We start from the raw sequence: 55,375 nt of genomic DNA on the forward strand, positions 1-55,375 counted from the left end.
TGGAAAACTCGACTTCTCACGCTTTAATGAGCATGCCCGATGAGCCCCGTTACCCACTCCGTTTTCAAAAGAGCCTGATTTTGTAATGAGTAACTATTAGCAGAATAGATAGCGGGAGGCGTGTGAAGGATTTGAACCTGCTTTATGCTTTCGAAGCGATTTGGCGGGAAAGATCGGTCTCAGCCGCCGCCGATGTGCTTGGTGTCACTCAGTCAGCTGTGAGCGGTTCGTTGAAGAAGCTGCGGGTGGAATATGACGACAAGCTGTTTGTGCTGGTTGGGCGGCGCATGGAGCCAACCCCCTTGGCCAACGAGTTGGCACCCATGCTGCTGGATGCGTTGGCGATGATCCGCAGAACGCGTAAGGAGCCGGCAAGTTTTGAACCGCTCCAGTCGAAACGGGTATTCACCATCAGGACGCGCGACATCGGGGAAGTCGCCTGTTTCCCACGACTTGTTCAACGACTTCGGGAAACGGCTCCGAACGTCCGAATTCGAAGCATATGGAAGCCGATTGACGAGACGCTGGCGGGCCTCGCAAGCGGGCAGATCGATCTGGCCATTGGGTATCTCCCCGCGCTCGAGGCGGGAATACACGGCAAGTCCCTTTTCTCGCAGAAATACGTGACGGTAATGCGAAAAGGACATCCGCTAGAAGCGTCTGTTTTGACGCTAGACCGTTTTCTAACTCAAGAACATCTGCTCGTCGAATACTCGGGAAGTGGTCATGTACTGCTAGAAAAGGCATTGGTTGAAGCGGGTGCGAAGGACCGCATCAGGCTTCGGCTGCCGCAGTATCTGTCCGCCCCTCATATTGTCACCAGCACGGACCTGATATGGGTCGTGCCTGAGCTACTCGCAAATGAACTGACGAAGCATTTTGAGCTTGTTGTGAAGCCACTACCTTTATCGGTACCAGAATTTGACGTAGCCATGTACTGGCACGACCGATACCATCGCGATCCTGCAAGCCGGTGGCTCCGGGAGCAGTTCGACACGCTCTTTCGAACGGTCTGAGCGCTGATGGCAGCGATAAGAGGCGCAACGCTAATAGCGCCGCCCAAGGAGACGCAGATGAATCTTTTGACTTTGGATCTAAACCTCCTGCTTGTATTCGACTCCATTCTGAGAACGAGGAGCACGACGCTGGCAGCGGAAGAATTGAGCTTGACACAGTCGGCCGTCAGCAACGCCTTGAAGCGTTTGCGAACATCCTTCGATGATCCATTGTTCGTCAAGACAAAGGACGGAATGCTGCCGACCTCTTTGGCAGAGGGCCTTGCTGATCATGTCAGCGCAGGCTTGGCATCGCTCCGGCAAGCCGTGGAAACCAAGAGCAGTTTCGACCCTCAGACGTCCGACCGGTCTTTTACGATCTACATGAGTGACCTTGGGCAGATGGTGTTCATGCCGAAGCTAATCTCGCACTTGGCATCGGCTGCACCGAACATTCGAATCGTCACCGTAGATGCCACGCCGAAAGACGCGCAAAACGCAATGTCGACCGGTGAAATCGATCTGGCGATAGGTTTGTTTATGAGCTTTGATCCGGGGTTTCATCAGCAACGGCTTTTCCGTGAATACTACGTTGCGTTGGTACGTGACGGACACCCCGCTATATCGACTGCGCTGTCGCTCAGGCGGTTCCTGGATGCGCGGCATGCAGTGTACAAGCCTACGGCTGGTAGTCACGCCATGTTCGAAGAGGCAGTCGAGCGTGTATTTGAGGAAAATGGACGCGCCAGGCAGGTTGCTGTCCGACTCGCCCATTCGCTTGGATTATCGCAAATGATCACAGCAAGTGACCTGCTCGTTTGTGTTCCCAGTCGCTTGGCGAACGCCTTCAATGACTATGCAAGCGTCAGAGTCTTTCCGTTGCCGTTTGAAGCACCCACCTTCGATATCTCACAGCTCTGGCATGACAGATGTCATCGTGACGCCGGGCACCGCTGGCTCCGAAGCACCGTTGCATCATTGTTCGCGAGTCAGTCTGGACACCAGGCTGCTGGGCAAAATTCATGATGTAAATTCTGTGGATTTACACAATTCGTTGGTGCAATAACGGTCGTCAGCCTATCTTGAACGAATCAACGCGGTAGCAGCTGCAGTCTTCCAGATCATGGCCTCGGCTCGGCTGCTGCAAATCAAGAAAAGCTGGAGACAGACTGTGATCAACTTACACGACATTCGATACGTCCGCCTGGCAACGAATGACCTTCAGTCTACTGTCAAGTACGCGCAGGAGATACTTGGACTGCAACAGGTTCGGCGAGAGGGACCCTTCGTCTATTTTCGCAGTGACAATCGTGACCATTCTGTCTGTTACTACGAAGGCAACCCTGCTGAGCATGTTCTTGCTTTCGAAGTAACCACGGCCGAAGAGCTGGACGGCGCTGCTGCTCAGCTTGAGGCAATGCGGACGCCGGTGAAGCGCGGAAGTCGCGATGAAAGCGAAATGCGGCGCGTCGAGGACTTCATTACGTTCGCTGACCCGACCGGCAATAAGATCGATCTTGTGCTGCGTCCCCATGAGAGCAGCCGCCGATACCACGCGTCGCGCGACGCGGGCATCGAATCATTCAGCCACGTCGGCCTTCGCACGACAAATGCCGCTCGCGACGAGGAATTCTGGACGACAGTTTGCAATGCGCGCGTATCTGACCGAATCGGCGACGCGCCGCTTCTGCGTATCGATGAAGTGCATCACAAGATCGCGCTCTTTCCCTCAGACCACGCAGGTGTCCAGCACGTCAACTTTCAGGTCAACAGTATCGATGACCTGATGCGCTCATATTACTTCCTGCTTGAGCGTGGCATACCCATCCGCTTTGGTCCTGGTCGACATCCTACGTCAGGCGCGGTCTTCCTGTATTTCGCCGGCCCTGACGGGATGATTTACGAGTACTCGACCGGTGTGCGCCTAATCACGGCTGACCAGGAAAGGGACTATAAACCGCGTCAGTTTCCGTTCGGTCAGACTGGCTTCTGCATGTGGGGGGCCAAGCCCAACATCGAGGAATTTTCAGTCTGACGTGGAGAGAGCGATGTCTAACAACGTTCGTTCCGACGCCGACCGGAAGCTGAGAATCGCGGCACGCTCGCTTGGCAGGGCTGGGCTTGCACACGCATACGGGCACTACAGCGTGCGCCTTGATGCCAATCATTTCCTCGTGTGCGCGCCAAAACCAATGACGCTACTGGAAAGCTCCGACGAGGGAACGGTCGTCCCGGTGAAAGGCGCACTGCCCGACGGCGTGCTCGGTGAGGTCCGCATCCACCAGCAGATTTATTCCCAACGCCCAGACATCCAGTCAGTCGCCAGAAGCATGCCGCCCAAGGTGATGTCGCTTTCCACCTTGTCGCGCACACCGGCGCCGCGGCACGGTTTTGGCAGTTACTTCGCGCCATTCGTTCCTCTTTGGGATGACCCTCTTCTTATCCGCTCGGATGAGCAGGCTAGTGCGTTGGTTGAAGTAATGGGCAAAAGCAGGGCCGTGGTAATGCGCGGCAATGGCGCAGTCGTCGCAGGAAGCTCTCCTGAAGAGGTGCTCGTGTTGACGTGGTATCTGGAGGACGCGGCGCGCGTGGAGCTTGATGTATTGGCTTGTGGAGCAGCGCTGTCGGGTATGACGCTGACGCAGACGCAATGTGAAACCCGCGCAACTTTTTCCGGAAGGATTCTGGAACGGATGTGGGACTACCTCACTGCGGGCGACTGCGAACTCTGAATTACATGGAAGATTGAAATGCAAATGCGAGAAAACTCTACGTTCCAGAATTTTATCAATGGCGAGTGGGTGTCGACAGAGCGCCATTTCCGGAACGTCAATCCTGTGGACGGTAGCCTCATCGGACTGGTGCATGAGGCCGGAGCATCCGAGGTCGACGCCGCGGTAAAGGCTGCACGCGCAGCGCTTTCCGGACCATGGGGCCGCTTCAGTGTCCAGGAGCGGGTCGAACTCCTCTACGCTATTGCCGACGGAATTAACAGGCGGTTTGATGACTTCCTGGCTGCGGAAATCGCCGACACGGGCAAACCGCGCTCGCTGGCTAGCCATCTGGACATTCCGCGCGGTGCAGCGAATTTCAAGATCTTCGCGGACGTCATCAAGAATGCGCCGACGGAGTCATTCGAGATGGCCACACCGAACGGTGGCAAGGCGCTCAATTACGCGATCAGGGTACCCAAGGGCGTGGTGGGCGTCATCTGTCCGTGGAATCTGCCGCTGCTGCTTATGACATGGAAAGTTGGGCCAGCACTCGCGTGCGGTAACGCGGTCATCGTGAAGCCCTCCGAGGAAACCCCCGGCACAGCCACTCTGCTTGGCGAAGTGATGAACGAGGTCGGGGTGCCCCCGGGTGTGTACAACGTCGTTCATGGGTTCGGACCTGGGTCGGCCGGCGAGTATCTCACTACGCACAGGGAGGTGAACGCCATTACCTTTACTGGCGAAACACGTACCGGTGAAGCCATTATGAAGGCGGCGGCTCAAGGTACGCGCCCGGTCTCATTCGAACTGGGCGGCAAGAACGCGGCGATCGTGTTTGCGGACTGCGATTTCGATAAGGCAGTCGAGGGGGTTACCCGCTCGGCATTCGCGAACAGCGGACAGGTGTGTCTCGGGACGGAGCGCGTGTACGTCCAACGTCCGATCTTCGACAAGTTCGTGGCGGCACTAAAGGCCAAAGCGGAGTCATTGAAGCCCGGAAATCCCTACGATAAGGAGATGAACTTCGGTCCGCTGATATCGCAGGAGCATCAGCAGAAAGTACTTTCTTATTACGCGCGTGCGCAGGCCGACGGAGCGACAGTCATTACGGGCGGCGGTGTACCTCAGCTCGACGGGAAACTGGCGGAAGGGTCGTGGGTCCAGCCAACAATCTGGACCGGGTTACCTGAAACCTCTGCGGTGATTCAGGAAGAGATTTTTGGTCCCTGCTGCCATATCGCTCCGTTCGACACCGAGGAAGAAGTCGTTGGACTTGCCAACGCGAGCGAATATGGGCTGTGCACCTCGGTATGGACAAGCAACATAGGCACCGCTCACCGTCTTGCGGCTTCCATCGAAGTCGGCCTTTGCTGGATCAACTCTTGGTTCCTGCGCGATCTGCGCACACCCTTCGGCGGCTCAAAGGCGTCTGGCATTGGGCGGGAGGGTGGTGTCCATTCGCTGGAGTTCTATACGGAACTTCGCAACGTTTGTATTCAGCTTTGAGGTGAGCATGGAGGTCTCCGACATCAAGCGCTATGGCGCGGAACTTTATCAGTCACTGGTCACCCGCGAGCCGGTTTTGCCGCTTTCTTCAAGAGTGCCCGGCATAACCATCGACGATGCCTATCGCATTCAGATTGAAATGATGGCCTTGCGCGTTGCCGCGCGCAACGAGCGGGTGGTGGGCAAGAAGGTCGGTGTGACAAGCAAGGTCGTCATGGATCTGCTTCAGGTCAACCAGCCTGACTTCGGCGTGCTGACATCCGGTATGGCCTATCAGGACGGCGCCACGGTTCCATTGGAGAAGTTCATCGCCCCCAAGGCCGAGGGGGAAATTGCTTTCGTCCTGAAGCATGACCTTTCTGGCCCCGGGGTCACGGTTGCGGACGTCCTTCGCGCGACCGAGTTCGTCATGCCTTGCTTCGAACTCGTTGACTCCCGTATTAAGGACTGGAAGATCACGATCACGGATTCCGTCGCCGACAATGCTTCGTCGGGCGCTTTCGTGCTTGGCGATAACGCGATAGATCCCTCGAAGGTCGACTTGTCCACTGTGGGCATGACGCTGGAGAAGAATGGAGAGATCGTCGCGACGGGCGCAGGTGCGGCAGCACTCGGGCATCCCGCAAATGCAGTTGCATGGTTGGCAAATACGCTAGGCCGTCACGGCCTGGGATTGCATGCAGGGGAGGTCATTTTGTCGGGGTCGCTTGCCACGATGGTTCCGGTGAATGTCGGTGACAACCTCCAGGTGCGACTTGGTGGTATCGGCACTGCGTCGGTGCGGTTTAGCTAAAGGATGTGAGGAAGGAATGAATCTCGACAAAAACACCATTGCTTATCTCGCGGAAAAGCTCGAATCCGCTGAGATCGAATGCCGTGAAGTCACGAAGATTACGCAGGAATTCCCGGAGTTGGACTGGGAAGACGCGTATGCGATTCAGGATGAAATCCGTCGACGCAAAGAAGAGCGGGGCGTGCGCATCGTCGGTTACAAGATGGGTCTGACGTCGCACGCGAAAATGCGTCAAATGGGCGTAGCGGAGCCCGTGCGCGGTTTTCTCACTGACTACGGGTACTGCTTCGACGGTTCGAGTATTTCAACGAAGGATCTTATCCACCCAAAGGTCGAAGCGGAAATTGCTTTTGTGCTCAAGCGTCCGTTGAAGGGGCCGGGCTGTACGATCGCCGACGTATTGGCTGCAACGGATTTTGTTATACCCGCGGTCGAGGTCATCGACTCGCGGTATCTGGATTTCAAGTTCGATGTGAAGAGCGTTATCGCAGACAATACCTCTGCTGCCAGGTTTGTCGTGGGGGGCGCTCACAGGTCGGTGGACGGTCTCGACTTGAAGACTTTGGGCGTAGTCCTCGAGAAGAACGGTGAAGTCGTTGCGACCGCCGCTGGCGCGGCAGTGCTCGGCCATCCGGCACATAGCGTAGCCATGCTGGCGAACATGCTTGCGCAACGCGACGAAGCGCTTCCGGCAGGTGCATTCATCATGACTGGCGGCGTCACCGAAGCGATTCCCGTCGAAGCGGGCGACAGTATCGCAGTTCGATATCAAAGCCTCGGATCGCTTTCCATGCGGTTCGTTTGATACGCACAGACACTGAGGAAAAACATGCCGATTATTCAGGTTTACATGATGGAAGGCCGCAGCGACGAACAGAAGGCGAAACTCATTGAGGCGCTGACGTCCGCGACCGTTGAACAAGTGGGCGTTCCGCGCGAATCAGTTCGGGTTCTGATCAGCGAAATGCCCAAGGTGCACTGGGGCATTGGCGGAAAAACGGCCAGGGAACTCGGGCGATAACCTGTCAGGAGCGAGATATGAGTGATACAGGGCGGTCAAAAGTCGCGATTATCGGATCAGGAAACATTGGAACCGATCTGATGATGAAGGTGTTGCGCTACGGTAAGAATCTTGAAGTTGCTGCGTTGGTGGGCATTGACGCGAAGTCGGACGGTCTCGCGCGAGCCGAGCGGCTGGGCGTCGCGGCAATCTCGGACGGCATCGAGGGCCTTCTTGCGTGGCCAGGCATCGAGGAGATCAAGATTGTCTTTGATGCGACATCCGCCGGTGCGCATCGTCGGCACAGTGAGTTGCTGGTTGTGCGAGGCATTAAGGTCATTGATCTCACGCCGGCTGCGATTGGGCCTTACGTCGTTCCAGTAGTTAATCTGGACGAGGAACTGGATGCACCGAACATCAACATGGTGACGTGCGGCGGCCAGGCAACAATCCCAATCGTTGCTGCGGTTTCGCAGGTGGCGAAGGTCAAATACGCCGAGATCATTGCTTCTATCGCAAGCAAGTCAGCAGGACATGGGACTCGGGCAAACATTGACGAATTCACCGAGACGACCACTCGTGCAATCGAGAAGGTCGGTGGTGCGGAAAAAGGCAAGGCGATCATTGTCCTGAATCCGGCCGAGCCGCCACTGATGATGCGGGACACGGTCTACACCCTTTCTGAGCCGGTAGATACCACGCTGATTGAGCGGAGTGTCGCTGATATGGTTGCCAAAGTACAGGCGTATGTCCCCGGCTATCGGTTGAAGCAAAGCGTTCAGTTTGACCTTTATGACGATGCAAACCCCCTCAACGTACCAGGGCTTGGAAAGGTCTCAGGTCTCAAGACCACGGTTCTTCTTGAGGTGGAGGGTGCGGCCCACTACCTGCCCGCGTACGCAGGTAACCTCGACATCATGACGAGCGCCGCTTTGATGTGTGCTGAACGGTTTGCAGAGTCGGCACTTGTCGTATGAAGGAGATGGTAATGAACCCGGTGGAAAAGAAACTGTACATCTCTGATGTGACCCTGCGAGACGGAAGTCATGCTGTGCGTCACCAATACAGCATCGCGAACGTAAAGGCGATCGCGGAAGCGCTGGATGCTGCGGGCGTGGATAGCATTGAGGTTGCGCACGGCGACGGTCTCGCCGGCTCCTCCTTCAACTATGGCTTCGGCGCTCACACTGATATCGAATGGATTGCCGCGGTTGCGGAGGTGGTTCGGCGCGCAAAGGTCGCTACGCTGCTGCTGCCTGGTGTCGGCACCGTTCATCATCTGCGCGAAGCGTACGACGCCGGCGCGCGTGTAGTGCGCGTCGCGACGCACTGTACCGAAGCGGATATTTCGAAGCAGCATATCGAGTATGCGGCCGAGCTCGGCATGGACGCAGTCGGATTCCTGATGATGAGTCACATGGCCGAACCCGCGAAGCTCGCGGAGCAAGCCAAGCTCATGGAATCTTACGGTGCCAGCTGCGTGTATGTCGTGGACTCGGGCGGTGCGCTGGATATGAATGCTGTCCGCGAGCGGTTTCGAGCATTCAAGGACGTTCTGAAACCCGAAACGCAAACTGGCATTCACGCACATCACAACCTGAGTCTGGGCGTAGCCAACTCCATTGTCGCCGTGGAGGAGGGCTGCGACCGCGTTGACGCGAGTCTTGCTGGCATGGGGGCCGGTGCAGGAAATGCCCCGCTTGAGGTTTTCATTGCGGCCGCGAGCCGTCTCAACTGGAACCACGGTTGTGATCTCTATCGACTGATGGATGCAGCGGACGACATCGTGCGGCCACTTCAGGATCGTCCGGTCCGGGTTGACCGCGAAACGCTGGCACTCGGCTATGCGGGAGTCTATTCAAGCTTCCTCAGACACGCCGAGGTGGCGGCCAGGAAATACGGGCTTTCGACGGTGGACATCCTTGTGGAACTGGGCCGTCGACGGATGGTCGGCGGTCAGGAAGACATGATCATCGACGTCGCGTTAGACCTGAAAAAACGCGAGAGCCAAGGTCAGGCTGAAAAAGCGGCCTGAGGCAGGCTGGAAACTTCTCCCAAAACTATACGAGAAACGCTGACGGACCTCAGGTCCGTCAGCTAGGGAGTAGGCGTTTCAACGACCGCAGGAGGAGACATGAAAGCGGCGGATTTGGTGAATGGCAGGGGCATTTCGCGGCTGCAGGTCGCGGTGCTCGTTTATTGCCTCCTTATTGTGACGATCGACGGATTCGATACAGCATCGGTTGGCTACCTGGCTTCCACGCTGCGCGCGCAATGGTCTATGCAGACGGCGAGTATGGGGAAGATCTTCGGCTCAGGGCTGCTGGGCTTGATGATTGGATGCTTCCTGTTTGGACCGGTAGCGGATCGCATCGGCCGCAAAAAGGTGCTCATTGCCTCGGTTGTTTTTTTCGGATGTGGCAGCGTAGCTTCGGCGTTTGCGCAGTCACCTGAACAGATGGCCGCGCTGCGTTTGTTGACCGGACTCGGTCTCGGCGGGGCAATGCCAAACGTGATCACGCTGAGCTCGGAATATAGCCCGGCCCGTTTTCGCTCTCTTCTTGTTACGGCCACTTTCTGCGGATTCACGCTGGGGTTCGCGCTTGGCGGCTGGATTGTGGCGTGGCTCCTTCCTCTCGCAGGTTGGCGAGGTGTACTGGTTGCCGGCGGACTAACCCCGCTGATACTTGTGCCATTCCTAGTCGTGTATTTGCCCGAGTCGCTCGACTATCTTCTCGCCAATGGGCGGCACGCCAGCGAAGTCTTGCGAATTGCGGAGAAGCTTAACCCAGGTATTACGGCCATCGAGATAGAGGACAGCGCTGAACCTCGCTCATTGATTCCCGTGCGGGGCCTGCTTGCGCGTGACGTCAGGTCAGGAACAATCCTGCTGTGGCTAACTTACTTCTGTACATTGTCCGCGTTCTACCTGTTGTCGAGCTGGCTCCCCCTGGCGCTGAAGGATTCGGGCTACTCGATTTCTGAAGCGGCCCGTCTCGGGGCAATGCTCCCATTTGGTGGAACAGTCGGCGCCGTCGTCATCGGATATTTGATGGACAGACGCGATCCTTACCTCGTGCTGGCTTGCTCATACGTCATTGCTGCCATTTCTCTTCTGCTTCTTGGCGGGAGCGTTCACCACTCCGTTCTTCTGCAATGTGTGGTCTTTGGCGCCGGTGTTGGCGTGGCCGGCTCCCAGACGGGAGCGAATGCGTTGACTGCGCGCTTCTATCGTAGCGACGTGCGTGCCACTGGTGTGAGCTGGGCGCTAGGAATGGGCCGCGTCGGTTCGATATTTGGATCAATGGCTGGCGGCGTGTTGTTGGCTACATTGGGAAACATGTCGACGGTGTTTGGAATAGTTGCAATTCCCGTTTCCCTGGCGGCGGCGTTGATGCTCTTGATGAAAAGCGTTCAAACCCGCCGACTAGCCGACGCGGTAACGCCGCTGAAGCTGGGATGACCGACCGTCCATAAGTCGGCCAGTGTTTTTAGAAACGAAGAAGGTGCATTGTAATGAAAATATGAATTCCTAAAGAAAGCAGGTGTGGCGAAACACGTGTGGCGGCAACGCCAGAGACTGTTCGAAAGATGAAGTTACTCGGCTACGAAATTCTGATCCAGTATGGCGCGGACAGTGGTCAAGGTCCAGTCGGCGATTCAGGAAAGCTTTCCTCTCATCATCTGATGGCAAGACGAGGCCAAAGTATTCGTCGAAGGCGCAGTCGGTCTGCGCCCGTGGGTGGAGAGGTTTCGCGCGTATAGGGCCACAGGTCCCCGGCCGCCGTGGGGTCGCAGCGATAGCGAGGCTCTGTCTTTGAAGTTGCGGTCTCTTGAACTGCAACAGCATGAGTTTGGTGGATTGCACTCACAGTGCAACGGCAATTGATGGCGAGCGCATCTCTTTCCACAGACATTAGGCCAAAAAAGTTATGCCGGGGACGACCATCGGCACCTGGGCGTTTTTGTGACGGGGTTGTCGAGCGCCTGTCCGTGCAGATGCGCCCCCTTGCGAGGGACGAGCGAACCACCTTTACCACGCAAGCCATCGGGGTTTTCCTCCCCTAAATTGCCTTGACAGAGCCACCAGTGTAACCGAATATTTGTTCCCTGATAGAGCAGTTGTTCATTTCGAGTGTTGCATAAGACCGGGTGGCACATGTCACGATAAAGCAGAGAATCGCGCAAGATTAAGCCGCAATGATGGTCACCGGTGCAGCCTGAGACGCCGTTCCTTGCGGAGCGAGATGAGTGGAGACAAGCTATTGGGGCAGATTGCTACCTCATCAAGTCTGCGAAGACTGCTAAACAGGACAGGAGGAACAGGAAAATGGCAGGAGAACTGCAAGGCAAAGTCGCTGTGGTCACTGGCGCCGCTTCAGGCATTGGCTTGGCTAGCGCCGAGGCGCTGTTGGCGGCTGGTGCCCGCGTGGTTCTAGTCGACCGCGATGACGCCGCACTGACGTCAGTTTGCAAGAAACACGGCGACGCGGCGATTCCGCTAGTCATAGATTTGCTCGACGCGACGGCTTGTTCAACGCTCGTGCCACGCGTGCTAGAAATCGCGGGGCAAATCGACATCCTTCACGCCAACGCCGGCACTTATGTCGGTGGCGACCTCGTGGACGCGGATACGGCAGCGATTGACCGGATGCTGAATCTCAACGTCAATGTGGTGATGAAAAACGTTCACGATGTCTTGCCCCACATGATAGCCAGACGGACCGGCGATATTATAGTGACCAGCTCCCTGGCAGCTCACTTTCCGACGCCGTGGGAACCGGTCTATGCGTCGTCCAAATGGGCGATTAACTGCTTCGTTCAGACCGTACGGCGCCAGGTTTTCAAGCACGGAATACGCGTTGGTTCCGTCTCGCCTGGACCGGTCGCTAGCGCACTGCTCGCTGACTGGCCGGAGGAAAAGCTCAAAGAAGCCAAAGAGTCGGGGAGCCTGCTTGAGGCCAGCGAGGTAGCCGAGGTCATCATGTTCATGCTGACGCGGCAACGCGGTCTGACTATTCGCGACGTGGTCCTGATGCCAACCAATTTCGACCTTTAGACGATATAGGCAAGACGTATCTTGAGTTCGAATAATGTTTCTTGGCATTGACCTCGGCACGACGGAATTGAAGGTCCTCCTGCTGGCCAGCGATGGACATGTCGTCGGCACCGCTCGCCATCCGCTGGAAATATCGAGGCCGAGGCACCGATGGTCAGAACAGGACCCGGAGGATTGGTGGCGAGCTACGCGCATTGCGCTAGCGACGCTGCGTAAGAACTATCCCGACGCGTTTGGACGCATACAGGCCATTGGTCTCTCTGGTCAAATGCACGGTGCCGTTCTCCTTGATGCCAATGACCAGCCGCTGCGCCCAGCGATATTGTGGAACGATATGCGCAGCGTCAGCGAATGCACTGAACTCACGGCCCGCGCACCAGGGCTGCATGAAATCGCTGGCAATTGCGCAATGCCAGGGCTCACAGCACCAAAGTTATTATGGGTCGCGCGATACGAGCCGGAGCACTTCCGAGAGCTGGCGTGCGTCCTGCTCCCGAAGGACTATCTGCGCCTGCGTTTGACCGGCTTAAAGCTCACGGACCCATCCGATGCGTCAGGAACCCTTTGGCTCGATGTCGGGCGTCGCGAGTGGTCCGACGTTCTTTTGCAAGCCTGTGACATGACGCGAAAGCAGGTGCCACCGATTGAGGAAGGGAGCCGAGCAGTTGGCGTCGTGCGTCGCAGTATCGCCAGCGAGCTTGGCCTGCCGGCGAATGTAATTGTTGCGGCTGGCGGGGGCGACACCGCGACAAGCGCGCTGGGCGTAGGCGCAGCGGAATCGGGGGATGGCTTTCTGTCTCTCGGTACCTCGGGGGTGCTGTCCGTTGTTACTGACCAGTTTCGGCCGAGCCCTCATCCAGGCGTACACGCGCTCTGTCACGCGATTCCGAAAAGGTGGCACCGAACGAGCGTCGTGCTGTCTGCGGCTAGCTGCGTTCGTTGGCTATGCAACCTCACTTCGGCTGACGAAGCATGTTTGCTAGGTGAGGTCGAGAGTGTCAGTGCGAACCGCCGCGCAAAAGCCCCATTGTTCTTGCCTTACCTCTCCGGTGAACGAACACCCCACAATGACCCGTACGCCCAAGGCGTGTTTTTTGGACTTGTTGATTCGACCGACCGCGCCATGCTTGCCTATTCGGTTCTTGAGGGCGTCACGTTTGCTTTGTCGGACGGCCTCGATGCTCTGCGTGCGGACGGCACCCGTGAAACCTCGCTGAGCCTTATCGGTGGAGGCGCACGGAGTACGCTCTGGACGCAGTTGATTGCTGACGCGTTTGGAGTATCGATACGCCGGCCGCCCGATGCACAGTGCATCGCTGCGCTCGGAGCCGCACGTCTCGGCTGGTTGGCGGCTGACGGCGATTTCTCGGCCGTTGTCCGTACCCCGTCGTTATCGCAGGAATTCTTTCCTGACGATGAGCGGCATTCAATACTTATGGAGCGGTTAGCGTCGTATCGAGCTCTGTACAGACAGCTGCGGCCGCTTTTCCCAACGTGACATGTAGTCAATTTCGGAGCGCGGCCGACGTAATGGCTGCGACGTTACATGATCAACGTGACCGTCTACATCATCGGCATATGTAAATGATGCGGATCGTTAAGCGTCTCCGCGACGCGTTGCAAAGCGTCGCGGCAATCGTCGCGATCTTGCGGCCCGCCGAGGCACACGCGGATGGCATTGGGCGGATTGCCGTCAGTCGAGAACGCGGCACCTGCCACCACACCGACGCCCTGATTGCGCAGTTGCAACGCCAGCTCGGGTGCGCTCCAGTTGCATTGCGCCGGAATAGGCAGCCACAGGTGAAAGCCGTCGACGTGCGCGTCGTAGCGCAATTCCGCCAGTTCCTGCGCGGCGATCGCCTGGCGCGCATTGGCCTCCACACGAATCGCGTCGAGCATCTCGCTCGCCGTGCCATCGTTGACCCATTGCGTCGCCAGCATCACCGTGAATGGACTGGGCATCACCGTCGTTGCGCGCAACGCGCCGGCAATGTGTTGTGTTTGCCGCGCAGTCGGCGCGCGCAGGTAGGCGACACGCAAACCGGCGCCGAGTGTCTTCGAAAAGCCGGTGACGTGATAGGTCAACTCGGGTGCGAGCGCGGCAAGCGCGACAGGCTTGCTCGTCGGCAGCCAGCCGTATGCGTCGTCTTCGATGATGGGCACGCTATAGCGCAACGCGACGTCGGCCAGCGCTTCGCGGCGCTGACCCGACAACGTGAGCGTGCTCGGATTCTGCAGTGTCGGATTGCAATAGAACGCGCCGGGTTTTTCGCTCTTGCATAACGCTTCGAATGCATGAGGCAGCGGCCCTTCGTCGTCGCGCGGCAGCGGTTGCAGGCGCACGCCGAGCTGCGACGCGATAGCCTTGATGCCTGGATACGCGAGCGTGTCGAGGCAGATCGTCTCGCTGCGGCGCGCGAGTTGCGAAACGAGCGCAACGAGCGCGCTATGAATGCCCGGGCAGACGAGCACGGTATCGTCTGCGCAATGGGGCAGACGCTCCTTCAGCCAGGTGCGGCCCGCCGCGCGATCGTCGGGCGTGCCGCCGAAATCCTGATAGCGCAGCAGGCGGTACGGATCGGCGTGCGCGAAAAGACTCGCAGCCGACTCGCGCAGACGCGCCGCAAGTTCGGGCGGCTCGGGCGGCATGTTCATCGACATCTCGACACTGCTGCCGCCCGCGAGCGGCAACGTCTGCGTCCGGCCGCGCACGAAGGTGCCGCTGCCGGCGCGCGCATCGAGCAGGCCGCGCTTGCGCGCTTCGGCATAGGCGCGCGCGACGGTCGTGTAGTTCAGTTGCAGCGCGGCCGCCAGATCGCGCAGACCCGGCAGACGGTCACGCGGACGCAGACGCCCGCTCGCGAGATCTTCTTCAATCAGATCCGGAATCACCAGATAAGCCGGTTTGCGGCTTTCGGTTACTCGCTTGAGCCAGTGATGCGTGAGACTGTCCATGCTAAACATTCCTTAATGGGTCGATCAAAAGTAGCACGTGGTTCGCAATAAAAATAAATCATTTCTCATTCGGTCTGAAAGTTGATCGCATTGATTGGATGAATGCACGTTTTCGGGGTTTTCCGCACCATGCGCACGCACGAACATATCTTGCGCTGCGCTGAGACGGTGCGCAGTCGGCTTCGCGATTCGGCGCAAAGCCGCGTCAAACAGGGCATTCAAAGATTTTTTTCGGGTCGCTCGAACAATTGCCGTTTGAATGATCGGAAGTTGATCGCATGTTTCGGGCCGGATGGTGGCATATCCGTTGCGTTATTGAATTTGCCAGCCGGCCATTTTCCGGTGGCCAAATACGATCAATTACGCGACTTATTGGAGAGTGATATGCCCGCAGTCAATAAACCTCTGCATCAGAAAGGCGATTTTCTGGTCGATTACGAAGAGAAGGTTTTCCCCGACGTCAAAGCCGAACCTGGCGAAAAGGCGCTGGTGACGTTTCACACTGTCGCGTTCGAAGGCTCGATCGGTTTCGTCAATCTGTTGCAGGCCACGCGTCTGCAACGCAAGGGCTTCGATACGTCCGTGTTGCTGTACGGGCCGGGCGTCACGCTCGGTCTGCAACGCGGCTTTCCGACGCTCGGCGACGAAGCTTTTCCGGGTCATCTGAACTTCAACAAGCAACTGACGAAGTTCATGGAAGAGGGCGGCAAAGTGTACGCCTGCCGCTTCGCATTGCAGGCGCTGTACGGTCATGGCGAAGCGTCGCTGATCGAAGGCATCCGTCCAATCAATCCGCTCGACGTGCTCGATATCCAGCTTCTCCATCGCAAGGAGAACGCGCTGGTCATCCACACGTGGACCGTTTGAGCGCGGGCCGGATGCCGATCATGTCCGACCAGCGAATCATCCGAGCGGCCGCGGTGCAGATTGCACCGGAGTTCGATCGTCCCGGCGGCACGCTCGACAAGGTGTGCGCGGCGATCGACGAAGCCGCGGCCAAAGGTGTACAGCTGATCGTCTTCCCCGAGACGTTCGTGCCGTACTACCCGTACTTTTCGTTCGTGCGTCCGCCCGTCGCGTCGGGCGCCGATCACATGCGGCTGTATGAACAGGCCGTCGTCGTGCCGGGGCCCGTGACGCAGGCGGTAGCCGAACGCGCGCGCCGTCACGCGATGGTGGTGGTGCTCGGCGTGAACGAGCGCGATCACGGCAGCCTGTACAACACGCAGCTCGTGTTCGACGTCGACGGTCGCCTCGTGCTCAAACGCCGCAAGATCACGCCGACTTTCCACGAGCGGATGATCTGGGGCCAAGGGGACGCGGCGGGACTGAAGGTTGCGCATACGGGCATCGCGCGCGTCGGCGCGCTCGCCTGCTGGGAGCACTACAACCCGCTCGCGCGCTATGCGTTGATGACGCAGCACGAAGAGATTCATTGCAGCCAGTTCCCAGGCTCGCTCGTCGGGCCGATCTTCGCCGAGCAGATCGAAGTCACGATCCGTCATCACGCGCTCGAATCGGGCTGCTTCGTCGTCAACTCGACAGGCTGGCTGAGCGAAGCGCAAATCGATTCGGTGACGAGCGATCCGAAACTGCAAAAGGCACTGCGCGGCGGCTGCCATACCGCGATCGTGTCGCCGGAAGGACAGCATCTCGCTGAGCCTTTACGCGAAGGCGAAGGGATGGTGGTCGCCGATCTCGACATGTCGCTGATTACGAAGCGCAAACGGATGATGGACTCGGTCGGCCATTACGCGCGGCCCGAGTTGTTGAGCCTTGCGATCAACGATCGTCCCGCGAGCCCGGTCGCGCCGATGAACACGGCGTTCGAGCGATTCAGCGCCGATGCCGCTTTCGATACCACGGGTGGAGGTCAGGATGAATGCCAGCGCGAATCTGCCGGCCATGAGCCGGCAGTCAACTGAAGTGGGAACCGAACGGCACAGGCAGATGATGCAACTGCGCACCGAGTTGCAGTCCGCGGGCCTGCGTCTGGTCGATCCGAATGCGGGCGTCGCGAGCCGGCGCGGCGGCGCGGGACCTTCGGATCACAAGGCGGTCACCGTCGACGGCGTGACGATCATGGTGCCGGTGCATACGAGTTCGGCGTGGAACTCGCCATTCGTCGCCAGTGCGCCGGATGAAGCGGGCGCGAGCGCGCTGATGCGCGGCACGATACCGATCGCGGACATCAGCTTTCCGAAGGCGCCGCGCTTCACGCGTTTGCAAACGCTGGACGGCGTGCCGTATTCGCACATCGCCACGCTGCACGGCACCGATGTGCTCGCGACGACCGTGCTGCAAACGTGCATCCGTTATGAAAGCCGCCGCAAGACATGCAAGTTTTGCGCAATCGGCCAGTCGCTTGCGGCGGGCCGCACGATTGCGCGCAAGACGCCTGAACAACTCGCCGAAGTCGCGCGCGCGGCCGTGCTGCTCGACGGCGTCAAGCATATGGTGCTGACGACGGGCACGCCGCCGACGAGCGATCGCGGCGCGCGGATCCTGTGCGAAAGCGCGTTCGCGATCAAGGCCGCTGTCGATTTGCCGATCCAGGCGCAATGCGAGCCGCCCGACGACGACAGCTGGTTCGAACGGATGAAAGCGAGCGGCATCGATACGCTTGGCATGCATCTGGAAGTAGTGACACCTGCCGTGCGCGAACGCGTGATGCCCGGCAAGGCGAGCGTGCCCGTGTCGCGCTATATGGAGGCCTTCAAGGCGGCCGTCGCGGTGTTCGGCAGAGGGCAGGTAAGCACGTACATTCTCGCGGGACTTGGCGACACCGCCGACGCGATCCTGTCGATCTCGCGCGAACTGATTGCGCTCGGCGTCTACCCGTTCGTCGTGCCGTTCGTGCCGATCAGCGGCACGCCGCTCGAAGATCATCCGGCGCCGACGCCGGAGTTCATGAAATCGGTTCTCGCTCCGCTCGGTGCGATGCTGCGCGAAGCGCGGATGCGTTCCGCCGACATCAAGGCGGGCTGCGGCAAATGCGGCGCATGTTCGTCGCTGGCATCGTACGAGGAGTAGCCATGTTCTGCGAATCCGTCGATGAACTGGACGCATTGCCGCTTGCATTCACGCCGGCGGAATACCGCGTGAAATGGGCGACGCTACCGTGGGAAAGCAAAGAAGCCTATGCGCTGCGACGCGCGGTGTTTTGCGTCGAGCAGGGCATCTTTGCCGGCGACGACCGCGATGAAATCGACGCTCACGCGAAGCTGCTGGTTGCCTTGAGTTGCATCGCGGGCGTGCCGGAACAGGTCGTCGGCACCGTACGGATTCACGAGACCGAGCCGCATGTGTGGCTGGGCTCGCGGCTCGCAGTGCATGCGGCGTTCCGCTCGCACGGCAAGCTCGGCTCGACGCTGATCCGGCTCGCCGTGAGCAGCGCGCACGCGCTCGGTTGCGAAACTTTTCTTGCGCATGTGCAAAGCCAGAATGTGCCGTTGTTCCGGCGTCTGCACTGGCAATCGGTTAGCGAAGAGATGCTTTTCGGCCGTGCGCATCATCTGATGGAAGCGGACCTTGCGCACTATCCGCCTTGCTTTACGCCGGAGAACGGGCTCGTCACGTCGTCGCGGGGACGCTCATGAGCATCGCTTCGCTCGTTCTACGGCTAAGGGAAAGCCGCGGCTTCCGGCATAAGACCGATATTGCGGGAGTCGTCGCGTCGTTGGCGCAGCGCCTGCCGCACGGCGTGCGCGATCTCGCGCAGGCGGTCGCGGTCGGCGACGACTGCGCGGCGATCCGCGACGGCGACGGCTACCTGCTCTTTGCGATCGAAGGGCTGGTGAGCGATTTCGTCAAAGCCATGCCGTGGTTCGCGGGCTACAGCAGCGTGATGGTCAACATCAGCGATGTGTATGCGATGGGCGGCCGGCCGCTTGCCGTCGTCGATGCGTTGTGGAGCGACGGTCTCGGCGCGGCCGAAGAAGTGCTGGCCGGCATCGCGGCGGCGTCGGTTGCGTACGGCGTGCCGGTGGTTGGCGGGCATAGCAATACGCGCAGCGCGCAGCCGCAACTCGCGGTGTCGATTGTGGGCCGTGCGCGCGCGTTGCTGTCGAGCTTCAATGCGCGCGCAGGCGATCGCCTGGTGATGGCCGTCGATCTGCGTGGCCGCTTCGAAGACCCGTATCCGTTCTGGAATGCATCGGTCGGCGCGCCGGCGCAGCGCTTGCGCGGCGATCTCGAACTGCTGCCCACACTCGCGGAATGCGGCCTGTGCGATGCCGCGAAGGACATCAGCATGGCCGGCGTGCTGGGCACATCGTTGATGCTGCTCGAATGTTCGGCGACGGGCGCGCGAATCGATCTGGACGCGATTCCACGACCGCAGGGCGTCGACTTCGAGCGTTGGCTCAGCGCGTTTCCGAGCTTCGGGTTCGTGCTGTCGGTGCGCGCGGAACGCGTTGACGAAGTGCTTGCGCGCTTCGATGCACGCGATCTGGCGTGCGCGGTGATCGGCGAAGTCGATACGTCGCGCGAAGTGGTGCTTACTCAGCACGGCGACGCGGCGCTGCTCTGGAATTTCGGCGATGGGCCGTTCATCGGCGCGCCTTCGGGAGCGCGCGCATGAAGACACGTCCCCTTCGAATCGCGCTCTTCACGCACTCGGTGAACCCGCGCGGCGGCGTCGTGCACACGCTCGAACTCGCGCGCGCATTGCATGACGCAGGACATCGCGTGACGATCTTCGCGCCGTCGGCCGGCGGAGCCGCGATGTTCCGGGCGTCGCCGTGCCGGATCGTGCTCGCTCGCGTCGCGGCGAACGCGAGCGACGCAGTATCGATGGTGCAGGCGCGTATCGACGCGTTAAAGGCCGCATTGCTGACCAACGATCCGGCGAGCTTCGACGTTCTCCACGCGCAGGACAGCATCAGCGGCAACGCACTCGCCGAGCTTCGGCATGAAGGCGCGATACGCGGGTTCGTGCGAACGGTCCACCATCTCGATGACTTTACCGTGCCGCGCCTCGCCGAATGGCAGCGGCGCGCGTATGCAGATGCCGATGCCGTTTATTGCGTCAGCGATGCGTGGACGTGCCGGATGCTGCGCGACTTCGGCGTGAACGCGGTGACCGTGACGAACGGCGTCGATTTAAAGCGCTTCACGGCGACACGTGACAATTCCGAGGACACGGCGCTGCTCGCAAGGTTCGGCATTGTCGGCGCGCCCGTCGTGCTGGCGGTCGGCGGCATCGAGGAACGCAAGAACACACTGCAACTGCTCGAAGCGTTCGCGTCGCTCAGGCAGACGCATGCCGATGCGCAACTCGTCGTGGCGGGCGGTGCGAGTCTCCTGAATCACGACGCCTATAGCAGGCAGTTTTTCGAGCGCGCTGCGGCGCTGGATCTTGCGATTGGCGCGGGCTGTCCGATCGTCGTCACCGGCCCGCTCGACGACGACGTCATGCCCGCGCTCTTGCGCCGCGCCGATGTCGTATCGATGGTTTCGTTGCGCGAGGGATTCGGGCTGGTCGTGCTGGAAGCGCTGGCGTCGGGCACGCCGGTTGTTGTTTCGCAGATTGCACCGTTCATCGAGTACCTCGATGAACGCGTCTGCTGCTGGGCGCAGCCTCACGACGCGCACAGCATCGCTAGCGCGCTGCGCCGTTCGCTCGATGCGTGCGGGGGCATCGATTTCTCCCACGCGGTACCTGAGTTGTTGCAGCGCTTCAGTTGGACCGCGAGCGCCCGCCGTCACATCGCGTTATACAGGCGGCAACTGCAACTCACTCCCGCCTGAACCAATCACTTATCGAGGATATGTCATGCCAGTCATGCACTTCAGGGTCCAGTGGCCCGATGGCACCGAGGCCAACTGCTATTCACCGTCGACGGTAGTCGGCGAGTTCTTTGCCGCGGGCGAGAGCTACGCGTTAAGCGAGTTTGTCGAACGCTCGCGCGAGGCTTTGCATATCGGCTCCGAGCGCGTGCGCGAGAAGTACGGCTTCGCCTGTTCCGCCGCAATGGATCAGCTCGCGCAGATCGAGCAGCAGGCCGAGGGCTTTTCGTCGGACCCGCTGGCGGTCGTGAAGGTCGTCGAACTTTTGTGAAACCTGAATGCGGCGTGCCCTTTGACGAAGCGATGGCAGTGGGCGCCCGAACATTCATACGCAAGGCAGGAAAGAACCATGTCGAACACAACCGTTAGCCCTCAAGCGGCACATGCGAATCGTCACTACACGGTCATCGTCGCCGGTGGCGGCCAGGCTGGCTTGTCCATCAGCTACTACCTGAAAGAGGCGGGCATCGATCATCTCGTCATCGAGAAGCATGCGGTCACGCACACCTGGCGTTCGCAACGCTGGGACGCATTCTGTCTCGTCACGCCGAACTGGCAATGTGCGCTGCCCGGTTACCCGTATCGTGGCGACGACCCGCATGGCTTCATGAAGAAGGATCAGATCATCGCGTATCTGGATGGCTTCACTGCGATGGTCGACGCGCCAGTGCTCGAGCACACCGAGGTCAAACGCGTGAAGCGTGCCGATGGACGCTACAACGTGTCGACATCGAATGGGGAGTTCACGGCGGATCACGTCGTCGTGGCCTCGGGCGGTTATCACACACCGATCGTGCCGCGCATGGCCGAGCGTTTGCCGGCCGGGATCGTACAGATACAGTCTTCGCAATATCGCAATCCTGAGGTCTTGCCGGACGGTGCGGTGCTCGTCGTCGGCTCGGGGCAGTCGGGTGCGCAGATCGCCGAAGATCTGCATCTGGCCGGGCGCAAGGTGTACCTCGCGGTCGGCGAGGCGCCGCGCTGTGCGCGCTTCTATCGCGGACGCGACGTGGTCGACTGGCTCGCCGACATGCACTACTACGACATGCCCGTCGAGCAGCATCCGTTGCGCGAAGGCGTGCGCGACAACACGAACCATTACGTGACAGGCCGCGACGGCGGACGCGATATCGATCTGCGGCGTTTCGCGCTCGAAGGCATGGAACTGTATGGTCGGCTCGAGGATCTGCGAGACGGCAGCCTGCAGTTCGCGCCGAACCTGATCGAGAACCTGGATAGCGCGGACGATACCTACAACCGTATCAACGCGAGCATCGATGCGTTCATCGACAAGCAGGGCGTCGACGCGCCGCGTGAAGCGGCCTATGAGCCGGTATGGCGGCCGGACGGCGAGCGCTCGTCGCTCGATCTGGCGGCGAGCGGCATCACGTCGATCATCTGGTGCATCGGCTTCACGCCGGACTTCAACTGGATCGATGCGCCCGTGTTCAATGGACGCGGCTATCCGGCGCACACGCGGGGCATCACGCCGCAAGCGGGGCTGTATTTCATCGGCTTGCCGTGGCTGCATACGTGGGGTTCGGGGCGTTTCTCGGGCGTCGCGCGTGACGCGGCTTATGTCGTTGACGCGATTCGCGCGTCGCTCGATGTGTCCGTGCCGGCAACCGATAGTCTCGCGGCCTGACCGATCGAAGCTTATGCAGAACACGACTGGACGCTATCGCGCCGGCATGCCGCAATTGAGCTTCACCGGCCTGTCGGAGAACTGGCTGCTGAAGGAATGCGGACATCGCCATTGGGAGGCGCTGGCCGCACACACGGGGCGAGCCACGCCGGATTTCAGCGACGACAACGGCGGCCGATCATATGCCGCCTTCACCGCGATCCGCCTGCGGGCGCACGGTTTCGATGTTGTGCGCGAGAATGACGACTTCGAGATTCACACCGCGTTATGCAGGATCGGTCCAGTCCGACACTTCAGCACACACCGCATCGTGCGTGGTGGTGCGTCGATCGCGGAGATGTCGATGTCGTCGACGTTCGTCACGCGCGGAGAAGCGCGCAACAATCGCTCGGTCGCACGCGCAACGCTTGCCGCGCTGGCGGGTGCGGTCAGTCCGACGCCCGACGAAGCGCTTGCCATGACGCAAACGGGCAAGCGCCTGAGGGCAGGAGACTGGGCATCATGCGAAGGTCTTGCGCCTGCCGCGCACGAGGCCGCAGGGTTTCTTCCATGCCCGAACAACGACTTCAACGGCGCGGACTTTCTCTACTTCGCGAGCTTCCAGTCGTTCGTTGATCGCGCCGAATGGCAACGGCACCGGTTTGCGGAGCCACCCGTGATCGCGAGCCGGTCGCTGCACTTCTATGGCAATGTCAATGTCGGCGACGCATTGAGCGTGCGGGTCATTGGCGAGCGCGAAAACGGGCAGGGCATCACGCATTGGAGTGAAGTGCGACGCGGCAGCGACAACCTGAAGATCGCCGACGTCGTCACGGAAAAACACTGGAGACAGCGATGAGATCCGCCGTCAGACGCGAGGCGTCGATGCGAGTGCGGTCCCGGCGACGCGCCGTTCCGCTGAAGACGCTTTATACCGCCTCCGATCTAGCCAACGTCGCGCATCTGAACAGCATGCCTGGCACCGCGCCGTTCGTGCGCGGTCCGTACGCGTCGATGTACACGGCGAAGCCGTGGACGATTCGACAATACGCAGGCTATGCAGAAGCCGCCGATTCGAACCTCGCGTTTCGCACTGCGCTCGAGGAAGGGGCGCAGGGTTTGTCTGTTGCGTTCGATCTGCCGACCCAGCGCGGCTACGATTCGGACGATCCGCGCGCGAGCGCCGATGTCGGGTTGGCCGGGGTCGCGATCGATACAGTCGAAGATATGACGCGTCTTTTCGCGGGCATTCTACTCGACCGAGTGTCGGTATCGATGACGATGAACGGCGCGGTGCTGCCGGTGCTGGCTGCCTTCATCGTTGCGGCCGACGAGCGCGGCGTGGACGCGGCGCAACTGACCGGCACGATTCAGAACGACATTCTCAAAGAGTTCATCGTGCGCAACACCTGCATCTTCGCGCCTGAACCATCGTTGCGAATCGCAGCCGACGTGGTCGACTATCTTGCGCAGCATGCTCCGCGCTTCAACGCGCTATCGGTGTCCGGCTATCACTTTCAGGAGGCCGGCGCCGATCCTGTGCTCGAACTGGCGCTGACGATGGCCAATGCGCGCACTTACGTCGAAACGCTTGTCGAGCGCGCAATGAGTGCCGACGACGCCTGTGAGCGCATGAGCTTCTTCTTCGGCGTCGGCACGGATTTCTATGTGGAGGTGGCGAAGCTGCGCGCGGCGCGTCTCGTCTGGTCGGAACTGGCAACACAGTGCGGTGCGACTTCCGATAAAGCGCGCGCTCTCCGGATGCATTGCCAGACGTCCGGCTGGTCGCTGACCGCGCAGAAGCCGTCGAACAACATCGTGCGCACCACCGTCGAAGCGCTGGCGGCCGTATTCGGCGGCACGCAGTCGCTGCATACGAACGCTTATGACGAAGCGCTGGCGTTGCCGTCGGCATCGTCGTCGCGCCTCGCTCGCGACACGCAACTCATGCTTCAGCACGAAATGGGACTGTGCGACGTCGTCGATCCGTGGGCCGGTTCGTACATGATGGAAGCGTTGACGGCCGACATCGCAGCGCGCGTCCGTTCGCTGATCGGCGAGATCGACGCGCGCGGCGGCGTCGTGCAATCGATCCGCTCGGGATGGATTCGCGAACGCATTCACGAATCGGCTGTGACGCTGCAGGCGGAAATCGATAGCGGGCAACGAATCGTGGTAGGCGTCAACGCGTTCGCTCATGGCGATGCGGACGAAGCGCCCGCATGTTTCGAGCTGGACGGAAAACAGGTGCGTGGCCACCAGGTGCGTCGAATCGCAGAGGTCAAACTGCGGCGCAATGCGGAGCTTGTGGCGCGTGCGTTGGGCGCGCTTGAAACGGCCGCGCGCGAGGGCACAGGCAACCTGCTCGCGTTGACGATCCGCTGCATGCGTGCGCGCGCGACAGTCGGTGAATGCACGCGCGCGCTCGAAGCCGTGTGGCCACGTCATGCGATCAGTTTGCGCGCGAGCGCCGGCATCTATGAGGAAGCGCTTTCATCGGATGCAATGTGGAAGGCTGCCTGCGACCAGGTCGACAGGTTGACATCGACGCTGGGACGCAAGCCCCGCGTGATGATCACGAAGCTCGGGCAGGACGGCCACGATCGCGGCGCGCAAGCGGTGGCTGCCGCGTTGATCGATGCGGGCTTCGACGTCGTGTCCAACGAACTCTTCATCGCGCCCGCGGAAGTTGCGGAGCGCGCGCTGGCGAACGACGTCGACATGATTGGCGTGTCGTCGCTCGCGGGCGCACATGTCGAGTTGACGTCGCAATTGATGCATGAACTGCGCGTGCGTCGTGCCTCGATACCCGTTGTGCTGGGCGGGAACGTTCAGGCGGAAAGCACGAGTGTGCTGAAAGCGCTGGGCGTCGCCGATTTTTTTCTGCCTGGCACACGTATGCACGAAATTGTGCTGCGCATGGCGCGGCTCGTGGAGGGCGTCGCAGACCGACAAGCGGGCGAAATGGGCGAGCGAACGGTGGCGTGAGCAGCTGACGGAGGCACGCGAAGCGCGAGGCCGCACCGCCCGTCGGCCGAGGTGTCAGGCGCGTTCATCGCCGCCGCGATGGTTGCCGCGACGGCTGTGACTAATAAAGCATAAGTTGGAAAGAAAAATCCGCTTATGCTTTATTTGTCAACTCCCGCACACACCTGAACCCCGCATAGACATACTGATAGTGCGGTTGAAACCAGTTTCGGAAAGCCGGCCGCAACATGCATTGCGCGGTGCGCGCCGAACCGCCTTTGAGCACGTAATGTTGTCCGTCGAAGAAGTTGGCGGAATAGCCGGGATAAAACGGAAACGCCTCGAAGCCTGGGAGTGCGTCGAATACCGTCGAGGTCCATTCCCAGCCATTGCCGAACTGACTTTCGACGCCGAACGCGCTGACGTTATCCGGATGCGCGTCGACCGGCTGCGGGTCCCAACTGCGGAAATCGAAATTTCCCGACGCGGCATGCGGCGCGCCGTGGGCCGCGCGTTGCCATTGCGCTTCGGTGGGAAGCGTCTTGCCGGCCCAGCGCGCGTAGGCGCTGGCTTCGGCGTGACTGACGTACACGGGCCAATCGAGCGGCAGGTGCACTTCGTCGAACATCGTGCGCAACATCCATGCGCCGTCCTCGCGGTTTTCTTCGCGCTGCGACCAGCAGGCGGGATGTTCGATCCGCTCGGCTTCCTTCCATGCCCAATCTTTTTCCGACCACCACTTCGGCTCCCGATAGCCGCCCGCCTCGATGAACTGGCAAAACGCGCCGTTCGTCACCATATGGCGGTCGATTTCGAAGGCGGGCACATCGACGAGCAACTCGCCGAACTCGTTGTCCCAGCCGAAGCGGCCACTTTCGCGCGCCATGCCGAGCACCGTCGATCCGGCCGGCACGCTGACCATCGACTCGGCAATCGCGCCGCGTCCGACGCGCGTTGGCATCACATCGCGTGAGCCCGTGACCTTTTGTGCAAGCGGCAACTGATGCAGCATGTACGCGAGCGTTTCGGCATGCATCAGCCGATGCTCGATCGCGACATTCAGCAACTGCTCGGCCGCGCCGGCCTGCGCGCCATCGTGGCCGAGGCGAGCCGAATCGCCCAATGCGGCGAGCTCCCGGTCGATCTGCTCACGAGCGTGCAACCCATAGCCGCGTACGACTTCGAGCGACGGCCAATCGCCAGGCTGGTCGGCGGGGAACCCGCCGTCGACGGGATCGATGCCGAACGCAAAGAGCTGGTCGAGGTGCGGATCGAAGGCGGGCAGGTCGCACAGACGCTGATCGAGCAGATTACGGTCGAAAGCTTCCAGATGGCCGATGTAAAACACGATCCGGTGGCGCTCGCGGATCGGCCGTTCATACAGAAATTCGGGTTTGACGATGGCGAACAGTGCGTCAGTGACGTGACGCGCGTCGATCAGACGCTGAACGAGCGGGTGATGCGGGGCGGGGTCGCGATTCATTTCGCCGGGTCTCCTTGCGGGGGACGGACTCAAGACTGTACCCGCTCGCAGGAGCCATGCCAAGGCGAATGCGCGCTAAAAGGCGATGGGCGGGGACGTGGCGGCGCGGGCCAGGTCCAGCGCGTCTGGCTTAAACTTGCCGCAGGCCTTCGAGATCGACGATGCGGATGTGCTTGCCTTGCGTGTCGATCAGGCCGCGCTTTTGAAATCTTGACAGGGTGCGGCTGACGGTTTCGAGCGTCATACCGAGGTAACTGCCCATATCTTCGCGCGTCATGCGCAGATTGAATTCCGCAGATGAATAGCCGCGTTGCGCGTTGCGCTCCGACACGTCGAGCAGGAATGCCGCGACGCGTTCGTCTGCCGACAACGAGCCGAGCACCATCATTTGCGCAGCCTCGCGGACGATCTGTTCGCCCATCAGTTTGTGCAGACGTTCCTGCATCGAGCTGATTTCGCGGCACAACGTTTTGAGCGCGGTGTAGGGGACGATGCAAACGGTGCTGTCCTCGAGCGCCAGGGCGCTGCATGCGTGCACGTCTTCACTGATGCCGTCGAGGCCGAGCGCTTCGCCGGCGAGGCGCAGGCCGGTAACGTGTTCCCGGCCGTCACGGTGCGCCATGACGGTCTTCATCGAACCGGAACGCACGGCGTAAAGGTTGTCGAACCGGTCGCCGCTGCGGTACAGCGCTTCGCCGCGCTGCACGGAGCGTGCAGTGCAGATCAACGCTTCGAGTTTCGGCAGTTCGTCGGACGACAAGCCTTGCGGCATGCAGAGCTGACGCATCGAACAACTCGAACAACGCGCGGCGCTTCTCCCGCTAGCCCGCAGCGGCGAAGCACGGCGGCCGCTACGCGCGGATGAAGTAACAGCGGAACTGGCGGTAACAGCGGTAGGAGTAAGCATGTTCTGCAGCCATTTGTCGAGGTAATGACTGATTGTCCCACCGCGTACGGCCCACGTTTAGCGGCAAAATGACGCGTTCGCGCAGCGAGGCTGCTTGAGCGACGTCACGCTCGCGCTTCCGCTTGTAAATTCCGCTTGTAGTTTCCGCTTGTAGTTTCCGCTTGTGGTTTCCACTTGTGGTTATGTACTGCTATGCATCGGGATGAGCGCCGGCTTCGCTGCTTTTGCCCGCGGCGGAGGGGATCAATAGCACAGGCAAGCTGGCGTGGCGCACGCAGCGTTCGGCGACGCTGCCGAGGATCAGGCGCTGAAACCCGCGCCGGCCGTGTGTGCCCATGACCAGCAGATCGGCGTTGAAAGCGGCGGCGGCCTTCAGCACCACCGACGAGACGTCGTCGAGCGACGATGCTTCGCCCACTTCAAGTTCCCCTTTGACGCCCTGGTCGCGCATGGCCTGCGCGAATTCCGTGCCGAGTTCCTTGCCTTCCTCGACCAGGCGGTTGCGAAGAATCGAAGGATCGTAGCCGGGTGCTTCGAAATACATGGGCGTATTTTCGACGACATAGAACGGTCGCAGAACAGCGCCTGTGGATTTGGCGAGCGCCAATGCCGCCTCGAACGCGCGGCGCGAGGTGTTGCTGCCGTCGACCGCTACGAGGATACGTGTGTACATATCAATTCCGTGTCTGAAAGGATTCGGGGGTCGCGGGCAATCCGCATGACCGCGTCCATTGACGATTTATTACCGATGCGAGGTTAAATGATCGCTGAAAAAGACGCACTCGGGTCAGGATGTAAATCAAACACTTGTCAAATTGTGTTGCCTGGATGGATTGCGCGACAAGCGGCGTGCAGTAAGCATTTCCGGCCTGCGCATCGGCTTGGCGCACCTCCATGAACTCATGGATAGGCTCCGGTTTGCCTTACAATCAAAGCCTACTCAGACAAGCTGGCTCAGCATCGCTGATGAACGAGCGCAAAACGACAGGCCTGCCCGACAAGATTTACGGCGACATCCTGAATCGCATTCTCGAAGGCGAGTACAAGGAAGGCGACCGGCTGCCTACCGAGCATGCGCTGGCCGAGCGCTTCGAAACTTCGCGGCCGACCATACGCGAGGCGCTGGCGCGGTTGCGGGCGGACGGCATCATCATGACCCGGCACGGTTCCGGCACCACGGTCGCGCGGCGGCCCGATCCGGACGTGCGTCGCTTCGCACCGCTCGAAACGCTGTCCGACATCCGCCGCTGCTATGAATTTCGTATCGTGACCGAAGCAGGCGCCGCCGAACAGGCCGCGCTCAAGGCCGATGCCGACGACCTTGCCTCGATCCAGCGCGCGTGGGACGAACTGGAACGCGTGATCGAAAGCCAGGGTATCGGTGCAAAAGACGATTTCATGTTCCACCTGGCGGTGGCGCGCGCATCGAAGAATCCGTTTTTTATCACAGTCATGTCGTTCATCGAAGAACAGATCGTGTTCAGCATGAATCTGTCGCGCAATCTGTCGCTCGTGAAGACGGTCGAGCGGCAGCGGCTCGTGCAGGCAGAGCATCTGGCGGTGCTCGAGGCGATTCGTCGCAAGGACGGTCCGGCCGCCGGCCAGGCGATGCGTGCGCACCTGGAAAACGCGCTCGACCGGATGTTCGGTTCCTGAAGTTCTCCACGAGCCGAAACCGGGCCGCCGTCTCCGCGGTCCGGTTTCGACCCGGCTGCGTGTGGCTACGCCGCCACGGCCATCGGCCCGAACAGGGCAGTGCGGGTTTTCGGGCTGACCGCGATATCCAGCGCCACCGCGCGTTCCACGCCGATCTGCAACGGCGAGCCGAGCCGGCTGATCTCGATGCCGGTCTTGCGCAGCAACCGTTCGATCGGCGTAGTGGTGACCGTGACATAGCGCGTGATGCCCATGCGGTCGGCGAACGTGACGAGCTCGTGAATCGCCTGCATCGTCAGGTCGGCGAAACCGAACGACTGTTCCTCACCGCTGGTTTCGATCGCGAACCGGCTCAACTCCCAGATGTGCCGCCCGACTGGCGCGGCCGCGCCGTGCAGCAGTTGCGGGAAGGTGTCCTTCAGCATGTTCGGTCCCTCGGTCGGCATCAGGCGCCAACAGCCGCGCACATGATGGTCGTCGCCCTGAATCAGCATGTAGTGCGGCCCGAGCGCGTCGTAGCCGTCGATTTCCATTCCCGCGATCGTCGGGATGTCCCACCCGAGCCGCCCGTGAAAAACCCGAGCCCGTAGGCGGTACATCTCGTTGATGTCCGCGTTGTCAAATTCCTGCCGCATTCCAATCCGGATCGCTGTTTGCATGACGTTCTCCTGAACGTGTTGGGGTACCCAATACGCAAGAAAACTTATGCATTTTGAATCGTTCTGCCACCTACCTACCTGGATAGGTGTGCATGCTTATCGGGTAAAGCAAAATCGGGATAAGCATCAGTAATCAACCGACGAGACACGACATGGAACTTCTGGAAAATCACTGGCAACCGCAAACCGGCATCCAAGCCCGCATGGCTGAACCGTCGTCGGCAGTGGATCGCGTTCTGATCATCGCCTACCGCAAGAAGAAAAAAGAAAGCCAGCGCCGCTTCTGGGCCCGCTTCGGCGTGACGCAGTCGCGCGGCAGCCGGTTTGAGTCGGGCGCTGAGATCCCGGCGCCGGTGGCAATCCTGCTGGGCCTTTACTTCACCAAGACCGTTTCCGACGCCGATCTCGGCCGGGCCGAGCGAGTGCTGTACAGCCGCGACGCCGCTGCCTTGTTCAACCCGGGTCAATAAGGCCGAGTTGCGCGGCGATGACGGCTGCCGCGCGCCGCGAATTCACGCCGAATTTCGTCCTGATATTCTTCATGTGGAAGTTCACCACGGCTTCCGAACAGTTCAGGATATGGGAGATTTCCCAGGTGGATTTGCCGCGCGCGGTCCATTTCAGACATTCTCGTTCGCGCGGCGTGAGCTTGGGCAATAAAGTCTGGGTGTGCGTATTCAGGTGGCGCTGACTGGTGTCGATCACCAGATCGCGCAATAACACGAGATTCGGCAGTGCTACGTCGACGTGGCGCCAGAATGCGTCGGACGGATTGCTGTCGTTGACGAAACACATCATGCCGGCCTCCTGGTTTGGCCCGTGGATCGGCAACGTCACCCCTGCGCGCAAGCCGTGCGAGCGGGCTTCCTCGTACATCGATTGCTGCGGGGCGGTCGTGAAAATGTCCGGCGACCAGATCAGCGGTGTCGCGCGCGTCGCGCAATGCGCGACAGTGGGGTCGATGTGCACGAGACCCTGCTGGTCATACGTGCGGCGCCATGTCGGCGCGTAGGTGCTGCGCACGTAGGCGTCTTCGAGGCGAATGGTCGGGCGCGGCAGCATGGCGATCAACAGGCGGTCGAAGCCCCATGTGTCGGCAAGCCCCGCGATGGCACCGAACCATTCCGCTTCGTCCGCGGCGTTCAGTAACGGAGCCATCTGCTCGATAAAATGTAGCGCCAATTGAGTTCTCTCAGATCGCAAACGACACGTTGCGGTTAATTGCCGTGCGGCCTTCCGTCCGGCTGTTTTATCGCCACAATCTATCACCAAAAATTAATTCGCAAATCCTGGCTGGATTCGAAAAGAAACGGCGGTGATACGGCTTGCGCGAAGCGACGTACGAATTACTCTTTATATCGGATTTTTCGGTTTTATTGCTATAGGCACAGCAATAAAACGGGTAATTTTCTGCAGCGCTGCTTCCGCACCGCTTTCGAGTGGCCACATATATATTTTCAATCATGCGAGCAGTCATTGCGCTTACGGGAGTTCGGAAAAAACGACCTTAATCCGCTATTGGCGAGAAAATAATGCTTAATTCCGCCGCACGCTGCATGCGGTTTTAAAGTTGTTTGACAACTACTTGAGCCTGATGCTACCTTGAACGTCGAATCCCGCTCCCGTTTGAGGCGTCATTGCGGTCACGTTCTCGAAGATCGCCGATATGAGGCCGATCCTGCCGCTGCTCAGTTCGACGCCGAGTGAGCATCATGCGAAGATCGGCCGCGCGGCGCAGGCATTGCTCGCGTCGGAGCGTCAGTTCGCGCAATCGTCCGCGGCGTATTGATGACGCATTGACGTGTCACATTGATGACGCACTCGCCGCGCGCAACGAGGCTGGCTTCGGCCCGTCTCCTTCGGTCCGTCTCCACCAACATCCTTCAACTTCAATCAGCCAAAGCACAACCATGAGCGACAACAGCCGACGCTACCCCGATCCCGCCATCCGCAGCTTCGATCCGCGCTTCAAGGCGCTGACCCTAGCGTCGGCGTCGGTCGAATGTCTGCATCAGGGCGCGCGCTGGTCGGAAGGGCCGGTCTGGTTCGGCGACGGCCGCTATCTGCTGTGGAGCGACATTCCCAATGACCGCATCCTGCGCTGGGATGAGCCGAGCGGCGCGGTCATGACGTTTCGTCAGTCGTCGAATAATGCGAACGGCAACACGCGCGATCGCGCGGGGCGCCTCGTCACGTGCGAGCACCTGACGCGCCGCGTGACCCGTACCGAATACGACGGCTCGATGACCGTGCTCGCCGACCGATATCGCGGCAAGCGCTTCAATTCGCCGAATGACGTGATCGTGAAATCGGACGGGTCGATCTGGTTCAGCGACCCGACCTTCGGTATCGACAGCTTCTACGAGGGCGAGCAGCAGGAGTCGGAACTGCCCGCGTGCGTCTATCGCATCGATGGACAAACCGGCGAGGTGACGGTGGTCGCCGATGACGTGCTGGGGCCGAACGGTCTGGCGTTCTCGCCGGACGAGTCGGTGCTGTACGTGGTCGAATCGCGCGGCGAGCCACGCAAGATTCGCGCGTTCGATGTCGATGGTCATGGCGGCACGCTGTCGAACAACCGCGTGCTGATCGATGCCGGGCCGGGCACGCCGGACGGTTTTCGCGTCGATATCCACGGCAATCTGTGGTGCGGCTGGGGCATGGGCAACGATGAACTCGACGGCGTGCGCGTCTTCACGCCGCAAGGCGAGCCGATCGGTCACATTGCCTTGCCGGAGCGCTGCGCGAACGTCTGTTTCGGCGGACGGCATCGGAACCGGCTGTTCATGGCGGCAAGCCATGGGTTGTATTCGCTGTACGTGAACACGCAGGGAATTCAGGGCGGGTGAATGTCGGGTTGAGTTTCAAGTTGCCTAACAAGTGGTGATTCAAGTTTCTATCCGGCCTCGGGTTTGCCCTTGATTTGCCCAGAAAAAATCATTGAAAAATAAAGGCTTTAGCCATAAGTGGCCGGTTTTGTAGTCAAAACCGTATCGCCATAATTTGCTTGACATCGGCAGTTGGGCTTCGCTATGTTGCGGTGATAGAACGACACCGCCAGCACCGCATTCGACCGGCGGACTTCCATACGAAGAAGCGAGGAGACGCAATGACTGTTTCTGGCAGATTGGCGCTCAGGCTGGTGTCCGTATGTTTCGCGGCAAGCGCCGCCTTCGCATCGGCGGCGCACGCGGCCGATCCGGTGACGCTCAACATCGTCGACGTCGCCGGGGATCTTCAGCTCACTCAAAAGGGCTTCGAGGCGTTCAAGGCGAAGTATCCGAACCTGATCGCCAACCTCACGTTCACGAATGCGCCGGCGCCGCAGTTGCCCGGCAAGATCAAGGCGATGCAGGCCGCGGGCCGCTCCGACATCGACCTCGTGCTGACCGGCACCGACGCACTGGCCGCCGGCATCGAACAGAATCTCTGGATGAAGCTGCTGCCCGACAATGCAGCGGCATTCCCGGGCGTGCTCGACAAATACGCGCCCGGGCCGCGCAGGATGCAGGATCTCGCGCAAGGCTTCGGCCTCGAAGTCGCGTATATGCCGGCCGGTCCGCTGATCGAGTACAACCCCGCCAAAGTCAGCGATCCGCCCAGGACGCCCGAGCAATTGCTGCAATGGTGCAAGGCGCATCCGGACAAGCTGATCTACGCACGCCCGGCGAACTCGGGTCCAGGCCGCACGTTCCTGATGGGCTTACCCTATGTGCTCGGCGACAAAGACCCGCAGGACCCGATTCACGGTTGGGACAAGACGTGGGCCTTCCTCAAGCAACTGAACGATTGCATTCCTTACTATCCGGGTGGCACGTCGGCGGTGATGAAGGAGCTCGGCGAGGGCACGCGCGATATGACCGTCACGGTGACGGGATGGGACATCAACCCGCGCGCGCTCGGCATCGTGCCGGCGGAATTTCGCGTGCAGGCATTCGACAACATGACGTGGGTGAACGACGCGCACTACATGGTGATTCCGAAGGGCGTGCCGAAGGAAAAGCTCGACGTGCTCTACAAGCTGATGAATTTCATGCTCGAACCGGCGCAGCAGGCGTTGACCTATGACGACGGCTATTTCTATCCAGGTCCCGCGATCAAGGGCGTGAGCGTCGAACAGGCGCCTGCCCATAGCCAGGATGTGCTGAAGAAGTACGGGCGGCCCGAGTACGCGAAGCTGCTCGCCGAGCGTCCGCATGTATTGCCGCTGAACGCGACCGCGATGGTCGCGGCATTCAGGAAGTGGGACAGCGAGGTCGGCGCGCAGAAGACAAAGTAGCCCGCAAGGTGCTCCGTCAGGAGCGTCGCGATTGCGCGCGTCATTCGTATCAGGAAACCGCCATGAAGCATCACTTTGAGCAGTTGCGGCTCGATTCGGTGAGCCGCAGTTTCACGAATGCGGAAGGCCATGCGATCGCGGCGTTGCAGGGGCTCGATCTGGACATCCGGCGCGGCGAGTTCATTGCGTTGCTGGGACCGTCGGGCTGCGGAAAATCGACGGCGCTCAATTGCATCGCCGGTTTGCAGCCGTTGAGCGGCGGCGGCATCTGGCTCGACGACAAACGTATCGACGTGCTGCCGCCGGAAAAGCGCGGCTTCGGCATGGTGTTCCAGAACTACGCGCTGTTTCCGCATATGACGGTGCTCGATAACGTCGGCTTCGGTTTGAAGATGCGCGGGGTCGGCAAGAGTGAAATCGCACGCCGTGCGCGTGAGGCGCTGCAACTGGTGCAACTGGTCGGCCATGAGCGCAAGCTCCCCGGACAACTCTCCGGCGGTCAGCAGCAGCGTGTGGCGATTGCGCGAGCGATTGTGATCGAACCGCCGCTGATCCTGATGGATGAACCGCTGTCAAATCTCGATACGAAGCTGCGCATCGAAATGCGCGCCGAAATTCGCCGTATCCATAGTCAGCTCGAACGCGCGACCCTCTACGTGACGCACGATCAGGACGAGGCGCTGTCGATGGCTGATCGCATCGTCGTGATGAAAGAGGGTGTGGTGCAGCAGATCGCGACGCCGAAAGAGGTGTATACGCGGCCGCAGAACCTGCATGTTGCGCGCTTCATGGGTTATCGCAATGTGGTCGAATTCACGCTCGAGGGGATGCAAGGCGACAGCGTTGCGGTCAGTGCGAACGGCGTACGTCTGATCGGCATGCCGATGGCCGGTTTCAACAGTAAGCGCGTAAGCGTCGCGTTGCGTCCCGAGGATATGGAATGTGCGGAGCCGGGCGCGGAAAACGCGTTCGACGCCCTGGTGAGCACGGTCGAATACGGCGGCCACGATTCGCTGTTGCGCGTGAAGACTGCATTCGGCGAGTTGTGGGCGCGCGTCGCGGGCGAGTTCGAGCAAGACGAGCGAATCAGCTTGCGCGTGCCGCCGTCACGCACGCTCGTCTATGACGGAGAAGCGCCGTGAACACGGCTACGCTGCCGCCACCGCTTGCGCCGCGCGACACCAAAGCGTGGCTGGTCGCGCCAGCTTTGATCTTTATCGCCGCGTTGTTCATCTATCCATTTGCATATGGTCTGGCGCTGTCGTTCCGGCCGACGAACGGCGGCGGCCTGTGGGCCAACTATCTGGCGTTCTTCACCGATACTTCGATGTGGCCGACCATCATCGTCACCTTGAAGCTTGCGGTGCCCGCGACGCTCGTCAATGTCGGCGTGTCGGTTCCGGTGGCGTTCGCGCTGCGCCGCAATTCGCCCTATCGGAAATTCGTCACGACGCTGCTGGTGATTCCGGTCACGCTCGGCACCGTGCTGATCGCCGACGGCATGCTCACGTACTTCGGCCCGAACGGCTGGTTTCCGCAAGCCTTGCAAGGCCTGCATCTCTACACCAGTGAAGTGCGTCTCACGCATAACTTCTGGGGGGTGCTGATCTCGCTGATCGTGTCAGGCTTTCCGTTCGCGTTTCTGCTCACGCTGTCGTACATAACGGGTATCGATCCGACGCTGGCAAGCGCCGCGGCCACGCTCGGCGCGAGTCCGTGGCAGCAGTTTCTCCGCATCTATCTGCCGCTGCTGGTGCCCGGTCTGACGATGGCCGCGTGCTTGTCTTTCGTGCAGGCGTTTTCGGTGTTTCCATCGGCGGTGCTGCTCGGTGCGCCAGCCGGCCCGACGCGTGTCATGTCGATCGCCGCTGCCGAAGCCGCGTTCGAAAGCTACGACTATTCGCTCGCCTCCGCGATCGCGATGGTGATGGGCTTCGTGCAATTGCTGGTGGTCGCCGCGATGCTCGGCGCGCGCCGTTTTTTCTACCGCGGTCCGGTGACGGGAGGCAAAGGCTGATGGCCACCGATCACCATGCGCCGCATCCTTCGTGGGCCGCGTCCGCATCAAATGGCCAGGATCACGGCCACGACCACGGCGCCCACCGACCCAGCAAGCGCATCAGGCAGCGCGACAGTTTGCCGGGCCGTGCGTGGCGCGTGCTGGTGTGGGGCGCGATGGTGTTCTTCCTCGTCAACGTGGTGTTGCTGATCGCGACGGTCGCGGTCAACTCGGTGGCGACGCGCTGGTTCGGCACCTTGTTGCCGCAAGGCTTCACGCTGCATTGGTATGCGCAGGCGTGGAACGACTTTCAGTTGGCGAGCGTATTGTGGGTCACCGTGGAAGTGGTCGGCGCGGTGGTGCTGCTGTCGGTGTTGCTCGGCGTGCCCGCGGCCTATGCGCTTGCACGCGTGCAGTTTCCCGGCAAACGCTTCGCGATGCTGATCTTCCTGTTGCCGCTGATGGTGCCCCCCGTCACGTATGGCATTCCCCTGGCGACCGTGATGTACAAGGTCGGCCTCGCCGGCACGCTCGGCGGCGTGATCCTCGCGAATCTCGTGCCTGCGTTGCCGTTCGTGATCCTCGTGATGACGCCGTTCATCGAACAGATCGATCCGGATCTGGAAGCGGCGGCGCGCATTTTCGGCGCCAACACTTTCCGCTATTTCCGCTACGTGCTGCTGCCCTTGCTGGTGCCGGGCATGCTGGCGGCCGGCCTGCTCGTGCTGGTGCGGACCATCGGCATGTTCGAGCTGACTTTTTTTACGGCCGGCCCCGCGACGCAAACGCTGGTGGTCGCGTTGTACTACGCTGTATTTTCAACCGGCGTGCGCGCGCCGCAGTCGATCGACGCGATGGCGATGATCTACATGGCGATCACGCTGATCTGGGTGCTGATCGCGCTGCAATTCGTCAGCCCGACGCAGATCGTGTCGCGCGTGAAGGAACAGAAGCGCTGACCTGGGGCCTACGTCCACGCCGTGCGACCGGCGCCGTTCAAAACCGCATCAATAGCCGACGCGATAGACGCGCCCTGTCTGCGCGCCTTCGACGCTGCGCAGATAGGCCAACGCGGCGCGCTGGGCAGTCACGGGTTCGAAGCCGCGGAAGTAGGGCGCGAAAGCGTCGAGCGATTCCGTCAGCACCGTCGGGCTCACCACGTTGATGCGGATGCCGCGCGGCAGTTCGATCGCCGCGCCGCGCACGAAACCTTCCAAAGCCATATTGACGGTGGTTGCATTCGCGCCTTCGCGAATCGGCTCCTCGCCGACGATCCCGCTCGTCAGCGTGAACGAGCCGCCGTCGTTGACGTATGGCTGGGCGGTCAGCACCACGTTGATCTGCCCCATCAGCTTGTCGCGCAGCCCGACCCAGAACTGTTCGATGCTCATGTCCGGCAGCGGGCCGAAATGCAGCTTGCCGGTGGTTGTGACGACGCCATCCACTTTGCCGATCTCGCGAAAGAGCCGCTCGATGCTCGCCGGGTCGGTGCTGTCGACGCGATACTGGCCGCGCGTCGCGCCCACTTCGATTACTTCATGGCGCGCCTTCAGCGCTGCTGCCACGGCCTGGCCGACGGTACCGGTTGCACCTATCACCACGATCTTCTTCATCTGCTGCTCCGTTTGGGGTAAATGTACAGCCGATTGTGTCGGCGTCAGGCGAGCGGAAAAAGCCTCTATCGAGTACAGGTCCTGCAACCTGGGGTTTCTAATCCAGACGCAAAGCGCACACCGTCTTTCAAACGGCGTGCGTTTAAGATTTCCTTGATTAATAAGCCCGGGCGGCTCGATTCAAACGTATGGGTAAACCATGCGCAAAGCGGGAATGAATTATCTCGCCCGAAGTAATTCAATCACGCGCGTAGGCCGCAGATGATTAACGGCGTAATGAGTGCGGCCGGATTCGCCTCGGCTGCCGACCGGGCGCGGGTCGTCGAATTGATGATCCTGCGAATAGGCGGTTTGTGGCTCGACCATGCCTTTGTCGATCACGATGTAGCCCGGTTCGAGCGCCAGCAGCAGATGATTGCCGCCGACGCGGCTGTCGAAGCCGGCCATGCCGTCGGGCGACTCGGGCATGCTGTTGCAGAGGGTCGCATTGCTGCCGATGATCTCGTCGACAGCGATCGGGCTGTGGTTCGCGATGCGTGCCGCCTCGCGATTCTTGCCGTCGGTGTCGACGGTGCTGTCGTGTGTGCGGTCGTTGTGCAATTCCGCCGTGCTCGGGCGAACGGCGCCGGGCAGCTTGGCCGCGTCTGCCTGCTTGCTGATATCGGTGCTGTTCATCATGCTTTCTCCGTTGAAGAGGACATGGTTGAAGTAACAGCAAAACCCGTTCCGTAAAGCATAACGCCTGCTTGCGTTCCGCTTGCGCCGCGATTGAGTGGCGGCTACGCGGAAGGGGTCTTTCACCTGGCGATTGCGTCCGGGATTCTTTTCGTTTTTTTTAATGAACGCGTATTGTCTACAGAGTATGATCTTACTCCGGCGAGCGGCGCGCGGTGAAATCGACGACATTTGCCTGGCTGTTCCAACACGGCGGGCATCGAACGGCTGCGCCCAACTCAAAACACCTTACGGGGCCGTCAGGGCGGGTGACACATGCACTTCGATGCTGCATTCACACATCGCGGCTACTTGCTGAATTGCGCGCCGGCGCGCGCGGGCGATGGCAGTTGGCAACCCTATGTGGTCATCTCCCGTTCGAGCGACGGCGAGCTGGTCGCCAACCGTTTTTTTCCCACCGATCTGCGCTTTCCCGACGAAGCCGCCGCCATCGCGCACGCACGCGACTGGGCGGTGCGCTGGATCGATGCGAGCAGCGTCACCATCTGAATCGCATCGAGCGGCGGCGTACCGCGCGCCAGACCGCCCCGCGGCGCGGCGCGCGAACCGCGGAAAAACGCGGTAATCTCTCGGCATAATCACTCTGAACCGTGCCCAGGCACGGCGCTGTCCTCTTATGCCTAACGTGCCTTCCCAGAACTGGGGTCTCGAACAGATCGTCGCGGACCTGCGCGCGTCGCGCGAAGAGTTGCATCGCACGCGTCATCCGCTCGGCATTCGCGAGCTGCCGTCGCGCGATGCAGTGGTCGACATTGTCGCCGGCCTGCGCGCGGCGCTGTTTCCCACGCACTACGGTGCCCCCGATCTGACCGACGAAACCGTCGATTACTACGTCGGCCATACACTTGAAAGCACCTTGCGATTGCTCGCGGAACAGATTCGCCGGGCACTGCGCTTTCTGCCCGAATTCGGCGAGACGCCCGAGGCGGAATTGAAAGAACGCGCGTTCAATGTCGCGCGCGAATTCGGCACGCAGCTGGCGGGCATTCGCGCGTTGCTGGTCAGCGATATTCAGGCCGCCTTCACCGGCGATCCGGCGGCACAGCACATCACCGAAATTCTGCTGTGTTATCCGGGCGTGTGGGCAATGACGCATCACCGTCTCGCGCACGCGCTGCATCGGCTCGGCGTGCCGCTGCTGGCGCGCTTCATCAACGAGATCGCGCATTCGGCAACCGGCATCGACATTCACCCTGGCGCGACCATCGGGCCGAGCTTTTTTATCGACCACGGCACGGGCGTCGTGATCGGCGAGACCGCGATCATCGGCGAACGTGTGCGCTTGTATCAGGCGGTGACGCTCGGCGCGAAGAGCTTTGCCGCCGATCTCGACGGCATGCTGGTCAAGGGCAACGCGCGCCATCCGATTGTTGAGGACGACGTGGTGATCTACGCCGGCGCGACGATTCTCGGCCGTGTGACGATCGGGCGCGGCTCGGTGATCGGCGGCAATGTGTGGCTCACGCATAGCGTGCCGCCGGGCAGCAGTGTCTCGCAAGGCAAGATTCGCGAGGGCGATCGCGGTGACGAGGTGCGCCGGTGATGGGCGCGTTGCGTCGCTGTTTGCCGGTACCATTGCTTATGTATTGGCAACCGAGATCACCCCCGGATTGCCGACGATCGCCAGAAACTCACGACGTGTCGACGGATCGGTACGGAACGCGCCGAGCATGCGCGAGGTGACCATCGTGACGCCGGCCTTATGCACACCGCGTGTCGACATGCATTGATGCGCGGCTTCCAGAATCACGCCGACGCCCTCCGGTTGCAGCACGTCATTCAATGTGTCGGCGATCTGCACCGTCATCTTTTCCTGAATCTGCAGGCGCTTGGCGAACGCATCGACGAGACGCGCCAGCTTCGAGATGCCGACCACCCGATGCCCCGGCAGATAGGCGACGTGTGCGCGGCCGATGATCGGCACCATGTGATGTTCGCAATAGCTTTCGAAGCGGATATCTTTCAGCACGATCATTTCGTCGTAGCCGTCCACTTCGGAGAAAGTGCGGACGAGGAGCTCGCGCGGATCGGTCAGATAGCCCGCGAAAAACTCCTCATAGGAGCGCACCACGCGCGCCGGTGTATCGATGAGGCCCTCGCGCTGCGGATCGTCGCCGGCCCAACGCAGCAGCACGCGTACGGCTGCTTCGGCTTCCTCGCGGCTAGGGCGTTCCGGCGCGGCTGCGGGTTTGGTTTTCTTTGCCTTGCTGCTGGTCATCCGTCGCTCCTTTGGGATCGCGCGTCGACGCTCGATGGAGCGCGCGGGTTCAATGAGTGCGGCCATTGTTCCATGTTTTGCGCCGGGTCGTGCTGATGTCCCTTTTCGCTGTCGGGGTGCGCGGCTATTTCGGCCACTCGTCCTTATCGTCGTTGAAGAGTTCGGCGACCACGCCGCGCAGCCAGCTCGCGCGCGGATCGTTATGAAACTTGCGATGCCAGTGCTGCCGCAGATCGAAGCGCGGCAGCGGCAGCGGCGGCTCGACCAGCGTGATCGACGCGTGCTCCGACACGTACGCGAAACCGATTGCGTGCGGCACGGTCGCGAGCAGATCGGTGCGCGCGAGGATGAACGGCAGGCTCATGAAGTGCGGCGTTTCCAGCACGGCACGGCGCTTGATGCGTTTCTTTTCCAGGTATTTCTCGAGGACTTCCTGGCTGCGTCCTTCGGCGCGGACCACCGCGTGGCCTGACGCCACAAACTGGGGCAGCGTGAGCGGCGCTTTCGAGAGCGGATGACCCGTGCGCATCAGGCAGATGAATCGATGGGTGAAGAGCCGTTGCTGAAAGAAGTTGTTTCCCGACAGATCGGGGAAATAGCCGACGGCCAGATCGACGTCGCCCGATTCGAGTCCGCGTTCGACATGCGAGGGCGAGAGCGACACCGAGCGCAGGTTGGCGTTGGGCGCGCGTTCGGCGAAGAGTTGCAGCAGACGCGGCAGGAAGACGATTTCGCCGACGTCGGAGAGCGCGATGGAGAAGGTGTGGGTGCTGGTCACGGGGTCGAAGTCTTGCGCGTCGAGCATGCCTTTTTCGATGCGCAGGAGCGCGTCGCGGGCAGCGGGCAGGATCGCCAGCGCTCGCGGCGTGGGCTCCATACCGCGGGACGTGCGCACGAAAAGCGGGTCGTCGAAGTATTCCCGCAGGCGGCCTAGTGCGGTGCTGACGCGCGGCTGGCTGACGCCTAGCTGCTCCGCAGCGCGGCTGACATTGCGAGTGTCTTCCATGGCTACCAGATAGGGGATCAGGTTGAGGTCTAGATCTAGGTCCGGCATTTTCTTTTGCCTGCGGCGCTGTGAGAGGTATTCGGTATCTGGATAGAGGGTAGGGGGTTAATTGGTGATCTGGATAGTGGGGTAAGCCTGAGGTCGGGCTTTTTAAACCAGACCGCTGCGCGAACAACGCCCTATCATCATGGAATCCCCTGCCTTGACAACCCGCCCGAAGGGCAACCATAATCTGCTGCAACGTTCGCTAATCGAATCAACGTTCACATAGCGAACAAACTCAAGGCGATGAACGAGTACTTCAACCCGGCAAGCACAGCCGGGCAAAAAGGCCCGGAGACCGTCCCGCAAACGCCCCTGCCTGCAAAGGCAAAAGCCGATCGGTGCGCAGCGCCCCAAAAGGAAATTCGACATGATCAACAAGATTTTCGAGTCACTTCAAGCGGCGGTCGCCGACGTCCACGACGGCGCCACCGTCATGATCGGCGGCTTCGGCACGGCCGGCATGCCGTCCGAACTGATCGACGCGCTCATCGAACAAGGCGCGCGCGAACTCACCATCGTCAACAACAACGCCGGCAACGGCGACATCGGCCTCGCGGCGCTGCTCAAAGCCAAACGCGTGCGCAAAATCATCTGCTCATTCCCGCGCCAAACCGATTCGTATGTGTTCGACGCGCTCTATCGAGCCGGTGAAATCGAACTCGAACTGGTGCCGCAAGGCAACCTCGCCGAGCGTATTCGCGCTGCGGGCGCAGGCATCGGCGGATTTTTCACGCCGACCGGCTACGGCACCAAACTCGCCGAAGGCAAGGAAACCCGCCTGATCGACGGCAAGCACTACGTGCTCGAGTCGCCGCTGCACGCGGACTTCGCGCTGATCAAGGCGCACAAGGGCGATCGCTGGGGCAACCTCGTCTATCGCAAGACGGCCCGCAACTTCGGACCGATCATGGCTAGCGCGGCCAAAACCGCGATCGTCCAGGTGTCGGAAGTGGTGCCGCTCGGCGCGCTCGATCCGGAAGTGATCGTCACTCCCGGCATCTTTGTGCAACGCGTGATCGAAGTGCCGCAAGCGGCCCATCAAAACGCAGCCGCCACCGCCGCCTGACCCGGAGACCGACATGAAGAAACTGACCCGCGATGAAATGGCCAGGCGCGTTGCGCTGGATATCCCTGAAGGCGCCTATGTGAACCTCGGCATCGGCGTGCCGACGCTGGTGGCCAACCACCTCGCCGCCGACAAGGAAATTTTCCTGCACAGCGAAAACGGTCTGCTCGGCATGGGCCCCGCGCCCGCTCCCGGCGAGGAAGACGACGAACTGATCAACGCCGGCAAGCAGCACGTCACGCTGCGGACGGGCGGCGCCTACTTCCATCACGCGGATTCGTTCGCGATGATGCGCGGCGGCCACCTGGATTTCTGCGTGCTCGGCGCTTTCCAGGTGTCGGCGAAGGGCGATCTGGCGAACTGGCACACCGGCGCGCCCGACGCGATTCCGGCCGTCGGCGGCGCAATGGATCTGGCAATCGGCGCGAAGCAGGTCTACGTGATGATGGAGCACCTGACCAAGCAGGGCGAAAGCAAGATCGCCGCCGAATGCACGTACCCGGTGACGGGCGTGGGCTGCGTCAATCGCATCTACACCGACCTCGCGATGATCGACGTCACCGGCGAAGGCCTCGTGGTCCGCGAGATCTTCTCGGACATCGACTTCGACGCGCTGCACAAACTGACCGGCGTGCCGCTGATCGACGGCACCCAGGCGGCGCGCGCGGCCTGACCCGAAGCGAACGCGCGGCCGATGAATGGCCAAAGCGCATGGCCAAAGCGCTACCGAAAGGCGCCCGAACGTCACACCGTCACATCAACGCGCATGAGGCACGCATCGTGCGCGTGACACGATGTCGCGAATGACGTTCTGGCCGGGTTCGGCGCACAATACTCCGCAACGCCGTGGGCGGTACGCTGTCTACTGTCCATCAGACGCGTCTCGCCGCGCGCTGAAAGCCACGCTAAAACCTTCACTTTCGATTCCCTCGATCATCGCCCATCATGCTCGACTCCAGCACCCGTCTGACCGGTCTCCTTTGCGGCACGCAGCCGATGAACGACATCTGGGCGCCGCGTGCCACGCTGCAACGGATGCTCGACGTCGAAGCGGCGCTCGCCCGGGCATCGGCCGCGCATAACGTGATTCCGCCAGGCGCGGTGGCCGCGATCGAAGCGGCCTGCCACGCCGATCAGCTCGACGCCGACGCGCTCGCGCGCGACGCGGCGCTCGGCGGCAACCTCGCGATTCCGCTCGTCAAGCAACTCACCGCGCGCGTGAAAGCCGCGGATGCCGAAGCGTCGAAGTACGTCCATTGGGGCGCGACGAGCCAGGACATCATCGATACGGCGACCGTGCTGCAACTGCGCGACAGCTTCGATTTGCTGGACCGTGGCCTGCAAGCCACCTGCGACGCGGTGGCGGCGCTCGGCGTCGCGCATCGCGCGACGCCGATGATCGGCCGCACGTGGCTGCAGCAGGCGCTGCCGATCACCCTCGGTCTGAAATTCGCGCAGTGGCTCGACGCGCTGCTGCGCCATCGCGAGCGGCTCGACGCACTGCGTCCGCGCGTGCTGGTGCTGCAATTCGGCGGTGCGGCAGGCACGCTCGCCAGCTTGCGCGACGCCGCCCCGCAAGTCACGCAAACACTCGCGCAGGAACTCGAACTCGCCGTGCCCACTTTGCCGTGGCACACGCAACGCGATCGCATCGCTGAAACAGCGTCGCTGTTCGGCATGCTGATCGGCACGCTCGGCAAAATCGCACGCGATATCTCGTTGCAGATGCAAACCGAGATCGACGAACTGGCCGAGCCGGCCGCGGCAGGCAAGGGCGGTTCGTCGACGATGCCGCACAAGCGCAACCCGGTCGGCTGCGCGGCGGTGCTGACCGCCGCGACCCGCGCGCCCGGGCTGGTCGCCACGGTGTTCGCCGGCATGGTGCAGGAACACGAACGCGCGCTCGGCGGCTGGCAAGCCGAATGGGACGCGTTGCCGGATCTCGCGCGTCTCGCGGGCGGCGCGCTCGCCAACATCGAACAGATCGCCGCGGGTCTGAACGTCAACGTGCCGCGTCTTGCGGCGAATCTCGACGTCACGCACGGCCTGATTCTGGGCGAAGCGGTGATGCTCGCGCTCGGCGACAGCATTGGCCGGCTCGATGCGCATCATCTGGTCGAGCGTGCGTCGAAGGCGGCGATCCGCGACGGACAGACGCTCTTCGAGGTCCTCTCGGCCGACCGCGCCGTCACCGAACATCTTCCGCCCGAGCGCTTGCAGAAGCTGCTCGACCCCGCTCAATACGTCGGTCAGGCGCACGCTTATGTGGACGCCGTGCTGGCGCTTCATTCCACGCGCGCCAAGCGCGCCACCTCCAGGGAGTAACCGGCATGCCTTACGCCGCAGTCAACGGCACCGAACTTCACTATCGGATCGATGGTGACCGTCACGGCAACGCGCCGTGGATCGTGTTGTCGAATTCGCTCGGCAGCGATCTGTCGATGTGGACGCCGCAAGTCGCGGCGCTGTCCAGACACTTCCGCGTGCTGCGCTACGACACGCGCGGTCACGGCCACTCGGAAGCGCCGAAGGGTCCTTACACGATCGAACAACTCACCGGCGACGTGCTCGGCCTGATGGATACGCTGAAGATCGCGCGCGCGAATTTCTGCGGCGTGTCGATGGGCGGCCTGACCGGCGTCGCACTGGCCGCGCGTCACGCGAATCGTCTCGAGCGTGTCGTGCTGAGCAACACCGCCGCTCGCATCGGTTCGCCCGAAGTATGGGTGCCGCGCGCGGCGCGTGCACGCGCCGAAGGCATGCTCGCGCTGGCGGATGCGGTCTTGCCGCGCTGGTTCACCGCTGACTTCATTGAGCGCGAGCCGGTCGTCTTCGCGATGATTCGCGATGTATTCGTGCACACTGATAAGGAAGGCTATGCGTCGAATTGCGACGCGATCGACGCCACCGATCTGCGCCCCGAAGCGCCCGGCATCAAGGTGCCGGCGCTGGTGATCAGCGGCACGCACGATCTGGCCGCCACGCCGGAACAAGGCCGCGCATTGGCGGCGGCGATTCCGGGTGCGCGTTACGTGGAGCTGGACGCCGCGCACATTTCCAACATCGAGCAAATGGACGCCTTCACGAAGACCGTGCTCGACTTCCTGACGGGGCCGCGATGAACGACGAAGACCGCTACGAAGCCGGACTCGGCGTGCGCCGCGCGGTGCTGGGCGATGCGCACGTCGACCGCTCGCTCGCCAACCGCACGGAGCTGACTGAAGAATTCCAGAACCTGATCACCCGCTACGCGTGGGGCGAAATCTGGACGCGTGAAGGCTTGCCGCGTCATACGCGCAGTTTGCTGACGATCGCGATGATGGTCGCGCTCAATCGCAGCGAAGAGCTTGCGTTGCATTTGCGCGCCGCGAAGAACAACGGCGTCACGCGCGAGCAGATCAAGGAAGTGCTGCTGCAAACCGCGATCTATTGCGGCGTGCCGGCAGCCAATTCGGCATTCCACCTCGCGGACAAACTGTTCCGCGAAGACGACGCCGCGGCAAAGCCGTAACGCTCGCCTCACGAAGCGCACGCCGGCAACACCGCGTGCGCTTCAGGCGGTTGTGCTCCCGTTCCCCACAGCCGCATCAGCCGGCAACTGCAAACGCACCGCCCGCAACACCGTATCCTTGATGACCTCGCGCCAATGCGCGAGCGCCGCCTTGTCCATCAGCGGCTCGCCGAGAAACGCGCCCAACGTGTATTGGTTGGCGTTATAAAAATAGCCGAGCGACGCGATCATCAAATACACGTCGCGCGCCTTGACGTCGGCGCGAAAGACGTTTTGCGCGTGGCCCGCATCCAGCAACTTCTGCACGACCGAAATCGCATAGCCCGAAATCTCCTTCAGCTTGGACGATTTCTTCGCGTGCTTGCCTTGATGCAGATTCTCGCTCGACAGCAGCGTGACGAACTCGGGATGATCGAGGTAGTACTGCCAGACGAATTCCACCATTTGTTCGAGGCCATGCACCGGATCGTCGAGGTCGAGATCGAGCTTGCTTTCGGCTTCGTTGAACTGTGTGTAGATAGTCTCCAGCGCTTCGACGAACAACTGCTCCTTGCTGCCGAAGTAGTAATAGATCATGCGGTCGTGCGAACGCGCGGCCTTCGAAATACTTTCGACGCGGCCGCTTGCATAGCCTTGCTTCGCAAAGACCTTGATGGCCGATTTCAGAATCTTCGCGCGCGTGTCCTGCGCCTGTTTCGCTCGGACACCGGTGGCGCCCGGCTTGCGGGCGGCAGTGGGACTCATGGCGGTTTCGTTCTCTTTGTTGGCGTCTGATTAAGCGACATGCTAAGCGACATGCGCCGGGCACGATGGGCACTGGCGCGCTTTCATCATACAGCCCGCATCGCACGCCGCGACATGCGCTGCCCGAACATGTGCTTCGGCGTAGATTGACTTGTGATCCACATGAGGATGCCGCGCCGCAGCATTCAGGCGTAGCCCGAAAGTGCGCCGGGAAACACATTGCGCAGTCTATTTTGATCAGTTAGATTTCAGTCGAGTTTCGTGTAGTGGATACTACACGAACGGTGAGTGGCCGCAACATTCAAAAAGCGGGTCACGCGAAAGTCCCTGAAAACAAGGGCTATTCGTCAACCGGGCAGGACCGATTGTAATGTCGTCGTATGGGAACCCCACCATGACAGAACATACGAAGGTCGATTTCGGTGCGGAGCGCGTCGACGGCGAAACCGCCTCGACGCCGGGTCCCACCGTGCTCGACAAAGCGGCGCCGCGCAGTGAGCGGATGGCGTCGAACAAGATCGAATGCAATGCGTGTCCGGTGTTGTGCCAGATATCGGCGGGCCGCACCGGCGCATGCGATCGTTATGCAAATGCGGATGGCCGGCTGATTCGCGTCGATCCGGTGGTGTTTCTTTCGCGTGCGGCTTCATCGTCCGAAGCGAGCGCAGGCAGTACGGATGCCACGGTCGAATTTGGTGCATCGTCCGAAGCGCATGATCCCGCCGCGGAACAGGCGCTGTTCGTCACCGGCGTCGGCGCATCGTCCACTTATCCCGACTACAAGCCCGCGCCGTTTATCGTGTCTTCGAAGCTCGACGACGTCGACATGATTACCGTCGTCACCGAGGGCATTTTCAGCTATTGCAGCTTCAAGGTGAAGATCGATACCGACCGCTTTCTCGGGCCGGAGCAATCGAACGTGCGCTGCCAGGGCGAGATCGTCGGCCATGTGACCACCGCGGAATACGGTTCGCAGATGCTGAGCCTCGGCGGCGTCCATCATCTGACCGGCGGCAGCAAGAAGGAAGGCCGCGTGACTTGCGACATGATGCTAGCGCTCGGCAACAAGGAAGCGGTGGAGCTGACCATCGACGGCGGCGCGAGCCTGGTGATTCGCGCGGGCGCGGCGCCGATTGTCGACGGCGTCGAAGAACAGCGCATGCGGGTGGGTTGCGGCTCGGCGACCATCGGCATTTTCGCGAAACAATGGTTCGGTCATGCCGATGAAGTGGTCGTGGTCGACGATCACATCACCGGCGTGCTGACCGAACACCAAGCGGGCCGGTGTCTCGGCATGACGCGTTCAGGGCTGAAGATTCGCGGACGCAAATCGACGCCGGGCCGCTATTTCCAGGTGGCGAATCCCGGCACCGGCTGGGGCGGCACCGACATTCAGGACCCGCTGGCGATTGTCGAGGGCTTCGACCCGGCGGTGGCCAAACCCGGCATGCGCTTGCTGATGGTGTCGACCACCGGCGAACACGCTCAGTGGTACGAACTCGATCGCGATCTGGTGCCGCGCGTTGCGGCGATGCCCGACGCGGTGCGCCGCACGGTCGATCGGATCGGCGAGAACTGCGAGCCGTCGCTCGCGACGGTGCTGTTTCTCGGCGGCGCGGGCGGCAGTCTGCGAGCGGGGGCGACGGAGAATCCGGTGCTGCTGACGCGCGCCATCAAGCGCAAACTCGTGAACGTGACCTGCGGCGGCGCGCCTGCCTATGTGTGGCCGGGCGGCGGCATCACGGTAATGGTCGATGTTTCGCGTATGCCCGATCGGTCGTTCGGCACCGTGCCGACGCCCGCGATCGTCGCGCCGATCGAATTCACCATGACGTATGACGCGTATCGCGACCTCGGCGGCCATCTCGACGCGGTGCGTTCGCTGGCGAGCGTGCTGGCAAACGGACCGGAGCACACGGAAGGTGCGCCGCTCGCGCGCCGGACGTTGCCGCGCAATCCCGCCAACCCGTGGCCGCCCGCCATGCCGCCGATGCCCGGATGATGGGGATAGAGACGATGAACGCAATCCGCACTCGACTCGACGCGGCACGCTGGCATTGGCAGCATGGGCCGATCGACCTGATCCTCGGCGCCGACGGCGAACCCGCGGCGGTGCAGGCCGCGTATGAGGCCTGCTGGACGCGTTTTGTCGGCGTGTTGCCCGAGTTGGTCGGCGAGCTCGAGCTGCTTCGGCACGCACCGCCGAGCGAGGCCGCTGGCAACGAATGCGGGTTGAAAGGCGAAGTGGCCCGCCGCATGTGGCGCGCGTGTTTTCCGCACCGCGCTCGCTACATCACGCCGATGGCCGCCGTGGCGGGCAGCGTCGCCGATGAACTGATCGCGGCGTTCGCGCGGCCCGGCGTCGCGCGCTCGTTCATCAACAATGGCGGCGACATCGCGTTGCATTTGACTGAAGGACAGCAGTATCGCGTCGGCGTATTCGCCAACCTCGCCGACCTCGCCGAACTTTCGGGCGCGAGGCTGACGGGCGAGCAAGCGCTCGACGCCAACCTGACGCTCGACGCCGGCATGCCGATCCGCGGTATCGCCACGAGCGGCTGGCGTGGCCGCAGCTTCAGCCTCGGTATCGCCGACAGCGTAACCGTGCTCGCCTGCAACGCCGCCGCTGCCGACGCCGCCGCGACGGTGATCGCCAACGCCGTCGATTGCGATCACGCGGGCATCGTGCGCCGTCCGGCGTCGTCGTTGAAGGACGATAGCGATCTCGGCGACCTGCCGGTAACGGTCGACGTGCCACGCTTGCCGCCGCCGCTGACCGGTCTCGCGCTGACCCGTGGCGCCGAGGCGGCGCAGCGCCTGCGTGAACGAGGCTTGATTGAAAGCGCCGCGCTGTTCCTGCAAGGGCAGGTGCGCGTCGTCGGCATGACTCAGCAAGGCGCGGCGCTTCTGACGCATCGTGCTCAACAACCAACGGAGGCTCCGTGTTCGAAATACGCCGCGTGCTGACGCACGTCGAAGACATCTTTCACGAGTTCGGCCCCGCGCCCGCGCAGCCGTTGCGCCGCGGCGCGATTGCCGCGGTGATGGCGAACCCGTTCGCCGGACGCTACGAAGCCCACATCGAATCCGCGATGGAAGCGCTCAAGCCGATCGGCTTCGATATGGCGCAGCGGCTGCTTGCGGCGATGGCCGTGCCGCACGCGTCGATCGAAAGCTATGGCAAAGGCGCGATCGTCGGCTCGCGCGGCGAGCTCGAACACGGCGCGCTGTGGCATGTGCCCGGCGGCTATGCGATGCGCGAATTGCTGGAGAAAAACGGCGTGCCGACCCATGCGATCGTGCCGTCCACCAAGAAAGTCGGCGCGCCTTCCACCGCGCTGGATGTGCCGCTCACGCACGTCAACGCGAGCTACGTGCGCAGCCATTTCGATGCGATCGAAGTGCGCGTGCCTGGCGCGCCAGCCGCGGATGAGCTGGTGGTTATCCTCGTGATGAGCACCGGGCAGCGCGTGCATGCGCGCGTCGGCGGTCTCGCGAAAGAGGCGATTGTCGGCAAGGACGGCTTGCGCTGAGCGCTTCCTGAACGGCGAACCGAACATAAGCAACGAACATAAGCAACGGATAGATGCAACGCGAGCACCCAAACACGGAGAGCGAAATGGCAATCAAGCTTCGCAAGCTGGTCGTGCAGGTCGATGAAACACGCATTGAAATGGGGCAGACCGTCAACCCGCCGGCACGCCGTGCGGTGGCGATCGCGGTCATCGAGAATCCGTATGCGGGCCGTTACGAGGCCAGGCTCGACGCGCTGATCGAAGCCGGCGAGGAGCTCGGCGGCTTGCTCGGCAACAAGTGCGTCGAAGCACTCGGCATCAAGCCGTCCGAAGCGCAAAGCTATGGCAAGGCGGCGATCGTCGGCGAGGCGGGCGAACTCGAACACGCGGCGGCGATCCTGCATCCGAAGCTCGGCGCGCCGCTGCGGGTGGCAGTCGAGAAGGGTGCGGCGCTGGTGCCGTCGGCGAAAAAAATGGGCACGCTCGGCACCGCGATCGACGTGCCGCTCGGCCACAAGGATGCCGCCTTCGTGCGCAGCCATTTCGATGCGATCGAGGCGCGGGTTTCGGATGCGCCGCGCGCCAGCGAAATCGTCGTGGCGGTCGCGGTAACGGCGTCGGGACGGCCGCTGCCGCGCATCGGCGGCTTGCAGGTCAGTGAGATCAAGGGCGAGGACGGTTTGCGTTGAGTTATTTCGCTGGCCCCCCAAGGGGACTTCCTTGGGGGCGCTTGGGGGCGTATTGTCCTGCCGTTGACGCGTGCGCGCATGGTGCCGCACGCGCTGCAACGTTTGCTGTCCGTTCGTCGCGTGTAGAGCGCGCTTTAGACGCGATGGTCGAATAGCAAGCTGCCGAGGGTCACGATGCTTTCGAATTTGCTGGTACAGCTGGTCAACGGACTCGCCGACGCGTCGACGCTGTTTCTGGTCGCCGCCGGCTTGTCGCTGATCTTCGGCGTGACGCGCATCGTCAACTTTGCGCACGGCTCGTTCTATATGTTCGGCATCTATGTCGCGTATAGCATCGCGAGCCGTTTTGGCCATACCGTGGGCGGATTCTGGTTATCGGTGCTGGCGGCCGCGCTGGTCGTAGCGGTACTCGGCGCGCTGGTCGAAATGATCGTGTTGAGGCGCATTTATCAGGCGCCCGAGCTGTTTCACTTGCTGGCGACGTTCGCGCTCGTGCTGATCTTTCGCGACGCCGCTTTGTGGCTGTGGGGCCCGGAAGACCTGTTCGGCCCGCGCGCGCCGCATCTGGCGGGCGCAGTCGATTTCCTCGGCCATCCGCTGCCCACGTACGATATCGCGCTGATCGTGATCGGGCCGGTGGTGCTGCTGCTGCTGTGGTACGCGTTGACGCGCACGCGCTGGGGCACGCTGGTGCGCGCCGCGACGCAGGATCGCGAGATGCTCGGCGCGCTCGGCATCAACCAGGCGTGGCTGTTCACCGGCGTGTTTTTCGTCGGCGCGTTTCTCGCCGGGTTGGGCGGCGCGCTGCAAGGGCCGCGGATGTCGGCGAATCTGTCGCTGGATCTTGAGACGATCGGCAACGCGTTTGTCGTGGTGGTGGTCGGCGGGATGGGGTCGATTCCGGGTGCGTTTATCGCCGCGTTGCTGATCGCGGAGATCAAGGCGCTGTGCATCGGCATCGGACATGTCACGGTGTTCGGTATCGATCTGTCGTTGAGCCGTTTTACGCTGGTCGCCGAGTTTGTCGTGATGGCGGTGGTGCTGGTGGTGCGGCCTTGGGGCTTGCTGGGTCGGGCGAGCGCGGCGGTGCGGGGCATGGCGGCGCCGGAAGCGCCTTTGCGGCCGGCCGGCAAGCGTCTGAAGTGGCTAGCGGGGATCGCGCTGATGGTGCTGGGTTTGGCGCCGCTTGCGGCGAACGCGTTTCCTTACGTGCCCGTCCTGCTCGTTGAAATCCTGATCGCCGTGCTCTTTGCAACGAGTCTGCATTTCATCATGGGGCCGGGCGGCATGCATTCGTTCGGCCATGCTGCTTACTTCGGCCTCGGCGCCTACGGCGCGGCGCTGTTCCTCAAAGTCCTGAATCTGCCGATGGAAGCCGCGGTGTTGCTCGGCCCTTTGCTCGCGGTGGCCGGCGCGCTGGTATTCGGCTGGTTTTGCGTGCGCCTCTCCGGCGTCTACCTCGCGATGCTCACGCTCGCGTTCGCGCAGATCGTCTGGTCGGTGGTGTTCCAGTGGGACGACGTGACGGGCGGCAGCAACGGCATTCTCGGTTTGTGGCCGTCGAACTGGCTGGCGTCGCCGGTGGCTTATTACTATGTGACGCTCGCCTGCGCGGTGATCGGCGTGTGGCTGTTGCGCAAGATGCTGTTCTCGCCGCTGGGCTATGCGATGCGGGCGTCGCGCGATTCGGTGTTGCGCGCGGAAGCGATCGGCATCGACGTGAAGCGCGTGCAGTGGGCTGCGTTCGTGATCGCCTCGCTCTTTTGCGGGCTCGCGGGCTCGCTGTATGCGTTTTCCAAAGGCACGATTTCGCCCGAAGTCATCAGCGTCAGCCGCTCCGTCGACGGCCTCGTGATGGTGCTGCTCGGCGGCTTGCAGACGCTGACAGGGCCGATTGTCGGCGCAGCCGTGTTCACGTGGTTGCAGGACACTGTCGCGCGGCAGACCGATTACTGGCAGGCGCTGCTCGGCCTCGCGATTCTGCTGTTGGTGATCGCGTTTCCGCAGGGGATTGCCGGCTTCATCCGCGAGCGTTTTGGCGACGACACCGCCACGGAAGACAGCATCAAGTCGCCGCCGCAAGCTACCGCGGTCAAGGAGGGGCTATGAGCTTGCTGCGTGTGTCCGGCCTGTCCAAATCGTTCGGCGGCTTGAAAGCGGTCGACGACGTTTCCTTCGATCTCGAAGCCGGTCAGCTGCTCGCTCTGCTCGGCCCGAACGGCGCGGGCAAGTCGACCTGCTTCAACATGGTCAACGGCCAGTTGCAACCGTCGTCCGGCTCGATCCGGCTCGACGATCACGAACTGGTCGGCATGCGTCCGCGCGATATCTGGCGGCTGGGCGTGGGCCGCACGTTCCAGATCGCGGCGACCTTCAACTCGATGACCGTGCTGGAAAACGTGCAGATGGCCCTGGTATCGCGTGAACGCAAGCTATTCGGCCTGTGGAAATCCGCAGGCTCGCGCTATGCCGACGAAGCCTTCGCGTTGCTCGAACAGGTCGGCATGGCAGCCGACGCGCATCGCGCTTGCGGCGTGCTCGCTTATGGCGACGTCAAGCGCGTCGAACTTGCCATCGCGCTGGCTAACCGCCCGAAGCTGCTGCTGATGGACGAGCCCACTGCCGGCATGGCGCCGAAGGAGCGCAACGACCTGATGGCATTGACCAAACGTCTCGTCACCGAACACCGGATCGGCGTGCTGTTCACTGAACACAGCATGGACGTCGTATTCGCGTACGCCGATCGCATGATCGTGCTCGCGCGCGGCAAGCTGATCGCCGAGGGGGACGCGGAAACGATCCGCAATGACACGCGCGTGCAGGAGGTCTATTTCGGCACGGGCAAAACCTTCCGGCCGCACGCGCCGCTGCATGAAATCGCGAGCGGCCAGCCAGCACCAGGAGGAGCGCTGCAATGAGCGAGCCGATGCTGAAAGTCTCCGGCCTCAACGCGTTTTATGGCCGCGCGCACATCCTGTTCGACGTCGGCCTCGAAGTCGGCCGTGGCGAAGTGGTGGCGCTGATGGGCCGCAACGGCGCCGGCAAATCGACGACGATGAAAGCGGTCATGGGTTTGCTGCCGCGCCGTCAGGGCGAAGTGCGGTTTCGCGGGCAGAACATCACGACCTTGCCGCCGTATCGCATCGCGCGGATGGGCATGGGCTTCGTGCCGGAAGACCGTCGCGTGTTTGCCGATCTGAGCGTGATGGAAAACCTCGACACGGGCCGTCAGCCGCCGCGCGAAGGCGCGCCGCAATGGACGCCGGAAAAGCTGTTTCGCCTCTTTCCCAACCTCGGCGAAATGCCGAAACGTCCAGGCGGCCAGATGAGCGGCGGCGAACAGCAGATGCTGACCGTGTCGCGCACGCTGATGGGCAATCCGTATCTGGTGCTGCTCGACGAACCGTCCGAGGGCGTGGCGCCCGTGATCGTCGAGCAGATGGCGAACATGATTCTCGAACTCAAGCGCGAAGGGCTGTCGATTCTGTTGTCCGAACAGAACCTGCACTTCGCCGAGCTGGTCAGCGACCGCGCGTATGTGCTCGAAAAAGGGCAGATCCGTTTTAGCGGCACGATCGGCGAACTCGCAAAGAACGAAACAGTCAGGCGCGCTTATCTGAGCGTGTGATTCCATCGGCGGCGAGGCGTGCTGGGTACGCATGCGTGCGGCGCGGGACAGTTGTTGCGAAAGGAGAAGCAGATGGCAGCAGAGACGTTGACAGGCTTGTCGGGCAAGGTCGCGGTAACGAACATCGGCTTGCTGTTGTCCGGCGACATCGATCGGCCGATTCTCGACGCCGACACGCTGGTGATCGACGACGGCGTGATCGTCGCGCTCGGCAAGGAG

Annotated in this window: 58 protein-coding genes (1 of these 58 cut by a window edge); 47 read left to right on the forward strand and 11 right to left on the reverse strand. The window is 61.6% G+C overall.

Going from position 1 to position 55,375, the window contains the following annotated elements; genetic code table 11:
- Window positions 1-122 precede the first annotated feature (122 nt).
- From AC3WLT_RS24935 to xylB, 14 genes are all read left to right on the forward strand, one after another.
- Window positions 123-1,016 (forward strand): LysR family transcriptional regulator, encoded by an 894-nt coding sequence (locus tag AC3WLT_RS24935; protein ID WP_492594353.1) that lies wholly within the window; start codon window positions 123-125, stop codon window positions 1,014-1,016.
- Between the two features lie 57 nt (window positions 1,017-1,073).
- Window positions 1,074-2,021 (forward strand): LysR family transcriptional regulator, encoded by a 948-nt coding sequence (locus tag AC3WLT_RS24940; RefSeq protein ID WP_492594354.1) that lies wholly within the window; start codon window positions 1,074-1,076, stop codon window positions 2,019-2,021.
- A gap of 145 nt (window positions 2,022-2,166) precedes the next feature.
- The gene (locus AC3WLT_RS24945; protein WP_492594355.1) at window positions 2,167-3,030 is read left to right on the forward strand and encodes a VOC family protein; all 864 of its coding nucleotides are present in this window, start codon (window positions 2,167-2,169) and stop codon (window positions 3,028-3,030) included.
- Between the two features lie 13 nt (window positions 3,031-3,043).
- Window positions 3,044-3,727 carry a class II aldolase/adducin family protein gene (locus tag AC3WLT_RS24950; protein WP_492594356.1) on the forward strand — a complete coding sequence of 228 codons (684 nt, stop codon included), beginning with the start codon at window positions 3,044-3,046 and terminating at the stop codon, window positions 3,725-3,727.
- A gap of 18 nt (window positions 3,728-3,745) precedes the next feature.
- Entirely contained in the window at window positions 3,746-5,215 is a 1,470-nt protein-coding gene (locus tag AC3WLT_RS24955; protein ID WP_492594357.1) for a 2-hydroxymuconic semialdehyde dehydrogenase, read from the forward strand.
- Between the two features lie 7 nt (window positions 5,216-5,222).
- Window positions 5,223-6,008 carry a fumarylacetoacetate hydrolase family protein gene (locus tag AC3WLT_RS24960; protein WP_492594358.1) on the forward strand — a complete coding sequence of 262 codons (786 nt, stop codon included), beginning with the start codon at window positions 5,223-5,225 and terminating at the stop codon, window positions 6,006-6,008.
- A gap of 16 nt (window positions 6,009-6,024) precedes the next feature.
- Window positions 6,025-6,813 (forward strand): 2-oxo-3-hexenedioate decarboxylase, encoded by a 789-nt coding sequence (gene dmpH, locus AC3WLT_RS24965; RefSeq protein ID WP_492594421.1) that lies wholly within the window; start codon window positions 6,025-6,027, stop codon window positions 6,811-6,813.
- Window positions 6,814-6,837: 24 nt separating this feature from the next.
- Entirely contained in the window at window positions 6,838-7,029 is a 192-nt protein-coding gene (gene thmT / locus AC3WLT_RS24970) for a 2-hydroxymuconate tautomerase (protein WP_492594359.1), read from the forward strand.
- 17 nt (window positions 7,030-7,046) lie between these two features.
- On the forward strand, window positions 7,047-7,985 hold the full coding sequence (locus tag AC3WLT_RS24975; protein WP_492594360.1) for an acetaldehyde dehydrogenase (acetylating): 939 nt from the start codon (window positions 7,047-7,049) through the stop codon (window positions 7,983-7,985).
- An 11-nt stretch (window positions 7,986-7,996) separates the two neighbouring features.
- Entirely contained in the window at window positions 7,997-9,043 is a 1,047-nt protein-coding gene (dmpG, locus tag AC3WLT_RS24980; protein ID WP_492594361.1) for a 4-hydroxy-2-oxovalerate aldolase, read from the forward strand.
- A 99-nt stretch (window positions 9,044-9,142) separates the two neighbouring features.
- The gene (locus tag AC3WLT_RS24985; protein ID WP_492594362.1) at window positions 9,143-10,471 is read left to right on the forward strand and encodes an MFS transporter; all 1,329 of its coding nucleotides are present in this window, start codon (window positions 9,143-9,145) and stop codon (window positions 10,469-10,471) included.
- A 65-nt stretch (window positions 10,472-10,536) separates the two neighbouring features.
- On the forward strand, window positions 10,537-10,773 hold the full coding sequence (locus tag AC3WLT_RS24990; RefSeq protein ID WP_492594422.1) for a hypothetical protein: 237 nt from the start codon (window positions 10,537-10,539) through the stop codon (window positions 10,771-10,773).
- Window positions 10,774-11,338: 565 nt separating this feature from the next.
- Window positions 11,339-12,067, forward strand: a complete 729-nt coding sequence (locus AC3WLT_RS24995) for an SDR family oxidoreductase (RefSeq protein ID WP_492594363.1) — start codon at window positions 11,339-11,341, stop codon at window positions 12,065-12,067.
- 34 nt (window positions 12,068-12,101) lie between these two features.
- Window positions 12,102-13,565, forward strand: a complete 1,464-nt coding sequence (gene xylB, locus AC3WLT_RS25000) for a xylulokinase (protein ID WP_492594364.1) — start codon at window positions 12,102-12,104, stop codon at window positions 13,563-13,565.
- Between the two features lie 65 nt (window positions 13,566-13,630).
- Here the strand turns inward: xylB and AC3WLT_RS25005 are convergent, their stop codons facing one another.
- The gene (locus AC3WLT_RS25005; protein ID WP_492594365.1) at window positions 13,631-15,022 is read right to left on the reverse strand and encodes an aminotransferase-like domain-containing protein; all 1,392 of its coding nucleotides are present in this window, start codon (window positions 15,020-15,022) and stop codon (window positions 13,631-13,633) included.
- A 384-nt stretch (window positions 15,023-15,406) separates the two neighbouring features.
- Here AC3WLT_RS25005 and AC3WLT_RS25010 point away from each other — a divergent pair, with 384 nt between their 5' ends.
- The 10 genes from AC3WLT_RS25010 to scpA all read left to right on the forward strand — a co-directional run bounded on the left by AC3WLT_RS25010 (window position 15,407) and on the right by scpA (window position 25,424).
- On the forward strand, window positions 15,407-15,889 hold the full coding sequence (locus tag AC3WLT_RS25010; protein WP_492594366.1) for an MSMEG_0572/Sll0783 family nitrogen starvation response protein: 483 nt from the start codon (window positions 15,407-15,409) through the stop codon (window positions 15,887-15,889).
- A gap of 20 nt (window positions 15,890-15,909) precedes the next feature.
- On the forward strand, window positions 15,910-16,947 hold the full coding sequence (locus AC3WLT_RS25015; RefSeq protein WP_492594367.1) for a Nit6803 family nitrilase: 1,038 nt from the start codon (window positions 15,910-15,912) through the stop codon (window positions 16,945-16,947).
- A complete protein-coding gene (locus tag AC3WLT_RS25020) occupies window positions 16,901-18,055 on the forward strand; it encodes an MSMEG_0568 family radical SAM protein (protein WP_492594368.1) in 1,155 nt (384 codons plus the stop codon). The genes AC3WLT_RS25015 and AC3WLT_RS25020 overlap by 47 nt, the downstream gene beginning before the upstream one ends.
- 2 nt (window positions 18,056-18,057) lie before the next feature.
- Complete coding sequence (locus tag AC3WLT_RS25025; protein WP_492594369.1) at window positions 18,058-18,621, forward strand: MSMEG_0567/Sll0786 family nitrogen starvation N-acetyltransferase; 564 nt, start codon at window positions 18,058-18,060, stop codon at window positions 18,619-18,621.
- A complete protein-coding gene (locus AC3WLT_RS25030; RefSeq protein ID WP_492594370.1) occupies window positions 18,618-19,604 on the forward strand; it encodes a sll0787 family AIR synthase-like protein in 987 nt (328 codons plus the stop codon). The genes AC3WLT_RS25025 and AC3WLT_RS25030 overlap by 4 nt, the downstream gene beginning before the upstream one ends.
- Window positions 19,601-20,773 (forward strand): MSMEG_0565 family glycosyltransferase, encoded by a 1,173-nt coding sequence (locus AC3WLT_RS25035; protein WP_492594371.1) that lies wholly within the window; start codon window positions 19,601-19,603, stop codon window positions 20,771-20,773. The genes AC3WLT_RS25030 and AC3WLT_RS25035 overlap by 4 nt, the downstream gene beginning before the upstream one ends.
- A 25-nt stretch (window positions 20,774-20,798) precedes the next feature.
- Window positions 20,799-21,083 (forward strand): MSMEG_0570 family nitrogen starvation response protein, encoded by a 285-nt coding sequence (locus tag AC3WLT_RS25040; protein ID WP_492594372.1) that lies wholly within the window; start codon window positions 20,799-20,801, stop codon window positions 21,081-21,083.
- A 78-nt stretch (window positions 21,084-21,161) separates the two neighbouring features.
- Window positions 21,162-22,457, forward strand: coding sequence for an MSMEG_0569 family flavin-dependent oxidoreductase (locus tag AC3WLT_RS25045; protein ID WP_492594373.1), 1,296 nt, complete (start codon window positions 21,162-21,164; stop codon window positions 22,455-22,457).
- Window positions 22,458-22,470: 13 nt separating this feature from the next.
- Entirely contained in the window at window positions 22,471-23,295 is an 825-nt protein-coding gene (locus AC3WLT_RS25050; RefSeq protein WP_492594374.1) for a Pnap_2097 family protein, read from the forward strand.
- Window positions 23,292-25,424, forward strand: a complete 2,133-nt coding sequence (gene scpA / locus AC3WLT_RS25055) for a methylmalonyl-CoA mutase (protein WP_492594375.1) — start codon at window positions 23,292-23,294, stop codon at window positions 25,422-25,424. The genes AC3WLT_RS25050 and scpA overlap by 4 nt, the downstream gene beginning before the upstream one ends.
- Window positions 25,425-25,557: 133 nt before the next feature.
- Here scpA and AC3WLT_RS25060 read toward each other — a convergent pair whose 3' ends face one another.
- The 3 genes from AC3WLT_RS25060 to AC3WLT_RS25070 form a co-directional block, all read right to left on the reverse strand.
- Window positions 25,558-26,886, reverse strand: a complete 1,329-nt coding sequence (locus AC3WLT_RS25060) for an SUMF1/EgtB/PvdO family nonheme iron enzyme (RefSeq protein WP_492594376.1) — start codon at window positions 26,884-26,886, stop codon at window positions 25,558-25,560.
- Window positions 26,887-27,016: 130 nt separating this feature from the next.
- Window positions 27,017-27,793, reverse strand: a complete 777-nt coding sequence (gene fnr / locus AC3WLT_RS25065) for a fumarate/nitrate reduction transcriptional regulator Fnr (RefSeq protein WP_492594377.1) — start codon at window positions 27,791-27,793, stop codon at window positions 27,017-27,019.
- 190 nt (window positions 27,794-27,983) lie between these two features.
- Window positions 27,984-28,466: a universal stress protein gene (locus AC3WLT_RS25070; RefSeq protein WP_492594378.1), complete on the reverse strand. Its 483-nt coding sequence runs from the start codon at window positions 28,464-28,466 to the stop codon at window positions 27,984-27,986.
- Between the two features lie 293 nt (window positions 28,467-28,759).
- On the opposite strand from AC3WLT_RS25070, the gene AC3WLT_RS25075 reads away from it, so the two are divergent.
- Window positions 28,760-29,449 (forward strand): FadR/GntR family transcriptional regulator, encoded by a 690-nt coding sequence (locus AC3WLT_RS25075; RefSeq protein WP_492594379.1) that lies wholly within the window; start codon window positions 28,760-28,762, stop codon window positions 29,447-29,449.
- Window positions 29,450-29,514: 65 nt separating this feature from the next.
- Here the strand turns inward: AC3WLT_RS25075 and AC3WLT_RS25080 are convergent, their stop codons facing one another.
- Entirely contained in the window at window positions 29,515-30,108 is a 594-nt protein-coding gene (locus AC3WLT_RS25080) for an acyl-homoserine-lactone synthase (protein ID WP_492594380.1), read from the reverse strand.
- 152 nt (window positions 30,109-30,260) lie between these two features.
- Here AC3WLT_RS25080 and AC3WLT_RS25085 point away from each other — a divergent pair, with 152 nt between their 5' ends.
- A complete protein-coding gene (locus AC3WLT_RS25085) occupies window positions 30,261-30,578 on the forward strand; it encodes a helix-turn-helix domain-containing protein (protein ID WP_492594381.1) in 318 nt (105 codons plus the stop codon).
- Here AC3WLT_RS25085 and AC3WLT_RS25090 read toward each other — a convergent pair.
- Window positions 30,562-31,266: a helix-turn-helix transcriptional regulator gene (locus tag AC3WLT_RS25090; protein ID WP_492594423.1), complete on the reverse strand. Its 705-nt coding sequence runs from the start codon at window positions 31,264-31,266 to the stop codon at window positions 30,562-30,564. The genes AC3WLT_RS25085 and AC3WLT_RS25090 overlap by 17 nt on opposite strands.
- 508 nt (window positions 31,267-31,774) lie before the next feature.
- On the opposite strand from AC3WLT_RS25090, the gene AC3WLT_RS25095 reads away from it, so the two are divergent.
- The 6 genes from AC3WLT_RS25095 (at window position 31,775) to AC3WLT_RS25120 (ending at window position 37,345) form a co-directional block, all read left to right on the forward strand.
- Complete coding sequence (locus tag AC3WLT_RS25095) at window positions 31,775-31,897, forward strand: hypothetical protein (protein ID WP_492594382.1); 123 nt, start codon at window positions 31,775-31,777, stop codon at window positions 31,895-31,897.
- Between the two features lie 121 nt (window positions 31,898-32,018).
- Window positions 32,019-32,957 (forward strand): SMP-30/gluconolactonase/LRE family protein, encoded by a 939-nt coding sequence (locus AC3WLT_RS25100; RefSeq protein ID WP_492594383.1) that lies wholly within the window; start codon window positions 32,019-32,021, stop codon window positions 32,955-32,957.
- Between the two features lie 260 nt (window positions 32,958-33,217).
- Window positions 33,218-34,387, forward strand: coding sequence for an extracellular solute-binding protein (locus AC3WLT_RS25105; protein ID WP_492594384.1), 1,170 nt, complete (start codon window positions 33,218-33,220; stop codon window positions 34,385-34,387).
- A gap of 62 nt (window positions 34,388-34,449) precedes the next feature.
- The gene (locus AC3WLT_RS25110) at window positions 34,450-35,529 is read left to right on the forward strand and encodes an ABC transporter ATP-binding protein (protein WP_492594385.1); all 1,080 of its coding nucleotides are present in this window, start codon (window positions 34,450-34,452) and stop codon (window positions 35,527-35,529) included.
- Window positions 35,526-36,404 carry an ABC transporter permease gene (locus tag AC3WLT_RS25115; protein ID WP_492594386.1) on the forward strand — a complete coding sequence of 293 codons (879 nt, stop codon included), beginning with the start codon at window positions 35,526-35,528 and terminating at the stop codon, window positions 36,402-36,404. The genes AC3WLT_RS25110 and AC3WLT_RS25115 overlap by 4 nt, the downstream gene beginning before the upstream one ends.
- The gene (locus tag AC3WLT_RS25120; protein ID WP_492594387.1) at window positions 36,404-37,345 is read left to right on the forward strand and encodes an ABC transporter permease; all 942 of its coding nucleotides are present in this window, start codon (window positions 36,404-36,406) and stop codon (window positions 37,343-37,345) included. Before AC3WLT_RS25115 ends, AC3WLT_RS25120 begins: the two co-directional genes overlap by 1 nt.
- Before the next feature lie 48 nt (window positions 37,346-37,393).
- Here the strand turns inward: AC3WLT_RS25120 and AC3WLT_RS25125 are convergent, their stop codons facing one another.
- Both AC3WLT_RS25125 and AC3WLT_RS25130 read right to left on the reverse strand, forming a co-directional pair.
- The gene (locus AC3WLT_RS25125; RefSeq protein WP_492594388.1) at window positions 37,394-37,999 is read right to left on the reverse strand and encodes a short chain dehydrogenase; all 606 of its coding nucleotides are present in this window, start codon (window positions 37,997-37,999) and stop codon (window positions 37,394-37,396) included.
- A gap of 219 nt (window positions 38,000-38,218) precedes the next feature.
- Window positions 38,219-38,674 carry a DUF3005 domain-containing protein gene (locus tag AC3WLT_RS25130; RefSeq protein ID WP_492594424.1) on the reverse strand — a complete coding sequence of 152 codons (456 nt, stop codon included), beginning with the start codon at window positions 38,672-38,674 and terminating at the stop codon, window positions 38,219-38,221.
- A gap of 315 nt (window positions 38,675-38,989) precedes the next feature.
- Here AC3WLT_RS25130 and AC3WLT_RS25135 point away from each other — a divergent pair, with 315 nt between their 5' ends.
- Both AC3WLT_RS25135 and epsC read left to right on the forward strand, forming a co-directional pair.
- On the forward strand, window positions 38,990-39,223 hold the full coding sequence (locus tag AC3WLT_RS25135) for a hypothetical protein (protein ID WP_013342515.1): 234 nt from the start codon (window positions 38,990-38,992) through the stop codon (window positions 39,221-39,223).
- Between the two features lie 127 nt (window positions 39,224-39,350).
- Window positions 39,351-40,277: a serine O-acetyltransferase EpsC gene (epsC, locus tag AC3WLT_RS25140; protein WP_492594389.1), complete on the forward strand. Its 927-nt coding sequence runs from the start codon at window positions 39,351-39,353 to the stop codon at window positions 40,275-40,277.
- Between the two features lie 36 nt (window positions 40,278-40,313).
- Here the strand turns inward: epsC and folE are convergent, their stop codons facing one another.
- Window positions 40,314-40,952, reverse strand: coding sequence for a GTP cyclohydrolase I FolE (gene folE, locus AC3WLT_RS25145; protein WP_492594390.1), 639 nt, complete (start codon window positions 40,950-40,952; stop codon window positions 40,314-40,316).
- Window positions 40,953-41,076: 124 nt separating this feature from the next.
- The gene (locus tag AC3WLT_RS25150; RefSeq protein WP_492594391.1) at window positions 41,077-42,006 is read right to left on the reverse strand and encodes a LysR family transcriptional regulator; all 930 of its coding nucleotides are present in this window, start codon (window positions 42,004-42,006) and stop codon (window positions 41,077-41,079) included.
- 364 nt (window positions 42,007-42,370) lie between these two features.
- Here AC3WLT_RS25150 and AC3WLT_RS25155 point away from each other — a divergent pair, with 364 nt between their 5' ends.
- From AC3WLT_RS25155 to pcaC, 5 genes are all read left to right on the forward strand, one after another.
- A complete protein-coding gene (locus AC3WLT_RS25155; protein ID WP_492594392.1) occupies window positions 42,371-43,069 on the forward strand; it encodes a 3-oxoacid CoA-transferase subunit A in 699 nt (232 codons plus the stop codon).
- A gap of 13 nt (window positions 43,070-43,082) precedes the next feature.
- Window positions 43,083-43,742, forward strand: a complete 660-nt coding sequence (locus AC3WLT_RS25160; RefSeq protein ID WP_492594393.1) for a 3-oxoacid CoA-transferase subunit B — start codon at window positions 43,083-43,085, stop codon at window positions 43,740-43,742.
- Between the two features lie 272 nt (window positions 43,743-44,014).
- Window positions 44,015-45,394: a 3-carboxy-cis,cis-muconate cycloisomerase gene (locus AC3WLT_RS25165; RefSeq protein ID WP_492594394.1), complete on the forward strand. Its 1,380-nt coding sequence runs from the start codon at window positions 44,015-44,017 to the stop codon at window positions 45,392-45,394.
- 5 nt (window positions 45,395-45,399) lie between these two features.
- A complete protein-coding gene (gene pcaD / locus AC3WLT_RS25170; RefSeq protein WP_492594395.1) occupies window positions 45,400-46,191 on the forward strand; it encodes a 3-oxoadipate enol-lactonase in 792 nt (263 codons plus the stop codon).
- A complete protein-coding gene (gene pcaC, locus AC3WLT_RS25175; RefSeq protein ID WP_492594396.1) occupies window positions 46,188-46,580 on the forward strand; it encodes a 4-carboxymuconolactone decarboxylase in 393 nt (130 codons plus the stop codon). The genes pcaD and pcaC overlap by 4 nt, the downstream gene beginning before the upstream one ends.
- Before the next feature lie 42 nt (window positions 46,581-46,622).
- On the opposite strand, the gene AC3WLT_RS25180 is transcribed toward pcaC, so the two are convergent.
- On the reverse strand, window positions 46,623-47,324 hold the full coding sequence (locus tag AC3WLT_RS25180; protein WP_492594397.1) for a TetR family transcriptional regulator: 702 nt from the start codon (window positions 47,322-47,324) through the stop codon (window positions 46,623-46,625).
- 394 nt (window positions 47,325-47,718) lie between these two features.
- Between AC3WLT_RS25180 and AC3WLT_RS25185 the strand changes: the two genes are divergently transcribed.
- The 8 genes from AC3WLT_RS25185 to AC3WLT_RS25220 all read left to right on the forward strand — a co-directional run.
- A complete protein-coding gene (locus tag AC3WLT_RS25185) occupies window positions 47,719-49,326 on the forward strand; it encodes a 6-hydroxynicotinate reductase (protein WP_492594398.1) in 1,608 nt (535 codons plus the stop codon).
- A gap of 14 nt (window positions 49,327-49,340) precedes the next feature.
- Window positions 49,341-50,291: a UPF0280 family protein gene (locus tag AC3WLT_RS25190; RefSeq protein ID WP_492594399.1), complete on the forward strand. Its 951-nt coding sequence runs from the start codon at window positions 49,341-49,343 to the stop codon at window positions 50,289-50,291.
- Window positions 50,267-50,857 carry an amino acid synthesis family protein gene (locus AC3WLT_RS25195; RefSeq protein WP_492594400.1) on the forward strand — a complete coding sequence of 197 codons (591 nt, stop codon included), beginning with the start codon at window positions 50,267-50,269 and terminating at the stop codon, window positions 50,855-50,857. Before AC3WLT_RS25190 ends, AC3WLT_RS25195 begins: the two co-directional genes overlap by 25 nt.
- A gap of 86 nt (window positions 50,858-50,943) precedes the next feature.
- Window positions 50,944-51,528: an amino acid synthesis family protein gene (locus tag AC3WLT_RS25200; protein ID WP_492594401.1), complete on the forward strand. Its 585-nt coding sequence runs from the start codon at window positions 50,944-50,946 to the stop codon at window positions 51,526-51,528.
- Window positions 51,529-51,702: 174 nt separating this feature from the next.
- Window positions 51,703-53,637, forward strand: a complete 1,935-nt coding sequence (locus tag AC3WLT_RS25205; protein ID WP_492594402.1) for an ABC transporter permease — start codon at window positions 51,703-51,705, stop codon at window positions 53,635-53,637.
- Window positions 53,634-54,446, forward strand: a complete 813-nt coding sequence (locus tag AC3WLT_RS25210) for an ABC transporter ATP-binding protein (protein WP_492594403.1) — start codon at window positions 53,634-53,636, stop codon at window positions 54,444-54,446. Before AC3WLT_RS25205 ends, AC3WLT_RS25210 begins: the two co-directional genes overlap by 4 nt.
- Window positions 54,443-55,156, forward strand: a complete 714-nt coding sequence (locus AC3WLT_RS25215; RefSeq protein ID WP_492594404.1) for an ABC transporter ATP-binding protein — start codon at window positions 54,443-54,445, stop codon at window positions 55,154-55,156. The genes AC3WLT_RS25210 and AC3WLT_RS25215 overlap by 4 nt, the downstream gene beginning before the upstream one ends.
- A 72-nt stretch (window positions 55,157-55,228) precedes the next feature.
- On the forward strand, window positions 55,229-55,375 hold the 5' portion of the coding sequence (locus tag AC3WLT_RS25220) for an amidohydrolase family protein (RefSeq protein ID WP_492594405.1). Its footprint extends 1,053 nt past the window's final position; 147 of the gene's 1,200 nt are visible here — the first part of the coding sequence; it begins with the start codon at window positions 55,229-55,231; its stop codon lies off the right edge, out of view.

The sequence above is a fragment of the Paraburkholderia sp. FW306-2-2C-D06C genome (assembly GCF_058781505.1).

Excerpts from the sequence above, each read along its gene's own strand:
- AC3WLT_RS25060 (WP_492594376.1), bottom strand. The coding sequence starts at position 26,886 with ATGAATCGCGACCCCGCCCCGCATCACCCGCTCGTTCAGCGTCTGATC.
- AC3WLT_RS25070 (WP_492594378.1), bottom strand. The coding sequence starts at position 28,466 with ATGTACACACGTATCCTCGTAGCGGTCGACGGCAGCAACACCTCGCGC.
- AC3WLT_RS24955 (WP_492594357.1), top strand. The coding sequence starts at position 3,746 with ATGCAAATGCGAGAAAACTCTACGTTCCAGAATTTTATCAATGGCGAG.
- AC3WLT_RS24975 (WP_492594360.1), top strand. The coding sequence starts at position 7,047 with ATGAGTGATACAGGGCGGTCAAAAGTCGCGATTATCGGATCAGGAAAC.
- AC3WLT_RS25205 (WP_492594402.1), top strand. The coding sequence starts at position 51,703 with ATGCTTTCGAATTTGCTGGTACAGCTGGTCAACGGACTCGCCGACGCG.
- pcaC (WP_492594396.1), top strand. The coding sequence starts at position 46,188 with ATGAACGACGAAGACCGCTACGAAGCCGGACTCGGCGTGCGCCGCGCG.
- AC3WLT_RS25085 (WP_492594381.1), top strand. The coding sequence starts at position 30,261 with ATGGAACTTCTGGAAAATCACTGGCAACCGCAAACCGGCATCCAAGCC.
- dmpG (WP_492594361.1), top strand. The coding sequence starts at position 7,997 with ATGAACCCGGTGGAAAAGAAACTGTACATCTCTGATGTGACCCTGCGA.
- AC3WLT_RS25215 (WP_492594404.1), top strand. The coding sequence starts at position 54,443 with ATGAGCGAGCCGATGCTGAAAGTCTCCGGCCTCAACGCGTTTTATGGC.
- AC3WLT_RS25010 (WP_492594366.1), top strand. The coding sequence starts at position 15,407 with ATGCCCGCAGTCAATAAACCTCTGCATCAGAAAGGCGATTTTCTGGTC.
- AC3WLT_RS25040 (WP_492594372.1), top strand. The coding sequence starts at position 20,799 with ATGCCAGTCATGCACTTCAGGGTCCAGTGGCCCGATGGCACCGAGGCC.
- AC3WLT_RS25150 (WP_492594391.1), bottom strand. The coding sequence starts at position 42,006 with ATGCCGGACCTAGATCTAGACCTCAACCTGATCCCCTATCTGGTAGCC.
- AC3WLT_RS25155 (WP_492594392.1), top strand. The coding sequence starts at position 42,371 with ATGATCAACAAGATTTTCGAGTCACTTCAAGCGGCGGTCGCCGACGTC.
- pcaD (WP_492594395.1), top strand. The coding sequence starts at position 45,400 with ATGCCTTACGCCGCAGTCAACGGCACCGAACTTCACTATCGGATCGAT.
- AC3WLT_RS25165 (WP_492594394.1), top strand. The coding sequence starts at position 44,015 with ATGCTCGACTCCAGCACCCGTCTGACCGGTCTCCTTTGCGGCACGCAG.
- AC3WLT_RS25050 (WP_492594374.1), top strand. The coding sequence starts at position 22,471 with ATGCAGAACACGACTGGACGCTATCGCGCCGGCATGCCGCAATTGAGC.
- AC3WLT_RS25005 (WP_492594365.1), bottom strand. The coding sequence starts at position 15,022 with ATGGACAGTCTCACGCATCACTGGCTCAAGCGAGTAACCGAAAGCCGC.
- dmpH (WP_492594421.1), top strand. The coding sequence starts at position 6,025 with ATGAATCTCGACAAAAACACCATTGCTTATCTCGCGGAAAAGCTCGAA.
- AC3WLT_RS24985 (WP_492594362.1), top strand. The coding sequence starts at position 9,143 with ATGAAAGCGGCGGATTTGGTGAATGGCAGGGGCATTTCGCGGCTGCAG.
- AC3WLT_RS25030 (WP_492594370.1), top strand. The coding sequence starts at position 18,618 with ATGAGCATCGCTTCGCTCGTTCTACGGCTAAGGGAAAGCCGCGGCTTC.
- scpA (WP_492594375.1), top strand. The coding sequence starts at position 23,292 with ATGAGATCCGCCGTCAGACGCGAGGCGTCGATGCGAGTGCGGTCCCGG.
- AC3WLT_RS25105 (WP_492594384.1), top strand. The coding sequence starts at position 33,218 with ATGACTGTTTCTGGCAGATTGGCGCTCAGGCTGGTGTCCGTATGTTTC.
- AC3WLT_RS25160 (WP_492594393.1), top strand. The coding sequence starts at position 43,083 with ATGAAGAAACTGACCCGCGATGAAATGGCCAGGCGCGTTGCGCTGGAT.
- xylB (WP_492594364.1), top strand. The coding sequence starts at position 12,102 with ATGTTTCTTGGCATTGACCTCGGCACGACGGAATTGAAGGTCCTCCTG.
- folE (WP_492594390.1), bottom strand. The coding sequence starts at position 40,952 with ATGACCAGCAGCAAGGCAAAGAAAACCAAACCCGCAGCCGCGCCGGAA.
- AC3WLT_RS25020 (WP_492594368.1), top strand. The coding sequence starts at position 16,901 with ATGAATGCCAGCGCGAATCTGCCGGCCATGAGCCGGCAGTCAACTGAA.
- AC3WLT_RS25075 (WP_492594379.1), top strand. The coding sequence starts at position 28,760 with ATGAACGAGCGCAAAACGACAGGCCTGCCCGACAAGATTTACGGCGAC.
- AC3WLT_RS25090 (WP_492594423.1), bottom strand. The coding sequence starts at position 31,266 with ATGGCTCCGTTACTGAACGCCGCGGACGAAGCGGAATGGTTCGGTGCC.
- fnr (WP_492594377.1), bottom strand. The coding sequence starts at position 27,793 with ATGCTTACTCCTACCGCTGTTACCGCCAGTTCCGCTGTTACTTCATCC.
- AC3WLT_RS25135 (WP_013342515.1), top strand. The coding sequence starts at position 38,990 with ATGCACTTCGATGCTGCATTCACACATCGCGGCTACTTGCTGAATTGC.
- AC3WLT_RS25080 (WP_492594380.1), bottom strand. The coding sequence starts at position 30,108 with ATGCAAACAGCGATCCGGATTGGAATGCGGCAGGAATTTGACAACGCG.
- AC3WLT_RS25180 (WP_492594397.1), bottom strand. The coding sequence starts at position 47,324 with ATGAGTCCCACTGCCGCCCGCAAGCCGGGCGCCACCGGTGTCCGAGCG.
- AC3WLT_RS25125 (WP_492594388.1), bottom strand. The coding sequence starts at position 37,999 with ATGAAGAAGATCGTGGTGATAGGTGCAACCGGTACCGTCGGCCAGGCC.
- AC3WLT_RS25100 (WP_492594383.1), top strand. The coding sequence starts at position 32,019 with ATGAGCGACAACAGCCGACGCTACCCCGATCCCGCCATCCGCAGCTTC.
- AC3WLT_RS25025 (WP_492594369.1), top strand. The coding sequence starts at position 18,058 with ATGTTCTGCGAATCCGTCGATGAACTGGACGCATTGCCGCTTGCATTC.
- AC3WLT_RS25190 (WP_492594399.1), top strand. The coding sequence starts at position 49,341 with ATGAACGCAATCCGCACTCGACTCGACGCGGCACGCTGGCATTGGCAG.
- thmT (WP_492594359.1), top strand. The coding sequence starts at position 6,838 with ATGCCGATTATTCAGGTTTACATGATGGAAGGCCGCAGCGACGAACAG.
- AC3WLT_RS25185 (WP_492594398.1), top strand. The coding sequence starts at position 47,719 with ATGACAGAACATACGAAGGTCGATTTCGGTGCGGAGCGCGTCGACGGC.
- AC3WLT_RS25045 (WP_492594373.1), top strand. The coding sequence starts at position 21,162 with ATGTCGAACACAACCGTTAGCCCTCAAGCGGCACATGCGAATCGTCAC.
- AC3WLT_RS25110 (WP_492594385.1), top strand. The coding sequence starts at position 34,450 with ATGAAGCATCACTTTGAGCAGTTGCGGCTCGATTCGGTGAGCCGCAGT.
- epsC (WP_492594389.1), top strand. The coding sequence starts at position 39,351 with ATGCCTAACGTGCCTTCCCAGAACTGGGGTCTCGAACAGATCGTCGCG.
- AC3WLT_RS25035 (WP_492594371.1), top strand. The coding sequence starts at position 19,601 with ATGAAGACACGTCCCCTTCGAATCGCGCTCTTCACGCACTCGGTGAAC.
- AC3WLT_RS25015 (WP_492594367.1), top strand. The coding sequence starts at position 15,910 with ATGTCCGACCAGCGAATCATCCGAGCGGCCGCGGTGCAGATTGCACCG.
- AC3WLT_RS24960 (WP_492594358.1), top strand. The coding sequence starts at position 5,223 with ATGGAGGTCTCCGACATCAAGCGCTATGGCGCGGAACTTTATCAGTCA.
- AC3WLT_RS25200 (WP_492594401.1), top strand. The coding sequence starts at position 50,944 with ATGGCAATCAAGCTTCGCAAGCTGGTCGTGCAGGTCGATGAAACACGC.
- AC3WLT_RS25120 (WP_492594387.1), top strand. The coding sequence starts at position 36,404 with ATGGCCACCGATCACCATGCGCCGCATCCTTCGTGGGCCGCGTCCGCA.
- AC3WLT_RS24950 (WP_492594356.1), top strand. The coding sequence starts at position 3,044 with ATGTCTAACAACGTTCGTTCCGACGCCGACCGGAAGCTGAGAATCGCG.
- AC3WLT_RS25095 (WP_492594382.1), top strand. The coding sequence starts at position 31,775 with ATGAGGCCGATCCTGCCGCTGCTCAGTTCGACGCCGAGTGAGCATCAT.
- AC3WLT_RS24940 (WP_492594354.1), top strand. The coding sequence starts at position 1,074 with ATGAATCTTTTGACTTTGGATCTAAACCTCCTGCTTGTATTCGACTCC.
- AC3WLT_RS25130 (WP_492594424.1), bottom strand. The coding sequence starts at position 38,674 with ATGAACAGCACCGATATCAGCAAGCAGGCAGACGCGGCCAAGCTGCCC.
- AC3WLT_RS25210 (WP_492594403.1), top strand. The coding sequence starts at position 53,634 with ATGAGCTTGCTGCGTGTGTCCGGCCTGTCCAAATCGTTCGGCGGCTTG.
- AC3WLT_RS24995 (WP_492594363.1), top strand. The coding sequence starts at position 11,339 with ATGGCAGGAGAACTGCAAGGCAAAGTCGCTGTGGTCACTGGCGCCGCT.